The sequence below is a fragment of the Pseudomonas sp. Marseille-Q7302 genome (assembly GCF_965111925.1).
Window position 1 is genome coordinate 3,540,950 of the sequence record NZ_CBCOPK010000001.1, and the last position, 56,965, is coordinate 3,597,914.

At 64.9% G+C, this 56,965-nt stretch carries 50 protein-coding genes (2 of these 50 cut by a window edge); 31 read left to right on the top strand and 19 right to left on the bottom strand.

Features of this window, described 5'->3' with window-relative positions; translation table 11 throughout:
• A protein-coding gene (locus ACWPW1_RS16535) for a DUF4011 domain-containing protein (RefSeq protein WP_454253444.1) crosses the window boundary here: on the top strand, window positions 1-1,085 show its final stretch. It extends 4,048 nt beyond the left edge of the window; only the last 1,085 of its 5,133 coding nucleotides appear in the window; its start codon lies beyond the left edge, outside the window; the stop codon is at window positions 1,083-1,085.
• A 292-nt stretch (window positions 1,086-1,377) separates the two neighbouring features.
• Here the strand turns inward: ACWPW1_RS16535 and ACWPW1_RS16540 are convergent, their stop codons facing one another.
• A complete protein-coding gene (locus ACWPW1_RS16540) occupies window positions 1,378-2,733 on the bottom strand; it encodes an OprD family porin (protein ID WP_454253445.1) in 1,356 nt (451 codons plus the stop codon).
• 156 nt (window positions 2,734-2,889) lie between these two features.
• Here ACWPW1_RS16540 and ACWPW1_RS16545 point away from each other — a divergent pair, with 156 nt between their 5' ends.
• Complete coding sequence (locus tag ACWPW1_RS16545; protein WP_454253446.1) at window positions 2,890-3,825, top strand: DNA/RNA non-specific endonuclease; 936 nt, start codon at window positions 2,890-2,892, stop codon at window positions 3,823-3,825.
• On the opposite strand, the gene ACWPW1_RS16550 is transcribed toward ACWPW1_RS16545, so the two are convergent.
• Window positions 3,822-5,003, bottom strand: coding sequence for an MFS transporter (locus ACWPW1_RS16550; RefSeq protein ID WP_454253447.1), 1,182 nt, complete (start codon window positions 5,001-5,003; stop codon window positions 3,822-3,824). The genes ACWPW1_RS16545 and ACWPW1_RS16550 overlap by 4 nt on opposite strands.
• Before the next feature lie 95 nt (window positions 5,004-5,098).
• Between ACWPW1_RS16550 and ACWPW1_RS16555 the strand changes: the two genes are divergently transcribed.
• Window positions 5,099-5,656 (top strand): TetR/AcrR family transcriptional regulator, encoded by a 558-nt coding sequence (locus ACWPW1_RS16555; protein WP_059315760.1) that lies wholly within the window; start codon window positions 5,099-5,101, stop codon window positions 5,654-5,656.
• A gap of 98 nt (window positions 5,657-5,754) precedes the next feature.
• Here the strand turns inward: ACWPW1_RS16555 and ACWPW1_RS16560 are convergent, their stop codons facing one another.
• Together ACWPW1_RS16560 and ACWPW1_RS16565 are read right to left on the bottom strand one after the other, a co-directional pair.
• On the bottom strand, window positions 5,755-6,762 hold the full coding sequence (locus ACWPW1_RS16560) for a hypothetical protein (protein ID WP_454253448.1): 1,008 nt from the start codon (window positions 6,760-6,762) through the stop codon (window positions 5,755-5,757).
• A gap of 125 nt (window positions 6,763-6,887) precedes the next feature.
• Entirely contained in the window at window positions 6,888-8,234 is a 1,347-nt protein-coding gene (locus tag ACWPW1_RS16565; RefSeq protein ID WP_454253449.1) for an Nramp family divalent metal transporter, read from the bottom strand.
• Between the two features lie 217 nt (window positions 8,235-8,451).
• On the opposite strand from ACWPW1_RS16565, the gene mntR reads away from it, so the two are divergent.
• A complete protein-coding gene (gene mntR, locus ACWPW1_RS16570; protein WP_059315763.1) occupies window positions 8,452-8,901 on the top strand; it encodes a manganese-binding transcriptional regulator MntR in 450 nt (149 codons plus the stop codon).
• Window positions 8,902-9,001: 100 nt separating this feature from the next.
• On the top strand, window positions 9,002-10,315 hold the full coding sequence (locus ACWPW1_RS16575; protein ID WP_059315764.1) for a methyl-accepting chemotaxis protein: 1,314 nt from the start codon (window positions 9,002-9,004) through the stop codon (window positions 10,313-10,315).
• Window positions 10,316-10,335: 20 nt separating this feature from the next.
• Here the strand turns inward: ACWPW1_RS16575 and ACWPW1_RS16580 are convergent, their stop codons facing one another.
• Together ACWPW1_RS16580 and ACWPW1_RS16585 are read right to left on the bottom strand one after the other, a co-directional pair.
• Window positions 10,336-11,496 carry an MFS transporter gene (locus tag ACWPW1_RS16580; RefSeq protein WP_454253450.1) on the bottom strand — a complete coding sequence of 387 codons (1,161 nt, stop codon included), beginning with the start codon at window positions 11,494-11,496 and terminating at the stop codon, window positions 10,336-10,338.
• Window positions 11,496-12,029 carry a GNAT family N-acetyltransferase gene (locus tag ACWPW1_RS16585; protein ID WP_059315766.1) on the bottom strand — a complete coding sequence of 178 codons (534 nt, stop codon included), beginning with the start codon at window positions 12,027-12,029 and terminating at the stop codon, window positions 11,496-11,498. Before ACWPW1_RS16585 ends, ACWPW1_RS16580 begins: the two co-directional genes overlap by 1 nt.
• Window positions 12,030-12,263: 234 nt before the next feature.
• Between ACWPW1_RS16585 and ACWPW1_RS16590 the strand changes: the two genes are divergently transcribed.
• From ACWPW1_RS16590 to ACWPW1_RS16625, 8 genes are all read left to right on the top strand, one after another.
• A complete protein-coding gene (locus ACWPW1_RS16590; protein ID WP_059315768.1) occupies window positions 12,264-12,587 on the top strand; it encodes an ArsR/SmtB family transcription factor in 324 nt (107 codons plus the stop codon).
• An 87-nt stretch (window positions 12,588-12,674) separates the two neighbouring features.
• A complete protein-coding gene (gene arsB, locus ACWPW1_RS16595) occupies window positions 12,675-13,721 on the top strand; it encodes an ACR3 family arsenite efflux transporter (RefSeq protein WP_454253451.1) in 1,047 nt (348 codons plus the stop codon).
• Window positions 13,718-14,143, top strand: coding sequence for an arsenate reductase (glutaredoxin) (gene arsC / locus ACWPW1_RS16600; protein ID WP_454253452.1), 426 nt, complete (start codon window positions 13,718-13,720; stop codon window positions 14,141-14,143). Before arsB ends, arsC begins: the two co-directional genes overlap by 4 nt.
• A gap of 11 nt (window positions 14,144-14,154) precedes the next feature.
• Window positions 14,155-15,330, top strand: a complete 1,176-nt coding sequence (gene chrA, locus ACWPW1_RS16605) for a chromate efflux transporter (protein ID WP_454253453.1) — start codon at window positions 14,155-14,157, stop codon at window positions 15,328-15,330.
• Window positions 15,331-15,507: 177 nt separating this feature from the next.
• Window positions 15,508-16,758: a hypothetical protein gene (locus ACWPW1_RS16610; protein ID WP_059315772.1), complete on the top strand. Its 1,251-nt coding sequence runs from the start codon at window positions 15,508-15,510 to the stop codon at window positions 16,756-16,758.
• A gap of 145 nt (window positions 16,759-16,903) precedes the next feature.
• Window positions 16,904-17,581: a type 1 glutamine amidotransferase domain-containing protein gene (locus ACWPW1_RS16615; RefSeq protein ID WP_454253454.1), complete on the top strand. Its 678-nt coding sequence runs from the start codon at window positions 16,904-16,906 to the stop codon at window positions 17,579-17,581.
• 421 nt (window positions 17,582-18,002) lie between these two features.
• Window positions 18,003-19,949 (top strand): putative bifunctional diguanylate cyclase/phosphodiesterase, encoded by a 1,947-nt coding sequence (locus ACWPW1_RS16620; protein ID WP_454253455.1) that lies wholly within the window; start codon window positions 18,003-18,005, stop codon window positions 19,947-19,949.
• A gap of 424 nt (window positions 19,950-20,373) precedes the next feature.
• The gene (locus ACWPW1_RS16625) at window positions 20,374-20,595 is read left to right on the top strand and encodes a GFA family protein (protein WP_454253456.1); all 222 of its coding nucleotides are present in this window, start codon (window positions 20,374-20,376) and stop codon (window positions 20,593-20,595) included.
• A 90-nt stretch (window positions 20,596-20,685) separates the two neighbouring features.
• Here ACWPW1_RS16625 and ACWPW1_RS16630 read toward each other — a convergent pair whose 3' ends face one another.
• Window positions 20,686-21,360, bottom strand: a complete 675-nt coding sequence (locus tag ACWPW1_RS16630) for an MltR family transcriptional regulator (protein WP_454253457.1) — start codon at window positions 21,358-21,360, stop codon at window positions 20,686-20,688.
• Between the two features lie 116 nt (window positions 21,361-21,476).
• On the opposite strand from ACWPW1_RS16630, the gene ACWPW1_RS16635 reads away from it, so the two are divergent.
• Complete coding sequence (locus ACWPW1_RS16635; RefSeq protein ID WP_454253458.1) at window positions 21,477-22,760, top strand: MBL fold metallo-hydrolase; 1,284 nt, start codon at window positions 21,477-21,479, stop codon at window positions 22,758-22,760.
• A gap of 141 nt (window positions 22,761-22,901) precedes the next feature.
• Here ACWPW1_RS16635 and ACWPW1_RS16640 read toward each other — a convergent pair whose 3' ends face one another.
• From ACWPW1_RS16640 to guaB, 5 genes are all read right to left on the bottom strand, one after another.
• A complete protein-coding gene (locus tag ACWPW1_RS16640) occupies window positions 22,902-23,522 on the bottom strand; it encodes a tyrosine-type recombinase/integrase (RefSeq protein WP_454253459.1) in 621 nt (206 codons plus the stop codon).
• 129 nt (window positions 23,523-23,651) lie between these two features.
• A complete protein-coding gene (locus ACWPW1_RS16645) occupies window positions 23,652-25,115 on the bottom strand; it encodes a hypothetical protein (protein ID WP_454253460.1) in 1,464 nt (487 codons plus the stop codon).
• A gap of 15 nt (window positions 25,116-25,130) precedes the next feature.
• Window positions 25,131-25,478, bottom strand: coding sequence for a hypothetical protein (locus ACWPW1_RS16650; protein ID WP_454253461.1), 348 nt, complete (start codon window positions 25,476-25,478; stop codon window positions 25,131-25,133).
• 491 nt (window positions 25,479-25,969) lie between these two features.
• Window positions 25,970-27,547 carry a glutamine-hydrolyzing GMP synthase gene (gene guaA, locus ACWPW1_RS16655; protein WP_454253462.1) on the bottom strand — a complete coding sequence of 526 codons (1,578 nt, stop codon included), beginning with the start codon at window positions 27,545-27,547 and terminating at the stop codon, window positions 25,970-25,972.
• A gap of 87 nt (window positions 27,548-27,634) precedes the next feature.
• Window positions 27,635-29,104 (bottom strand): IMP dehydrogenase, encoded by a 1,470-nt coding sequence (gene guaB / locus ACWPW1_RS16660; protein ID WP_059315777.1) that lies wholly within the window; start codon window positions 29,102-29,104, stop codon window positions 27,635-27,637.
• Window positions 29,105-29,268: 164 nt separating this feature from the next.
• Between guaB and ACWPW1_RS16665 the strand changes: the two genes are divergently transcribed.
• From ACWPW1_RS16665 to ACWPW1_RS16695, 7 genes are all read left to right on the top strand, one after another.
• Entirely contained in the window at window positions 29,269-31,395 is a 2,127-nt protein-coding gene (locus ACWPW1_RS16665; protein WP_454253463.1) for a TonB-dependent siderophore receptor, read from the top strand.
• 381 nt (window positions 31,396-31,776) lie between these two features.
• The gene (locus ACWPW1_RS16670) at window positions 31,777-32,721 is read left to right on the top strand and encodes an ABC transporter substrate-binding protein (protein WP_454253464.1); all 945 of its coding nucleotides are present in this window, start codon (window positions 31,777-31,779) and stop codon (window positions 32,719-32,721) included.
• Between the two features lie 59 nt (window positions 32,722-32,780).
• A complete protein-coding gene (locus ACWPW1_RS16675) occupies window positions 32,781-33,758 on the top strand; it encodes a FecCD family ABC transporter permease (RefSeq protein WP_454253937.1) in 978 nt (325 codons plus the stop codon).
• Entirely contained in the window at window positions 33,755-34,768 is a 1,014-nt protein-coding gene (locus ACWPW1_RS16680) for a FecCD family ABC transporter permease (RefSeq protein WP_454253465.1), read from the top strand. Before ACWPW1_RS16675 ends, ACWPW1_RS16680 begins: the two co-directional genes overlap by 4 nt.
• On the top strand, window positions 34,750-35,556 hold the full coding sequence (locus ACWPW1_RS16685; protein WP_454253466.1) for an ABC transporter ATP-binding protein: 807 nt from the start codon (window positions 34,750-34,752) through the stop codon (window positions 35,554-35,556). The genes ACWPW1_RS16680 and ACWPW1_RS16685 overlap by 19 nt, the downstream gene beginning before the upstream one ends.
• Before the next feature lie 147 nt (window positions 35,557-35,703).
• The gene (locus tag ACWPW1_RS16690) at window positions 35,704-36,675 is read left to right on the top strand and encodes a D-2-hydroxyacid dehydrogenase family protein (RefSeq protein WP_454253467.1); all 972 of its coding nucleotides are present in this window, start codon (window positions 35,704-35,706) and stop codon (window positions 36,673-36,675) included.
• A 269-nt stretch (window positions 36,676-36,944) separates the two neighbouring features.
• Window positions 36,945-37,916 carry an IS110 family transposase gene (locus ACWPW1_RS16695; RefSeq protein ID WP_454252870.1) on the top strand — a complete coding sequence of 324 codons (972 nt, stop codon included), beginning with the start codon at window positions 36,945-36,947 and terminating at the stop codon, window positions 37,914-37,916.
• Window positions 37,917-38,145: 229 nt separating this feature from the next.
• Here ACWPW1_RS16695 and ACWPW1_RS16700 read toward each other — a convergent pair whose 3' ends face one another.
• The 3 genes from ACWPW1_RS16700 to ACWPW1_RS16710 all read right to left on the bottom strand — a co-directional run bounded on the left by ACWPW1_RS16700 (window position 38,146) and on the right by ACWPW1_RS16710 (window position 41,602).
• Window positions 38,146-39,033: an alpha/beta fold hydrolase gene (locus ACWPW1_RS16700; RefSeq protein ID WP_454253468.1), complete on the bottom strand. Its 888-nt coding sequence runs from the start codon at window positions 39,031-39,033 to the stop codon at window positions 38,146-38,148.
• A gap of 632 nt (window positions 39,034-39,665) precedes the next feature.
• Window positions 39,666-40,436 (bottom strand): sulfite exporter TauE/SafE family protein, encoded by a 771-nt coding sequence (locus ACWPW1_RS16705; RefSeq protein WP_313650090.1) that lies wholly within the window; start codon window positions 40,434-40,436, stop codon window positions 39,666-39,668.
• 101 nt (window positions 40,437-40,537) lie between these two features.
• Window positions 40,538-41,602: an SDR family oxidoreductase gene (locus ACWPW1_RS16710; protein WP_454253469.1), complete on the bottom strand. Its 1,065-nt coding sequence runs from the start codon at window positions 41,600-41,602 to the stop codon at window positions 40,538-40,540.
• Window positions 41,603-41,767: 165 nt separating this feature from the next.
• Here ACWPW1_RS16710 and ACWPW1_RS16715 point away from each other — a divergent pair, with 165 nt between their 5' ends.
• The 4 genes from ACWPW1_RS16715 to ACWPW1_RS16730 all read left to right on the top strand — a co-directional run bounded on the left by ACWPW1_RS16715 (window position 41,768) and on the right by ACWPW1_RS16730 (window position 46,003).
• Window positions 41,768-42,700, top strand: coding sequence for a LysR substrate-binding domain-containing protein (locus ACWPW1_RS16715; protein ID WP_313650087.1), 933 nt, complete (start codon window positions 41,768-41,770; stop codon window positions 42,698-42,700).
• Between the two features lie 236 nt (window positions 42,701-42,936).
• Window positions 42,937-44,004: an NAD(P)-dependent alcohol dehydrogenase gene (locus ACWPW1_RS16720; RefSeq protein ID WP_454253470.1), complete on the top strand. Its 1,068-nt coding sequence runs from the start codon at window positions 42,937-42,939 to the stop codon at window positions 44,002-44,004.
• Between the two features lie 118 nt (window positions 44,005-44,122).
• A complete protein-coding gene (gene ypfJ, locus ACWPW1_RS16725) occupies window positions 44,123-44,983 on the top strand; it encodes a KPN_02809 family neutral zinc metallopeptidase (protein ID WP_059315788.1) in 861 nt (286 codons plus the stop codon).
• A gap of 18 nt (window positions 44,984-45,001) precedes the next feature.
• On the top strand, window positions 45,002-46,003 hold the full coding sequence (locus ACWPW1_RS16730) for an alpha/beta hydrolase (RefSeq protein WP_454253471.1): 1,002 nt from the start codon (window positions 45,002-45,004) through the stop codon (window positions 46,001-46,003).
• Here the strand turns inward: ACWPW1_RS16730 and ACWPW1_RS16735 are convergent.
• Both ACWPW1_RS16735 and ACWPW1_RS16740 read right to left on the bottom strand, forming a co-directional pair.
• Window positions 46,000-48,195, bottom strand: a complete 2,196-nt coding sequence (locus ACWPW1_RS16735) for an ATP-binding protein (protein WP_454253472.1) — start codon at window positions 48,193-48,195, stop codon at window positions 46,000-46,002. The genes ACWPW1_RS16730 and ACWPW1_RS16735 overlap by 4 nt on opposite strands.
• A gap of 92 nt (window positions 48,196-48,287) precedes the next feature.
• Complete coding sequence (locus tag ACWPW1_RS16740) at window positions 48,288-48,875, bottom strand: HAD family hydrolase (RefSeq protein ID WP_454253473.1); 588 nt, start codon at window positions 48,873-48,875, stop codon at window positions 48,288-48,290.
• 99 nt (window positions 48,876-48,974) lie between these two features.
• On the opposite strand from ACWPW1_RS16740, the gene ACWPW1_RS16745 reads away from it, so the two are divergent.
• From ACWPW1_RS16745 to ACWPW1_RS16770, 6 genes are all read left to right on the top strand, one after another.
• On the top strand, window positions 48,975-49,724 hold the full coding sequence (locus ACWPW1_RS16745; protein ID WP_454253474.1) for a haloacid dehalogenase type II: 750 nt from the start codon (window positions 48,975-48,977) through the stop codon (window positions 49,722-49,724).
• Window positions 49,725-49,791: 67 nt separating this feature from the next.
• A complete protein-coding gene (locus ACWPW1_RS16750) occupies window positions 49,792-50,418 on the top strand; it encodes a CatB-related O-acetyltransferase (RefSeq protein ID WP_454253475.1) in 627 nt (208 codons plus the stop codon).
• 69 nt (window positions 50,419-50,487) lie between these two features.
• Window positions 50,488-50,760 (top strand): hypothetical protein, encoded by a 273-nt coding sequence (locus ACWPW1_RS16755; RefSeq protein WP_271655663.1) that lies wholly within the window; start codon window positions 50,488-50,490, stop codon window positions 50,758-50,760.
• Window positions 50,761-50,791: 31 nt separating this feature from the next.
• Complete coding sequence (gene tsaA, locus ACWPW1_RS16760; RefSeq protein WP_313649472.1) at window positions 50,792-51,487, top strand: tRNA (N6-threonylcarbamoyladenosine(37)-N6)-methyltransferase TrmO; 696 nt, start codon at window positions 50,792-50,794, stop codon at window positions 51,485-51,487.
• Window positions 51,488-51,606: 119 nt separating this feature from the next.
• Window positions 51,607-52,983 (top strand): nucleotide 5'-monophosphate nucleosidase PpnN, encoded by a 1,377-nt coding sequence (gene ppnN, locus ACWPW1_RS16765; RefSeq protein ID WP_271655665.1) that lies wholly within the window; start codon window positions 51,607-51,609, stop codon window positions 52,981-52,983.
• A gap of 353 nt (window positions 52,984-53,336) precedes the next feature.
• On the top strand, window positions 53,337-55,562 hold the full coding sequence (locus tag ACWPW1_RS16770) for a putative bifunctional diguanylate cyclase/phosphodiesterase (protein ID WP_454253476.1): 2,226 nt from the start codon (window positions 53,337-53,339) through the stop codon (window positions 55,560-55,562).
• Here ACWPW1_RS16770 and ACWPW1_RS16775 read toward each other — a convergent pair.
• Together ACWPW1_RS16775 and fpr are read right to left on the bottom strand one after the other, a co-directional pair.
• On the bottom strand, window positions 55,559-56,245 hold the full coding sequence (locus tag ACWPW1_RS16775; RefSeq protein WP_454253477.1) for a dihydrofolate reductase family protein: 687 nt from the start codon (window positions 56,243-56,245) through the stop codon (window positions 55,559-55,561). The genes ACWPW1_RS16770 and ACWPW1_RS16775 overlap by 4 nt on opposite strands.
• Before the next feature lie 136 nt (window positions 56,246-56,381).
• Window positions 56,382-56,965 carry the 3' portion of a ferredoxin-NADP reductase gene (gene fpr / locus ACWPW1_RS16780; RefSeq protein ID WP_007160677.1) on the bottom strand. It continues 196 nt past the right edge of the window, so only the last 584 of its 780 coding nucleotides appear in the window; its start codon lies beyond the right edge, outside the window — the gene reads right to left on this strand; it ends in the stop codon at window positions 56,382-56,384.

Genomic DNA, 56,965 nt, shown 5'->3' on the forward strand with positions numbered 1-56,965 from the left:
ACACCGCCGAAGACCTGGAAAGCATCCTCGACGAATGCCTGGGCGCCGGCATCTACAGCCACAGCCTCAACTGGCACTACCGCAGTCGCCACGAGAGCCTGATCGCCTTTTCCAACCACCACTACTACGACGGCAAGCTCATCACCTTTCCCGCGCCGGAGATCCGCCCGAGCGCGGTGGAATGGCGACGGGTCGACGGCGTCTATGCCAAGGGCAAGGGCCGCCACAATGCCATCGAGGCCCAGGCCATGGTCGCCGAAGCGGTCAAGCGCCTGCTCGATCCGGCCTTCGCCGGCCTCAGCCTGGGCATCATCACCCTCAACAGCGAACAGCAGCGGCTGGTCACCGACCTGCTCGACCGCGCGCGCCAGCAGCACCCGGAGATCGAGGCGCACTTCGCCGAAGACCTGGCCGAGCCGGTGGTGGTCAAGAACCTGGAAACGGTCCAGGGCGACGAGCGCGACCTGATCATGCTCGGCATCGGTTTCGGTCCCACCGAGCCGGGCGCCAATACGATGTCGATGAACTTCGGTCCGCTGAACAAGGACGGCGGCTGGCGTCGCCTCAACGTGGCCGTGACCCGGGCGCGACGGGAGATGCTGGTGTTCTCCTCCTTCGATCCGGGGCTGATCGACCTCAACCGCACCAACGCCCGCGCGGTACGGGATCTCAAGCTGTTCCTGGAATTCGCCCAGCGGGGGCCCCGGGCCCTGGCAGCTGCGGTCAAGGGTTCCCTGGGTGGGCACGACTCGCCCTTCGAGGAAGCCGTGGCCCAGGCGCTGGAAGCCAAGGGCTGGCAGGTGGTGCCACAGATCGGCGTTTCGCGCTTCCGTATCGACCTGGGCATCGTCCATCCCGACCGGCGGGGCGACTATCTCGTCGGCATCGAATGCGACGGCGCCACCTATCACAGTGCCGCCACCGCCCGCGACCGCGACAAGACCCGCAGCGCCATCCTCGAAGGCCTGGGCTGGACGCTGTTGCGCGTCTGGTCCACCGAATGGTGGATCGACCGCGCCGGTGCCACTGAGCGCCTGCATGGCGAGATCGAGCGGCTACTGGAAGAGTCGCGGGCGAAGGATTGAGGGGGATAATTGTTGGGCTTCGCTGCGCTCAGCGCCAACCTACGGCGGTTTACCTCATGCCGTAGGTTGGGCTGAGGCGGCTCCATCGCCGAAGCCCAACAGTCCGGGGTTGGCCCTGGCAACGTTGGGCTTCGCTACGCTCAGCCCAACCTACGGCGGTTTGCCTCATGCCGTAGGTTGGGCTGAGGCGGCTCCATCGCCGAAGCCCAACAAGCCGAGCGTGACCTTGGCAGCGTTGGGCTTCGCTGCGCTCAGCGCCAACCTACGGCGGTTTGCCCAACACTCAGCGGTATCAGAGAATATTCAGCGGATACTCGGTGATCAGCCGCGTCTCGGCCACGGTGCCGCCGGTGCTCTGACTGCCGGAATGCCAGGCCTGGCGCAGGCGGAAGCTCAGGTCCTTGGCCGGGCCGTCCTGCAGGACGTACTTGGCCTCTAGATCCGTCTCGTGTTCCTTGTCGCCATCGCCATAGAGCCCGGCATAGGCCGAGTCCGCCGCCATCCGGGTGCCGTCGATGCCACTGCCGCGGGTATGCCGCACCATCAGGTTCAGCCCCGGTACGCCGTAGCTCTCCATGTCCAGGTCGTAGCGTACCTGCCAGCTGCGCTCGCCCGGACCATTGAAGTCGGAGAACTGCATCGAGTTGCCGAGCAGGATGGAATCACCGAAGGAACCCGGCAGCGGCGCCCCGAAGACTGCGTAGTCGAAGGGTTGGTCGCCGTGGATGCGCTGGTGGATCAGGGTGAAGGTATGGGCGCCGGTCTGGAAGGCGGCAGCCAGCGAGCCGGCGGTGTTGGCGATGCTGCCGGCCTTGGCGCTGCCAGCGTCCAGGGTGCGATAGAGGTTGGCGTCGAAGGTCAGACTCCGCCCGGCGGCCAGCGGCAGTACATAGTTGAGGTTGCCGTAGTACTGGTCCCAGACGTCCTCGAAGTGCCCGGCGTAGAGCGAGGCACTGAAATGATCGCTGAACTTGTAGACACCCCCGGCATAGCTGGCCGAGCCTGCCTCTACCCCCGCGTAGCCCGCATAGATGCCGCCGTCCGAGCCGGTGGTGCGCGGCGCCGTGGCGGCGGTGAAGTGGCCGCCTTCCAGCACCAGGTGATCGACCTCCTGGCTCACCAGGCTCCAGCCACGTGCGGTCTGGGGAAACAGCCAGTTGCCACCCGCCGCCAGTACCGGCGCCGTGGGTTGCTGGTCGCCGTACTTGAGCACGGTGTTGGAAACGCGCAGCTTGACCGCCGCGCCGCCCTTGCTGAATTCGCTGCGCTGGCTGCCGTCGCCGTCCACCGGCATGTTCGGGGTGTTGGCATGGCCATCGCCGCCATCCAGCTTGAGGCCCAGGTAGCCATAGGCGTCCACCCCGACCCCCACGGTGCCCTGGGTGAAACCCGAGGTGTAGTTGAGCAGGAACGCCTGGGTCCAGCTGCGCGGGTCGCGGCTGTTGCGAGCCTCGGCGCCATGGCCGTCGCCTTCGTTCTGGCGCAGGTAGTAGTAGTTGCGCAGGAGCAGGGTCAGGTCACCGTCTTCGACGAAGCCCTTGGCATCGGACTGCTGACTGGCCAGGGCGGCGCCGGTGAGGAGCAGACCGGGCACGCCGAGCAGCCAGACGCTCTGACGGGCAAAGGGGGAAAACAGCGATAGCGTCATGGGCGGTTCACTCACAAGATCTTAAAGGGGAATCGTTAGGTCGCGAACGAGTTTGCCAGCTAGCGCCTGTGCATACCACTTCGCTGACCGCCGTCATCGTCCGGTAACCTGCCCGTGATGCGCTGGTGGTTCGCCCCTCGCCGCCCGTGGTTTCCCATGTCCAGCCAGTCCCCTGCCGTCGATCTCGCCTATCGTCCTCGCCTCGCCGATCTGCGTCCCCTGCTGCCGGAGGCCCTGCCCAGCCTGCGTGCCGAACCCCGCATCACACCCGCCGTCAGCCTGACGGATCGTCAGGGCTACCAGGCCGACTTTCTCGGCGGCTTCCTGGTCCCATGGCCGCGTCCAGGCGCGGCCCTGGCCAGCGATGTCTATCCCCTGCCCGCCTCCGCTGACCGCCTGGACTACACCCACTTTTCCGTGACCCTCTCGCGCAGCCGGCGAATGGCGCTCTGGGTCGGCGTCAACATCGATGGCGGCCAACAGGTGGAGGTCAAGCGTGGCCGCGATGCCTGGGCCTATGACGGTCGGGTGCCGCTGGAGGCCCAACTCGGCGAGGCGCTCTATGCCGACAACCTGCTTGACCGGGGTCATCTGGTGCGCCGCCAGGATCCCAACTGGGGCCCCGCGGCCGTCCAGGCCAACCAAGACACCTTCCACTTCACCAACTGCGCCCCGCAGATGGCCGCCTTCAACCAACAGACCTGGCTGGAGCTGGAAGACTATCTGCTCGACAACACCCAGCGCTGGCAGGCACGCATCACGGTCTTCAGCGGCCCGGTGCTGCGCCCGGACGACCGGGTCTATCGCGACGCCCGGATTCCCGAGGCCTTCTGGAAGGTGGTGGCCTATCTCGGTGACGACGGCAAGCCCTCCGCCAGTGCCTACCTCATGGACCAGCGCCGGGAGCTGGACGCGCTATCCATCGCCTTTGGCCGCCTGCGCACCTACCAGTGCAGCGTCTTGCGCATCGAGCAGCTGACCGGCATCGACTTCGGCCCCCTGGCCGACCATGACGGCTTTTCCAACGAAGAGCGCGCCACCGGCAGGCCCGTCGAGCGGGCCATCCAGGGTCCGGCCGACATCCGGCTCTAGCCTGGCTGGACGCAGGCGCGCGGCAGGCTGTTGCGCACCCCCAGCAACGCCAGCAGGATCAGCCCGGCCAGGTAGAGCTGAGCGGACCCGCTGAGCCCCAGCCAGGGCACCAGGGTGCTGACCGCCAGGGCCGGCAGGCAGAAGGCCAGATAGCTCAAGACATAGAAGGCCGCCAGCAGGCCGGCCCGCTGGGCCGGTTCGGCCAGGGGCAGCAGACTGCGGGTGGCGCCGAGAAAGCCGCTGCCGAAGCCCACTCCAGTTACCAGGGTGCCCAGGGCGAAGAGCCCCAGCTGACCGCTGGCCACCGCCAGCCAGAGCAGCGCCGGACCGACCACCAGGGTGCCCGCGCCCAGGCGCAGCAGCCGCGCGGCGGGCCAGTGGCGCAGGCCATGCAGGCTGGCGGCGCCGGTCAGGGTCAGGCCGGCCACCACTACCCCGCCCACCAGGATCGAGGAGGTGCCGGTGGCCGTCTTGATCAGGCCCGGCATCAGCGAAAGATAGAAACCACCGACCGCCCAGACCGCCAACTCCAGCGGCAAGATCCGCCACAGCATGGCACGCGCCTGGGGCGGTATCGCCAGCTGAGGCCGGAGCGCGGCGAGCAGCCCGGGCCGGCGCGCCAGGGGATCGGGCAGGCGCAACAGCAACAGGCCCTGCACCAGGAAGAGCGCCAGGAACAGCCGATAGACCAGCTGCAGCGGAGCGGGCGCGAACTCCACCAGCAGGCCGCACCCCAGGGCGCCGCCGGCCATGCCCAGCAGGGGCGCCAGGCTGTTCAGCCAGGGACCGCGCCCGGCATCCACGTCGAGCAATGCCGCACCCAGGGCGCTGGTGGCGATACCGGTCGCCAGCCCCTGCAGGGCGCGGGCGAGCACCAGATCCGCCAGGCCCTGTACCTGATGGAACAGCAGCATGGCGCCCATCTCCAGTACCAGCGCCGCCAGGATCACCGGGCGTCGACCCAGGTGATCGGACAGCCGCCCACCCACCAGCAAGGCGGCGAGCAGGGTGAAGGCATAGACGGCGAATACCCAGGTCAGCCAGAAGGTGGAGAAGCCCCAGGCCTGCTGGTAGCTGGCATAGAGCGGCGTTGGCGCACTGGAAGCCGCCAGGAAGGTAAAGAGCACCCCGCCCAGCAGGATCAGGCGGGCGGTGGAAGAGCCATTCGCGGAAACCATGCCTATCCCTTAACGCTAATTAATTGCTTTAAAGCCTGAGCCCTTTGCGTACCAAAAGCAATGCGTTTGCGTTAAGGGACGGGTATCCTGTCGCCATGACCACCAAGCAAGCTCGTCCCGGCGGCCGCAGTGCCCGCGTCCAGCAAGCCATTCACGAGGCCGTCCTGGCGCTGCTGCGAGAGCAGCCACGAGACGCCCTGACGGTGCCCCTGATCGCTGCCCGCGCCGGCGTCACCCCTTCCACGCTCTATCGACGCTGGGGCAACCTGCCTAGCCTCTTGGCCGATGTCGACCTGCAGCGCCTGCGCCCCGACCAGCCGCCGGAGGACACCGGCAGCCTGAGAGGCGACCTCGAACGCTGGCTGGAACACTATGTGGACGACCTCGCCTCGACGCCTGGCCAGGCCATGCTCAGGGATGCCCTGGCCGCCACCGATCCGGGCTGCGCGGTGCGCTGCACCGAACCGACCCGGGAACGCCTGGAGCTGATACTCGAACGCGCCCGGTTGCGCGGCGAGCCAGCGCCAGGTCTGGACGCCCTGCTCGACGGCCTGGTCGCCCCGCTGATCTATCGCACCCTGTTTGGTGCCGAGCGTCCGGCTATGCCGCTGTGCCTCGACCTGCTCGCCCGGGTGTTGCGGCCGGACCGGTAGCGAAAACCGCCCGCCCGGAAACGACGATGCCCGAACCTTTTCAGGTCCGGGCATCTCGTCCAACGGCAGGACCCGAAGGGGTCCGCTAGCGGTCGCGTTTAGCCAGCGACTACCTTGTTGACGGGCTGCGTACGACGACCCAGGGCACCACCGATGGCCGCGACGATACCGCCCACCACCAGGCTGATCAGCAGTACCCAGCTGGCCTGGGAAACCTTGCGTGCGGCCACGTCAGCGGCTTCGCGAGCCTTCTGATCGGCCTCGGCCTTGAGCTCCTGGTACTTGGCATAGGCCTGCTGGTAGGTCTGCTGAGCCTTGTCGACGATGGCATTGGCCTCGGCGTCGCTCTTGCCGGTACGGGCCTTGATCAGGTTGACCAGGGCCTGGCGATCGGCGGCGTTCCAGGCCTGGTCGCCACGCTGCTGCAGACGATCCAGCAAGGCATTGAGCTGGTCATCGGTCTGCTGCGGGTTGTTGGCGCTGTTCTGCGCGGTGTTCTTGGCATCCTGCTTGGCACCCTGGGCCTGCTGCTGGAGATTCTGCGGCTGCAGGGCGGGCTTGCCGGTCTGACGCAGCGCGGTTTCCAGCTCGTTCTGCAGATCACCCAGGTCGAGTTGGATACCCTGCTGACGCAGTTGATCCTGAACCTGGTTGGTCAGGGCCGGGGCCGCCTGGGACAGGCCGCTGCCAATCATCGACAGGCCACTGCCCGCCACGTTGACGCCGGTGCGCACCACGCCACTCACGGCGCTGGATACCAGATAGACGCTGACCAGGGTCACGGTGGCCCAGACCAGGATGCCGTGCAGCGCGCCTTCGCGTTGCGCCAGGCGACCGGCGATCCAGGCGCCGATGAAGACCGAGACCACGGCACTGACACCGACCCAGATGCCGGTGCCCTTGCCCAGGCCATCCAGCGGATTGGCTTCCTGTTGCGGATCGATGGAGGCGGTGCCGATGGCCGTACCCAACAGGCTGAGCAGCAAGGAGACGGTCAGGGCGATGACCACGCCCGCGATGATCGAGCTCCAGGAAATGCGCTTAAGCAGGGGGGCGGTGGCCCGGGTGGCCGGGTAGGCAGGTGTCTGGTGGGTGTCGTAGGACATGGCAGGTGCTCCGGAAGGATCATGGGAAGAACTTATTGTGGTAACGGATGGATACCCTCGCGCATTCACAAGTTCCCAAACCAGCATGCCAGAGCCACCAAAGGTCGTCTGACCTCAGATGTCTGCTAGCCCATCAGGATATCGGCCAGCAGCTTCACGTTGAGCACCACGATCAGCCCGGCCACCGCCCAGGCCAGCACCGCCGTGAAGCGCTTGATCACGAAGGAGCCCATCAGCTGGCGATCCGAGACGAAGCGCACCAGCGGGATCACCGCGAACGGCAGCTGCATGGACAGCACCACCTGGCTCAGCACCAGCAGCTTGGCCGTGCCACTCTCGCCATAGAGACCGGTCACCACCACCACCGGGATGACGGCGATACCGCGGGTGATCAGGCGCCGCGCCCAGTCGGGGATGCGCAGCGAAAGAAAGCCTTCCATGACGATCTGGCCAGCCAGGGTCGCGGTGACGGTGGAGTTGATGCCCGACGCCAGCAGGGCGACCGCGAACAGCAGCGAGGCGATCCCCACGCCCAGCATCGGCGACAGCAGGTGATAGGCGTCTTGGATCTCGGCCACGTCGGTACGACCGGCACTGTGGAACACGGCCGCGGCGGTGATGAGGATGGCCGCGTTGACGAACAGCGCCAGCATCAGCGCCAGGGTGCTGTCGGCCACCGCCCAGCGCAGCCCCATGCGCCGCCCCTCCTCGGTTCGCGGATAGGCGCGGGTCTGGACGATGGACGAATGCAGATAGAGGTTATGGGGCATCACCGTGGCACCGATGATACCGATGGCCAGGTACAGCGCGGCCGGGTTGGTGACGATCTCCGCCTTGGGCAGAAAGCCGTCGAACACCGCGACCAGGGACGGCTGGGCCAGCACCATCTGCACGCCGAAGCAGACGAAGATCAACGTCAGCAGCGCGATGACGAAGGCTTCGAGCCAGCGAAAGCCGCGGTTCATCAACAACAGGATGAGAAAGACGTCGAGCGCCGTGAGGATCGCGCCCCACATCAGGGGAATGCCGAACAGCAGATTGAGGGCGATGGCCGTGCCTATCACCTCGGCCAGGTCGCAGGCAATGATCGCGATCTCGCAGGCGAGCCACAGCAGCAGGCTGACCGGACGCGAATAACGGGCGCGGCAGGCCTGGGCCAGATCCAGCCCGGTGGCGATGCCCAGGCGCGCGGCCAGGGCCTGCAACAGGATGGCCATCAGATTGGACAGCAGGATCACCGACAGCAGCAGGTAGCCGAATTGCGAGCCGCCCGCGAGGTCCGTGGCCCAGTTGCCCGGGTCCATGTAGCCCACAGAAACCATGTAGCCCGGGCCGACGAAGGCCAGCAGCCGGCGAAACCAGCTGCCGCCTTCGGGCACCGGAATACTGGCATTCATCCGCCCCAGGCTGGGCCGGGCGGACGACGAAGGCTCCTGCCAGGCAGGTTCGACGTAGCTGGCGGATTCTTTCATGGCTAACTCGTTCGGCAAGGTAGGACTACCCTTTGGAGAATTTAGCCTAGGCTAAAATTCACACATCCAGCAATAAAAAATCTCTATCTCATCCGTCGATAACGCCCACTGGCGAAGGAATCTTTGGTATTCGCCGGCAACTCGGTCAAAATGGCGCCCGAGCGCTTCCCTCCGAAGCGCCTTGGCTCTTGCGGAGAAGGTCATTCAGGTGGGCAACATGACAAAGGACGACGAACTGCTGAATCGGTTGGTCGATCCATCCATTCATATGGAAGGTTTTCAACAGGTCCGCGAGGCGCATCGTCAGGAGCTGATCGAAGACTATGTCGAGCTCATTTCCGATCTCATCCGGGACGGAGGTGAAGCGCGCCAGGTGGACATCGCCGCGCGCATCGGCGTCGCCCAGCCCACCGTGGCCAAGATGCTCAAGCGCCTGGCCGCTGCCGGCTTGATCGTGCAGCGCCCCTATCGCGGGGTCTTCCTGACGCCCGAGGGCGAAGCCCTGGCCGAAGCCAGCCGCGCGCGCCACCATGTGGTCGAGACCTTCCTGCTGACCCTTGGAGTAGACGCCGACACCGCCCGCCGCGATGCCGAGGGCATGGAGCACCACGTCAGCGAAGCCACCCTGGAAGTCTTCCGGCGCTTCATCGCCAGCCGCCAGGGCTGAGGCTACGGCTTTAGTCGAAAGTCGCGGCCTTCCCCTTCAGAAAATCCAGGCACCGTCGAAGTAGTAGAAGTCATACTTTCACTTCTGTCGGTGTCCTGCCATGTTCAATCGCCATCTGAAGACCGAGCTCGCCCAACTACGGGCCGAGGTCGCCGAACTGCGTCAATTGCACGCTGGCTTCGAAAGCCAGGCACTCAGTCTTACTGTCGATGACCGTGGCAACATCGAGCGCGTCAACGAGCGCTTCTGCCGCGAGATGGGCTACCGCCCCGAGAATGTGGTCGGTCGTCCGCTGGACGCCTTCATTCCAGAATACGTCAAACAATTGCCCTGCTACCGCGACCTCAAGAGCGCCCTCAGTCAAGGCACCCAGACCAGTGGCATGTATCGCCTGCTGCGTTCCAATGGCCAGGAGGCCTGGCTCTATTCGACCTGGCAGCCGCTGCGCGACACCCAGGGCCGGATCCACAAGACCATCTGCTTCGCCAACGATCGTACCGAGCAGGTGGAGACCTCCACCGAGCACTCCGGCCTGATCAACGCCCTGCTGCGCTCCACCGCCGTCATCGAATTCAACCTGGCCGGCGAGGTGCTCACCGCCAACGACCGCTTCCTGCAGGGCATGGGCTATTCGCTCAAGCAGATCCAGGGCAAGCACCACCGGTTGTTCTGCACCAGCGAGGAAGCCAACTCCGCCGATTACCAGGCGTTCTGGGCGCGACTGAACCGCGGCGAATTCATTGCCAGTCGCTTCAAGCGGATCGACAGCCACGGCCGCACGGTCTGGCTGGAAGCCTCCTACAACCCGGTGCTCAACACCCGTGGCCAGCTGTACAAGGTGGTGAAATTCGCCACCGTCATCACCGAGCAGGTGGAGCAGGAACAGGCGGTGGCCGAAGCGGCCAAGGTGGCCTTCGACATCTCCCAGCAGACCGACGAGAGCGCCCGTCAGGGAGCCGAGGTGGTGCAGGACACCGTCTCGGTGATGCGCAAGATCGCCGAGGAACTGCAGGTGGCCTCCAATGGCATCGAGGCCCTGGGCGAGCAGTCGCTGGTCATCAGCACCATCGTCAAGACCATCAGCGGCATCGCCGAGCAGACCAACCTGCTGGCCCTCAACGCGGCCATCGAGGCCGCCCGCGCCGGTGAACAGGGCCGTGGCTTCGCCGTGGTGGCCGACGAGGTCCGCCAACTGGCCGGTCGCACCAGCAAGGCCACCGAGGAGATCGTCGGGGTGGTGCAGCAGAACCAGCAGCTGGCGCAGACCGCCGTGGCCAACATGGCCGCCAGCAAGCACCAGGCGGAACAGGGCCTGCAGCTGGCCAACGCCGCTGGCACCCGCATCACCGAGATCCAGGACGGTGCCCAGCGTGTGGTGGGTGCGGTGGGTCAGTTCGCCCGTCGACTGAACTGAGCCCTGCCCCGGCTCCCGCCTCAGGCCGGAGCCGGTCGCCGTCGCCCCAGCAGCCCCACGGCGGCCAGGGTCACCCCCAGGCTGACCAGCAGGCACAGGCCGAGCAGGCCACGGTCACCCCAGCTCTCCCGCGCCAGGGCATAGCACCAGGGTGCGGCCGCCGAGAGCAGGAAGCTCGGCGCCAGCAGCTTCCCCGTGAGTCGCGCATAGAGCGCCCGGTCGAACAGCTCCAGTGGCAGGCTGGCGCGCAGCACCGCCACCAGGCCATTGAGCGCGCCATAGAGAAAGACGAAGCCGGCGGTCAGCAGAAGATGACCATCGCTCGCCAGGGCAAGGGCGAAACTCAGCGGCAGCCCCAGACCCAGGAGCAGATTGAGCTGGCGCGCCGACAGCCGCTGTCCGGAGGCCAGTTCCGCCAGCCGTGCGCAAACCTGGCCGATGCCCCAGAGCGCGGCCACGCCGACCGGTACGCCCCGCTCGGCCAGCAGCGCCGGCAGATGGGCCGAGAGCCCCGCCGAAAGAAAGCCGATCAACGCCATCCCGGTGGCGAACAGCACCCCAGCCAGGCGTGGCGAACCATCCGCCACCGCGGGCGGCAACTCGGCACTGGGCAAACGTCCGCGGACATTGGGCAGCGGCACGAGCAACAGCAGGCCGGCCAGGGCGATGCCGGCATAGACCACCAGGCCCAGGCGCCAGCCCAGCACCTCCAGCAGCCAGTGGCCCAGGGGCCAGAACACTGCCGAGGCCAGGCCGCCGAGCAGGGTGATGCGCACCATCACCGCCCGCGAGCGCTCGCCCGCCAGCCGGGCCAGGGTGGCGAAGGCGGCGTCGTACAGTGACAGCCGCATGCCCACGCCCAGGGTGACCCAGGCCAGGTAGAACAGCGGCGCCGATTGAGCGGCCGCAAGGCCGAGGCAACCCAGGGCATCGAGCACCAGGCCGAGCTGCAGGGTGCGGCAGCCACCCAGGCGCTCGATCACCGCGCCGCTGAAGGGCGACACCAGCCCCATGGTCAGCATCGCCAGCGAAAAGCCGCCATAGACCCAGCGCGCGTCCCAGCCGAGCCCCGCCGCCATGGCCGGGCCATAGACCCCGGGGAGATAAAAGGCCAGGCCCCAGGCCAGCAGTTGCATCAGCCCCAGCTGCCAGATGGCGCGGTCGCTCGGCATCGGCGTCATCAACGCGTACCTGGGGTGCGATCGCCTTCGCCCAGGCTGAGCTGCATCAGTACCGTGTCCACCCAGCGGCCGTGCTTGAAGCCCACCGCCTCGAAGGTACCGACCATGCGAAAGCCCTGGCGCTGGTGCAGGGCGATGGAGCCCTGGTTGGCACTGTCGCCGATCACCGCCACCAGCTGGCGAAAGCCCGCCGCCGTGCAGGCCGCGACCACCTCTTCCAGCAACCGCCGACCGATGCCCTGGCCGCCGAACCCTTCACGCACGTACACCGAGTCTTCCGCGGTATGGCGATAGGCCGGTCTTGGACGGTAGAGCACGGCGTAGGCATAGCCCACCACTTCGCCATCCCGTTCGGCGACCCGGTAGGGCAGACCAGCCTGGCGCACGGCGGCGAGCCGACGTTCCAGCTCCAGGACATCCGGCGGTTCCAGCTCGAAGCTGGCGCAGCTATGCAGCACATGCTGGGCATAGATGGCCTGGATGGCAGGTAGATCGGCGAGGGTGGCGTCGCGCAGCTGCAGATCGGTGTTCACGGAGGCTGTCCATCCAGGGAGTCGAGGGAGCGATCATGCCGGGAGGACCAGCCAAAGACAAAGCTGTGCTCGACTAACCCTGGCCTAAGCAAAACCTCGGCATGCGCGGGCTCGATGTCATCCAGTTGCACCAGGTGGTGAGCGCGCTGCGCCACCTGCCCCGCTGACCGGCGGCACCGACTCACATTTAGCGCCACCTGTTCAATCATTCAACGATCCTTGTATCATTGAATCATGAATGAAGATCTCGCCGTATCCGCCCTTGCCGCTCTTGCCCACGCCCAGCGCCTGCGGGTCTTTCGTGCCCTGGTGGTCGCGGGGGCCGAAGGGCTAACCCCCAGCCTGCTGGCCGACCAACTCGACGTGGCGCGCAGCAATCTCTCCTTCCACCTCAAGGAGTTGGCCAATGCCGGCCTGGTCACGGTGGAACAGCAGGGCCGCAACCTCATCTATCGCGCTGCCTATGGCCAGATGAACGCCCTGCTCGGCTATCTCACCGAGCACTGTTGCGCCGGTGTCGACTGCGCGGTCACCGACACCGCCCGCTGCCTCTGCTGACCCGTCCGGGCAAAGCTCCTACCTCTGACCTCCACCACCAGGCCCGCCATGAACAGTTCATCCTCCTGCCCGCCAACAGTCCCCCGCATGAACACCTTCGAGCGCTACCTCAGCCTGTGGGTCGCGCTGTGCATCCTGGCTGGCATCGCCCTGGGCCAGGTGGCGCCCGGTCTCTTCCGCTTCATCGGTCGGATCGAGGTGGCCCAGGTCAATCTGCCGGTCGGCCTGCTGATCTGGGTGATGATCGTGCCGATGCTGCTGAAGGTGGATTTCAGCGCCCTGGGCCAGGTACGTCATCACTGGCGCGGGATTGGCGTCACCCTGTTCGTCAACTGGGCGATCAAGCCCTTCTCCATGGCCCTGCTCGCCTGGCTGTTCATTCGCCAGCTTTTCGCCCCCTGGCTACCGACCGAGCAGCTGGACAGCTACATCGCCGGCCTGATCCTGCTGGCGGCGGCGCCCTGCACCGCCATGGTCTTCGTCTGGAGTCGGCTCACCCAGGGCGATCCGCTGTTCACCCTGTCCCAGGTCGCACTGAACGACACCCTCATGGTGTTCGCCTTCGCCCCCATCGTCGGCCTGCTGCTGGGGCTGTCGTCGATCGCGGTGCCCTGGGCCACCCTGCTGATTTCGGTGGTCCTCTACATCGTGCTGCCGGTGATCCTCGCCCAGCTCTGGCGGCGCGCGCTGCTGCGCCAGGGCCAGGCGGCCTTCGACCGCGCCCTGGCTCGCTTGGGGCCGCTCTCGATCGCTGCGCTGCTGGCCACCCTGGTGCTGCTGTTCGCCTTTCAGGGCGAGGCGATCCTGGCGCAGCCGCTGGTGATCGCCCTGCTGGCCGTGCCCATCCTGATCCAGGTGCTGTTCAATTCGGCCCTGGCCTATTGGCTCAACCGCCTGGTGGGCGAGAGCCACAGCGTCGCCTGTCCGTCGGCGCTGATCGGCGCCAGCAACTTCTTCGAACTGGCGGTGGCCGCCGCCATCAGCCTGTTCGGCTTCCACTCGGGCGCCGCCCTGGCTACCGTGGTGGGGGTCCTCATCGAGGTACCCCTGATGCTGCTGGTCGTCCGCCTGGTGAACGGTTCGCGCGGCTGGTACGAACGCGGCGCCCTTTCCTCCCGCCGAGACCGCCCATGAACGACGCCGTCACGATCTACCATAACCCTGCCTGCGGCACCTCGCGCAACGTGCTGGGCCTGATTCGCAACAGCGGCGTCGAGCCGACGGTCATCCACTACCTGGAGACACCGCCCGATAGGGCGCAGCTGGAACGGCTGATCGCGGACCTGCGCATGCCCGTGCGCGACCTGCTGCGCCAGAAAGGCACGCCCTATGCCGAGCTGGGGCTGGACGATCCGCAACTGGACGACGCGGCGCTGATCGCCGCCATGCTGCACCATCCCATCCTGATCAACAGACCCATCGTCGTGACGCCCCTGGGCACCCGGCTCTGCCGGCCCTCGGAGCAGGTGCTGGAGATCCTGCCCGAGCCGCAGCGCGGGCCCTTCGTTAAGGAAGACGGCGAGGTGGTGGTACCGCCTGCGGCGCCGCGCGGCTGATCGGGGCCGCCATGCGCGACATTGCCCGCGATAAGGACAGCGCCTGGCAGGTCTTCCTGATCTTTCTGCGCCTGGGCTGCACCAGCTTTGGCGGCCCCATCGCCCACCTGGGCTATTTCCGCCAGGCCTTCGTCGTTCGCCGGCGCTGGCTGGACGAGCCCGCCTACGCCGAACTGGTCGCCCTTTGCCAGCTCTTGCCCGGCCCCACCAGCAGCCAGGTCGGCATGGCCCTGGGTCTGGGCCGCGCCAGGGGCTGGGGCCTGCTGGCGGCCTGGCTAGGCTTCACCCTGCCCTCCGCGCTATTGCTGATCCTCTTCGCCCTCGGTCTCGCCCGCTATCCAGAGCTGGCCGACTCGGCGGCGGTGCATGGCCTCAAGGTTTTCGCCGTGGCGGTAGTGGCCCAGGCGGTCTGGAGCATGGGCCGCACGCTGTGCCCGGATACCCGGCGCCGCGTCGTCGCCCTGATCGTTGCCGGTCTCACCCTCTGGCTGCCTGGCTCAACCGGTCAGCTACTGGGGCTGGGGCTTGCCGCCCTGGTCGGTCGCCTGGCACTGGCGCCGACTGCCACGCCGCCGGCCCTGGTCCTACAAATGGGACCCTCCCGGCGCCTGGGTGTCGTCGCCCTGCTGCTGTTCCTGCTGCCGCTTCTGCTGTTGCCCGCCTGGGGTAGCCTAGGCGAGGGCGTCTACCGCGCCGGCGCCCTGGTGTTCGGCGGCGGCCATGTCGTGCTACCGCTGCTGCAGGCGGTGGTGGTCCCCACTGGCCTGGTCAGCGATGGCCAGGTGCTGGCCGGCTATGGCCTCGCCCAGGCCGTGCCCGGACCGCTGTTTACCTTTGCCGCCTACCTTGGCGCCCTGGTGCCCTCGGCGCTCCCCGCCTGGTTCAACGGCCTGCTCTGGACCCTGCTGATCTTTCTGCCCGGCACCCTCCTCCTGCTTGCCGCCCTGCCCTTCTGGCAGAGCCTGCGCCAGCACCTCGGCTGGCAACGCGCATTAACCGGGCTCAATGCCGGCGTGGTCGGCCTGCTGCTGGCGGCGCTCTACGATCCGGTCTGGACGGGTGCCATCCACGGCCTGCTGGACGTCGCCCTGGCCGCGCTGGCCCTGGCGCTGCTCTTGCGTACCCGCTGGTCCCCGGTACTGATCGCGCTGTTGGTCGTCCTATTCGTCAGTCTATTGAACTTTTAGCGCACTACCGTTTGGCGGCGTGCCACTAGTGGCCCGATGAAATTGCGGTGTGGTTCGCTGTAGCTCCGTGAAAAGCTAGGCACTGTCGGCGTGACGTTCAGCTGTCAGAAACGTCTTGCCTTGCGCGAGAACGTGTCCAGCGAGCGCTCGGCCTGACATGCATTAAGGATGACCGCCATGACCTACAAGAATCCCCTGGACACCGCCGCTCCTCTCTTCACCTCTGCCTTCGCCAAGGCGCCCCTGGCCGCCGCGCCTGCCAAGCCGGCCGGCACCGCTGATGGCGTCACCTACTACGCCTTCCACAGCCAGCCGCGTCTCACGCTCGACATCAATGCCGCCCCCGAGCAGGTAGGCTTCGCCAAGACCTTCGATGCCAAGGGCCCGCACTATGCGGCCGGCTCGACCCTGAGCGAACTGACCCTGACCGGTCATTGGGAAGACCAGGTCACCCGCCTCGACGGCCATACCCGCGGCGCCACCGCCAGCGATAGCACCCTGGATTCAAGCATCGCCAAGCTGACCGTCAGCCTCACCGACGTGCCGACCAATCAGTTCAATGAAAGCGATCTGATCACCCTGGACAACTTCGATGGCCTGCAGACCTTCGACGGCTCTACCTCCACTGCCGGCCTATCGATTGACTTCCTGCATGGCTACACCGAAGGCCATGACTACGCCTATGCCAGCCAGAGCGCCTTCCTGAAGAGCGTGATCACCGGCAGCGGCAAGGACTCGGTGAGTGTCAGCACCATCGCCGCCGCGGAACTGGACAGCGTCGCCTCCCTCGCACACTCGCGGGTCAAGGCCATCACCGTCGATACCGGCGCCGGTGGCGATCAGATCGGCGCTCACATCCAGCAGGCCGACGTCATCATCAACGCCGGCGCTGGCAACGATTACGTCGACCTGCTGTTCACCAAAGGCGTAGCCGCCCACAACGCCAACCTGAACGGCAGCTACGGCCACGGGGCCACCATTACCCTGGGCGAAGGGCCCGATTACCTGAGCCTCGAACCCAGTCTGGTCAACTTCGATGGCAGTAGCAGCGCCGCCGCCAACCGTTCCCTGGCCGCCAACCATGTGACGGTCACGGACTACAACGCGAACGATGACCACATCATCTTCGGCTTCGCGGTGTACGACGAGAAAGCCGTGGTCACCATCCAAGACGCCGCCCTGGCGCAAGCGACCAGCCTGTTCGCCGCGCTCAACACCGTGACCCAGTCCACCACCGGCCTGGTCAATGCCGCCGTCTTCCACTACGGCCAGGACACCTATGTCTTCCGTGACGCAGGCTACGAAGGCCAGGTCGACAACTTGGACTCGCTGATCCAACTGGTAGGCGTTCATAACCTTGATGACGTCGCCAGCACCGTCTCCGCTCGTGAGCGCTATGAGCCGGGCGGTAGCCTCGGCTGGGGTTGATCTACCTGAACGCCATGGCCGCCCCAACCGGGCGGCTCCCCTGCTGCTTCTGTGAGGTATTCGTGGCTTGCCGAAGAAGTCGGGCACTCACAGCGCGGACCCAGGGTCTGTCTAGCGATACCCTTTCGAACACGAGGAACGCGCGATGAAGATCCTGATGGTCCTGACCTCCCACGACCAGCTCGGCGACACCGGCAAGAAAACCGGCTTCTGGCTGGAAGAATTCGCCGCCCCCTACTACGTCTTCAAGGACGCCGGCGCCCAGATCACCCTGGCCTCCCCGGCTGGCGGCCAACCCCCGCTGGACCCCAAGAGCGACGCCCCCGACGCTCAGACCGAGTCCACCGAGCGCTTCAAGAACGACCCCGAAGCGCAGCAGGCTTTGGCCAATACGGTCAAGCTGGCTGAAGTGCAGGCCGACGATTACGACGGCCTCTTCTACCCCGGCGGCCATGGCCCGCTCTGGGACCTCGCCGAATCCCGCGACTCCATCGCCCTGCTCGAAGCCTTCGCCCAGTCCAACAAGCCCTTCGGCCTGGTCTGCCACGCCCCGGGTGTACTGCGCCACGTCAAGGCCGGCGACGGCACCCCGCTGGTCAAGGGCCGCACCGTAACTGGCTTCACCAACAGCGAAGAAGCCGGCGTGCAACTCACCGACGTGGTGCCCTTCCTGGTGGAAGACGAACTCAAGAAGCTCGGCGCCCGCTACGAGAAAGGCGCAGACTGGGGCGAGTTCGTGGTGGAAGACGGCAACCTGGTCACCGGCCAGAATCCGGCCAGTTCGGAAGCAGCGGCGGATGCCTTGTTGACCAAGCTGGGCTGAGCGTCCCGGACATGAAAAAGCCCGCCTAATGGCGGGCTTTTTCATGGTGGCCTATCACCACCTATTTAGCGGCGCGCATGCCAGAGACCTGACCGCAAGGCTGCGGATCAGCATCGTCCAGCCCCTACCGACACCTTGGACGCTCTGGTTCGCGAGCCTGTAACCTCAGGTCTCGCACCTTTCACCGATAGCGCTTGCCGGCGGTTGATCGTCAAGGCTGTCCGAGAGCGCTCGCCTCGCCTACCCCTATTACGATTGACTAATCGAATGAGATCAAAGTGCCATTGGTCGTAAAGGGTGCGGAAATCCAAGGGGCGGCCGACACCCTCTCATAAGCGAAGCGTTTAGCCCTGCTTCGCCCAGACTGGAAAGGACATTCCGTGCGGCTATCTAACTGGTCGTATTTTCAGAGCATTGCCTGATGAAGAAAACACTGCTTGGCATGCGAGCCTTGATGTCCGTACCTAAAGACAATCCTGGCCTGGTCAAGGCGCAATACCTTGCTCTGTCTCGCCAGCTGCCGATGATGTACTTCATCCTGCTGATCAACACCCTGATGCTGGCGGGCACCCACTATGCCGTCGCGCCACGCTGGCTGGTGGTGTATTGCCCGTTGCTCATGACGCTGTTCGGCGTGATCCGTGCGACGGAATGGATCCGCACGCGCAATCAGCCGCGCAGCCCAGCGCAGATGCTGACGGCGTTGAAACGTACCAATGGGCTCGCGCCAGTCGTGGCCCTGGCGTTCACCGCCTGGCCACTGGCGCTGTTTCCCTATGGCGACAGTTACACCCAGGCGCATGTCGCCTTCTATATGGCGATCACCGTCATCGGCTGCATCTTCTGCATGATGCATCTGCTGCCCGCTGCCCTCGCCACCACTGCCGTGGTCAACACGGCCTTCGTGGTGTTCTTCGCGTCCACCGGCATCATCACCTTCGTAGCCACGGCGATCGACGTCCTACTGGTGTCCATCGCCATGCTGATCATTCTCAGGGCGCAGTACGCCGACTTCACCCGGCTGGTGAACATGCAGGCGCAAACAGCCAAGCTCAGCGAGGAAAACCTCAAGCTGGCCAATGAGGACAGCCTGACCGGCCTCGCCAATCGGCGGCAATTCTTCTCCCGCCTCGATACGCTACTGGCCCACGCCCGCGAGCAGGAAACGCGCCTGGCCGTGGGGCTGATCGACCTGGATGGCTTCAAGCCGGTCAACGATCTCTATGGCCATCGCGTGGGAGACAGGCTCCTCCATCAGGTGGGCCAGCGCCTGACCGGGCTGCTCGATGACGATATGCACCTGGCTCGACTGGGCGGCGACGAGTTCAGCCTGATCATCACCCAGGCCATGAGCGATGACCAGCTACGGGCATTTGGCGAAAAGCTCTGCGCCAGCCTGAGCGAGCCGTTCCTGCTGGTGGACATCCCTATCCAGATCAGTGCGTCCCTGGGCATCGCGACCTTTCCGGATCAGGCATCCTCCGCCACGGAGATCTATGAATACGCCGACTATGCCCTGTATCAGAGCAAGCGCCACCGCTCCGGCACGGCTTGTCTGTTCAGTGCTTCCCATCGCCAGCAGCTCAACCGCGAAGGCCTGACCGAACAGGCCCTGCGCCGGGCCGATCTGGAGCATGAGTTCTATATGATGTTCCAGCCCGTCGTGGATATTCACAGCAAGCAGACCGTGGCGTTCGAAGCACTGGCACGCTGGGAAAGCCCGGAGCTGGGCAACGTGCCGCCCGGTGACTTCATCCCGACCGCCGAGCGCGTCGGCATGGTCAATCGCCTCACCCTGCCCTTGCTAGGCAAGGCACTGGAGGCGGCCGCGCAATGGCCTGCCGGTATCCGCCTGGCCTTCAATCTCTCCGCCCACGACTGTGGCTCGGAGGACGCCGCTCAGCAGATCGTCGAGCTGATCAAGCGCAGCGGTTTCGACCCGGCCTGTCTCGACCTGGAAATCACCGAAACCGCCGCCATCCAGGACCTGCCCCAGACCCAGCGCGCCATCAGCCGCTTTCGTGAGCTGGGCTGCGGCATTTCCCTCGACGACTTCGGCACCGGCTACTCCAGCCTGAGCCAGATCCACGCGCTGTCGCTGACCAAGCTCAAGGTGGACCGCACCTTCGTCACCGACCTCCACCTCGACCCGGCCAGCTTCAAGATCGTCAAATCCCTGATCGCCCTGTGTCAGGACATGCAGCTGGAATGCATCGTGGAAGGGGTGGAGACCGCGGCAGAACTGGGTGCGCTGAGGAATCTTGGGTGTACTCGGGCACAGGGTTACCTGTTCGCCAAGCCTATGCGGGCGAGTGATATCAGGGGTTGGTTGGAGGGGGAGCATTTGGCTGAGGTGCTGGCGGTTTGACTCGCAGGGGTATCAGGTGCGACGCGAGCTCTTGTCCAGGCAGCGACCTCTGGTTCAGCCACGTCAGCTCGCAACTGTAACCTCGCAATACTTTGCCCCGCTTGGGTTCATGCAGTCCCTCCTGCCACTTCATTCAGAATTTTCAAGAAGTTTAGGTTAGACCGATGAATATGGACTTAACCCTGCAGTCCTGAAGCCCGATTAAAGCTGATAGAGGCGTACTTGCTTACGCGACACGCTTCGCCCGCCGAGCTTGGAAAATAAATACCGTGATGTGATCAATCCGTGGCTGCTGGCGGTCAGAAGCGGACGCCGACAAGCGACCGCTACCGACCCATAGCAGCCATTTACCGAGAGCGAATTACAACCTGTCGACCAATTCAGCCAAGACAGTTACGCTGGAGTCATTTGCACGGAAGCGTCAATGACAAAGACTTACCTAGGTAGCTGCTTGTGCTCAGAAGCAAGTTTCGAACTAGTCACTGCGCCAAAGGCAGTTACTCACTGCCATTGCAGCCAGTGCCGCAAAGGTCACGGGGCTGCATTCGCATCCTACGGAAGCGTCCCACGTAGCGACCTGCGAGTACTACGTGGCGCCAATAGCATCACGGCTTTGCTCGATAGCTGTTCAGCCATATTGATTTGATCCGCATGTGATCTTGGTGGAAGAACTGGTTGTGGCCAGTCCTAATTATACTTAGTTGATAGGCCGCTTAGAAGCAGGGGTGAACCATGGTTATTTAATTTCTTTGACAAGTCGCGCCATCTCTACTGCTTGTTCATATGTGATGTCTGGTGCCGTGGTTTTCATCAATCGACGTGCGGCTAACTCAATTTGCTGCTCGCTGGCATCTGTGCGTATTGGTACTTGCTCATATTCCGGAGCCTGTCGTGGGAAAGTGTGAGCAATACATAGGTGGATAGTGGCTGCAATGCTCTGGATTTTACATATAAAATTTTCGCGGATGGATTCTTGCGCTACATTCAAATTCGGTAGAAGACTCATTGCTTGCTGTCTGATTTTTGGCGAATCGAAGTCAAGTGGCTCATGGAGATGAGCGAATTCGTTTCTAATTTTTCGAATAAGATCAAGAGAATTATGGATTTCTTCCGGCATCAACCCCAATGCAGTCGACATTTTGATTTTCGATGAAAATGTCCCTACCGGACCATTGAAATCAAATAACGCTGCCCTCGCTCTCGCGCCCTGCTTAACAAAAAAACTACTGAGCAGCTCATTAATTTCATTCTCAAGATATGCGGCTGCAACTAGAGCACATCCACGGTCTGATTCTTTATTTAGTTCGGCCCGGATCCTGAACAGAATTTCAGCCCTTTGCCTTGCGCCGGGTACTATTAGATCCAGGCCGTCTTCAAAATCAAGCTCATCGTGCTCGTTATTTTGTGACATGAAGCGTCTCGCTGCGATTAAGTGGAGTACGTGGTATAGGTATATTATACTACGTGGATGAGTAGGGGCGATTTGCTGTGTGGATTTTTAGTTGAGTGGAAGACTTGGGGGAATTGATGGATCAACTCGTAGCGCTGCCGGTTTCGGGTGACGCATTTTTACTACGCCGCTCAGGCCGCGCGATTCTGGTCGACGGTGGAAGGAGCAGCGTACTTCTCTCAGGAGAGCTGACCAAATACGGTGTGGATCGCCTAGATGTTGTTATCTGCACCCATGCTGACCATGACCACGCTGGTGGACTGGTCGATCTGCTGGACAGGTCGAAGATAAAAGTCCGGGAATTTTGGTTGCCGGGAGCATGGGCAGAGTCTCTACCTGTGCTATTAAATAACCCGGCTGTTGTAGTGGATGACCTCATCCAAACCTTGGATCAGGAAATCCACGTTGCCCCTTTCGATGCAGACCCTGAAAAGTTCGAGGAGCGGATGCACTCTTACATCAGTGGTCAGAGAGATGCATACAGAGATTCTGAGCGGTTGGCTGACAGAGATAACTACAAAAATGCTGAGAGGTTGGCCGATGGAGATGACTATGAAAAGCCCTTCATACCAATAGATGAACAAAGGAGCGTTGGCCCGTTGGATGCTGAACTGCCAGAGGACAGACCTGCTGAGGAGCGCGCGGCCAGAGCGTTTCGAAATGGTCGCGGCCGGATCAGGTATCGGGTGGCCAAAAAGAAGGTTAACAAAACGGTCGCTTCCTTCTGGTTAGGTTTGATCGACACCGCTGAGCGAATTCACGCGATAGCTGTGCAGGCCATGCGGCACGGCGTCAAAGTACGCTGGTTCGATTTTGGGGAGTTTGCGAGAACGGATCGTTCTGGTGGGGGGGATAGAGGTTTTCTCATACCTCTCAATGCGGTTGAGCTTGCTACCCCGCCGCCCCCGCCTGTTGGGTTATCATTTCTGGTACGCCTCACCCCGGTTAATGAAGAATGCTTAGTATTTCTATCGCCGGCTTCCAAAGACTACTGGCTAGAACCTAGTATCTTGTTTACGGGCGATTCGCCCTTGGGGAAGGGAAAGAATTATTCTGCGAGCTGGTTACGATGGCCTACTGAAGCATCACGTTACGTGGTTGCCACTGCACCTCACCATGGCTCCGAGAGCAATCTGGCGGCATATAATCATCTTAGCGATGAAGTGAAAGTAATTTGCTGGGTGCGCTCTGGCGGGAATGCTAATCATCCAGGACCTACTTACCGTCGCATTGATCCTTCACTGCGGATATGTACTAACTGTCCTCGTACTAAAAAACCGCGACAGGCGGCTGAGATCCATTTTTCGAAACGTCCGATTTGGTTTCCAATGCGCACGCACGGGCACAGATGCTCCTGCTAAACCAATGAGATGAGCCTCCACCCGTGTCATGTGGGTAAACCCCTCAAAGTCAGTGTCCGCTTCTGGCCGTTTGCTGCCCTTGCCAAAGGGTAGCTACAGGTCGGATAGCGACGGCCCCGCAGCCGTCGCCAAGTCATGCGGCTAAACCTCTGTCTGCCCGGCCATCTCCAGAGCATCGTCTACCTCGATGCCAAGGTACCTGACAGTGCTTTCCAGCTTCGTATGGCCCAGTAAGAGCTGTACGGCCCTGAGGTTCTTTGTCCTGCGGTAGATCAGCGACGCCTTGGTTCGCCGCAGGATATGGGTTCCGTACAAAGCCGAATCCAAACCAATCGTTGTCACCCAGGCTTTGACGATCCGCGCGTACTGTCGGGTGGAAGTATAATCAGAGTAGGTAAGCCTACTTGGGAACAGGAAGTTTTCGCTTCGAAGCTTGGCATGGCGTATCCAAGCCTCCACTGCTGAGCGTGTCTGCTCTGTGATCTCAAACTGCACCGGACGATGAGTTTTTAGCTGCATCACGATAGCTCTCGGTGAGACGTGCTCCCCGTGGGCTATGTCCCGCTCGCGCAGCCTGGTGAGGTCACAGGCGCGCAGCTTGCTATCAATTGCCAGGTCAAAAAGCGCCAAGTCCCTGGGTTTTTCCGCAAGCTGGAGTCTGACGCGGATAGCCCAGATACCCCTAATCCGAAGCGGGGCTTTCTGACCAACAAGCTTTCCCTTGTTCCAAGGCTCGTGGCTAACGACTGCTATCGCTTTCATGGCTTTTACTCCTCAGTGAGGGAGTACAAGCATGGGCCTGACCATGGGACGGAGCTATCCGACCCCTCAGCCGGCCGCAGAGGCGGAAACGGCCAGAAGCGGGCACTGGTAGACCATAATGCGCTACCCCTATACCAGCGGACGTGCTGGAAGACCCACCACCTTGAATGCGTGGGCAACCTGCTCGGGAGAGTACTCAGACGTCATTACGCTGTCCCACTGAGCCAATGACGTCTGCTTAAAAGCACCCGTTAATTGAGAGACAAAGAAAGCTCTCACGTCCCCAACCTGACGGAAATGAAGACGTAGCCTGTCCGTAGAGGGATAAGCCCACATCTGAGTGCTCACGAGCGACGACACAAGGCGGCGTAGACTCACCATGTGCTGGCCATTAACGATGATGGTTGACCGTCGGGATATCAGCTTGGAAACTGGGGAGCGAACGTTAGGATCATCATCTGGGTATAAGCCACTGTGTAGATAGCTATAAGTCAACGCGAGCCACGCCATCGCTGTGGTGATCACCGGGAATCTCAGGAATGATCTGTTGATTTCAACATCGCCGGAGAACTCCTTAAGCAAAGCGCTCTCGGTGATCGCATTTGCTTGCTGATCAATCCGGCTAAGCATGTTTGGAGTGAGGAGGTTGTTCCTACCGTTGAGGTGCTCTGTGAGCAGCGATTTGGTAAGCGCTGCGTAGTCAAGCCCATCTTCTGTCTCGAAATCCTGGAGGAGCGAAACGATCCCATTTGGCGCTACCTTTTCCAATTCAGCTACCAAACCCTCCTGTATTGGAGCCGCGGCCTGCACTCTGCGAACATAGGCCCACTGCTCAAGGATGAAGCGGTTGAGCGCCACGTTAAGCAGGAGCCGAGAAAATAAGCTGTCCGAGGTCATTTCACTCGCTGCAACAGCGGCTCGCCAAGGGCTGGATGCTACTTTATCCGGAAGTCTTGCGAAGATCTTCTCGTGAACATGATTTATGTAATCCGGCTTGGATAGATCGGCGAGCGTTGCACCGTACGGAGGTACTGGTCTGACAGATTGTTCTGCCAGAAAAAATTTCTGCTGGAAGTGGGTCAGCACATACCACCCTCCTGACTCCTTGACGGGCGTCAGACCGCTTTCTGGTTGACCGTCCTCGAATAGAGTGAGCAGATGTGGGTACTTGTCGAAATCCTCCTGCGCTAGGCACATGCTCAGCAAATCCAGGAAGTAGTTGCGTAACGCTATTCCTCTCCTCGGGGGGGCGGATTCGTCTTCGCCGTAGTTTTCATTCAACCGAGATTTTAGTTCCGCCTCTCTCGGTCCTTTGGGCGCGATCAAATCGGCGTAAGGCAAAGCGATCTGGGTTTCACTCAGCCATTTGCGATTGTGGCTGCTCATCAAGCAGTAGAGTTTATTGAACAGCACAAGCTCGTTTTCCGTTGCCGGCACCGGTTTGTCAGGCTCCAAAGATAGGATGTCGCGAATCGCTTGTTTGACCGCAGACGGCTCAACTGCTTGCAGAGTTTCCGGCTTTGGCTTGTTGCGCTCAACGCGGATGAGCTCCTCGTCGAGCGCACACTCGATACTTCTGAATGTGCGCTTCATTTCCTACTCCTTGCGTTATGTTAGAACGGGAGCGGTGCTGGTCTGGCCTTTCAGCCGCTTGTGAGCTTCCTGAGGCACCCGTTCCCCGGCCTCAGTGCTTCGGTAGGCAGTGATGACCGCCCCTGCAACGACCATGGCCTCCGAGATGGTTGAGGCTCTGCCAGCCTCCATGTAGCCAAAGGCCATTTCAAGCAGGACGTCCTGCTCGGGTTTCTTTTTGAGCGCCTGGTGAAGGTGCCATAGCTGCTGTCCTTGCCGAACGATGAGCTTGGACTCGGCCAAGTACCCAATTTCTTCTTTTCGCATATTTTGCTCCACTCGGGTTAGTGAGTTGTCAGATGCGAGTACTTCGATCTGAACCATGTCCGGGGATCGGACGATGTCAATATCGGGCAGAGCTGAGCGAGACTAAATGGTGAATCTCCCGCGAAACTAAATTTGGATAAAAAGGGCTCTATTCTGGGCGTTACCGTCGATGGTTATGCACCGATCAGGGTGAGTTTATGCAACCACGAAAGGATAAAATGTCTGTACGAGCGGCTGCTTTTGGCCGCTAGCTGCCCTACGGCAACGGCAGCTCTGGGTCGATTCCTGCCGGTCAAGACCTACACGTGCGCTGGTCACATCCGAGGCAAATGGCTGGTCAAGTCAGATGCAACTTTCCACGTAAGCGTCTAGGCGCTTCTGTGGCGCGTTCGACGGATAATCGCCCTTTCCTTTTGGCGCTGGCCGGCCGCTAGCGATCGGTCATGAATGACGGCCAGGATTCGCCCTCATCAAAAAACCAAAAGCCCGCAATTACGCGGGCTTTTGGCTTTTTCTGCGAGACGTACCGATCTATGCCGACCGCGGGATCACTCCCACTCGATCGTCGCCGGCGGCTTGCTCGAGACGTCGTAGGTGACGCGGGAGATGCCGTCGATTTCGTTGATGATGCGGTTGGAGACCTTTTCCAGCAGCTCGTAGGGCAGATGGGCCCAGCGGGCGGTCATGAAGTCGATGGTTTCCACCGCGCGCAGAGCGACGACCCAGGCGTAGCGGCGGCCGTCGCCGACCACACCGACGGATTTCACCGGCTGGAAGACGACGAAGGCCTGGCTGACCTTGTGGTACCAGTCGGCCTTGCGCAGCTCGGCGATGAAGATGTCGTCGGCGCGACGCAGCAGGTCGGCGTATTCCTTCTTCACTTCGCCAAGGATGCGCACGCCCAGACCCGGGCCCGGGAAGGGGTGGCGGTAAACCATGTCGTAGGGCAGGCCCAGCTCCAGGCCGATCTTGCGTACCTCGTCCTTGAACAGTTCGCGCAGCGGCTCGACCAGCTTGAGGTTCATCTCCTCGGGCAGGCCGCCGACGTTGTGGTGGGACTTGATGACGTGGGCCTTGCCGGTCTTGGCGCCGGCCGACTCGATGACGTCAGGATAGATGGTGCCCTGGGCCAGGAACTTGATGTTGTCGAGCTTGCTGGCTTCGGCGTCGAAGACGTCGATGAAGGTGCGGCCGATGATCTTGCGCTTCTTCTCCGGGTCGGCTTCGCCTTCCAGGTTGGTCAGGAAGCGCTGCTCGGAGTTGGAGCGGATCACCTTGACGCCCATGTTCTCGGCGAACATGGCCATTACCTGGTCACCCTCGTGCAGGCGCAAGAGGCCGTTGTCGACGAAGACGCAGGTCAGCTGGTCGCCGATGGCCTTGTGCAGCAGGGCCGCGACCACGGAGGAGTCGACGCCGCCGGAGAGGCCCAGCAGCACGTTGGCGCTGCCGACCTGGGCGCGCACCTGGGCGATGGCGTCCTCGACGATGTTGGCCGGGGTCCAGAGGGCTTCGCAGCCGCAGATGTCCTTCAGGAAGCGCGAGAGGATGCGCCCGCCCTGCTTGGTGTGGGTCACTTCGGGGTGGAACTGCACGCCGTACCAGCCGCGCTCGTCGTCACCCATGGCGGCGATGGCGCAGCTGGGGGTGCTGGCGACGACGTGGAAGCCGTCCGGCAGCTTGCCGACCTTGTCGCCATGGCTCATCCAGACGTCCAGGCCGAGCACGCCGTCGTCGTCGAGGTGATCCTGGATGCCTTCGAGCAGGCGGCTCTTGCCGACCACGTCGACCTTGGCATAGCCGAATTCACGGATGTTGGAGCCTTCGACCTTGCCGCCGAGCTGCTCGGCCATGGTCTGCATGCCGTAGCAGATGCCGAACAGGGGTACGCCCAGGTCGAACACCGCCTTGGGCGCGCGCGGGCTGCCGGCCTCATGGACCGACTCGGGACCACCGGCCAGGATGATGCCGCGCGGAGCGAAGGCACGGATGTCGGCGTCGTCCATGTCGAAGGGGTGCAGCTCGCAATAGACGCCCAGTTCGCGCACGCGGCGGGCGATGAGCTGGGTGTACTGGGAGCCGAAGTCGAGGATGAGGATGCGGTGGGCGTGGATGTCTTGGGACATGGCCAGGTCTCGATAGCACTAGGTTCAGACGATTCGGGGCTGTCTAGACAGCCCCGAATCGCAACGATAAGAACAACAGATTAGGAATCAGCTAACGCGGTAGTTAGGCGCTTCCTTGGTGATCTGCACGTCGTGGACGTGGGATTCGGCCATGCCGGCGCCGGTGATGCGCACGAACTGCGGCTTGGTACGCATCTGCTCGACGGTGGCGCAACCGGTGTAACCCATGGACGCACGCAGGCCGCCCATCAGCTGGTGGATGATCGCCGCCAGCGGGCCCTTGTAGGGGACGCGGCCTTCGATGCCCTCGGGTACCAGCTTCTCGGCGCCGGAGGCGGAGTCCTGGAAGTAGCGGTCGCTGGAGCCCTGAGTCTGGGACATGGCGCCCAGGGAGCCCATGCCGCGGTAGGACTTGTAGGAGCGACCCTGGAACAGCTCGACCTCGCCCGGGGCCTCTTCGGTACCGGCGAACATGGAGCCCATCATCACGCAGTAGCCACCGGCGACGATGGCCTTGGACAGGTCACCGGAGAAGCGGATGCCACCGTCGGCGATCAGCGGCACGCCAGTGCCTTCGAGGGCGGCGGCGACGTTGGCGATGGCGGAGATCTGCGGCACGCCGACACCGGCGACGATGCGGGTAGTGCAGATGGAGCCCGGGCCGATGCCGACCTTGACCGCGTCGGCGCCGGCATCGGCCAGGGCCTTGGCGGCTTCGGCGGTAGCGATGTTGCCGCCGATCACCTGCACCTGCGGGTAGGTTTCCTTGACCCAGCGCACGCGCTCGATCACGCCCTTGGAGTGACCGTGGGCGGTGTCGACCACGATGACATCCACGCCGGCGGCGACCAGCGCGGCCACGCGCTCGGGAGTCTCGGAACCGGTACCGACGGCGGCACCGACGCGCAGGCTACCGGCGTCGTCCTTGCTGGCGTTGGGGTAGGCCTTGGCCTTCTCGATGTCCTTGACGGTCATCATGCCCTTGAGGGCGAAGGCTTCGTCGACGATCAGCACCTTCTCGATGCGGTGCTTGTGCAGCAGCTCGCGCACTTCCTGCTTGTCGGCGCCTTCGCGCACGGTGACCAGGCGATCCTTGGGGGTCATGACTTCGCGCACCGGTACGTCGAGACGGGTCTCGAAGCGCACGTCGCGGGAGGTGACGATACCCACCAGGTCACGGCCGGAGATCACCGGGACACCGGAGATGTTGTGCAGGCGGGTCAGGTCGAACAGATCGCGCACGCTGGCATCGGCGTCGATGGTGATGGGGTCCTTCACCACGCCGGCTTCGAAGCGCTTGACCTTGCGGACTTCCGCGGCCTGCTGCTCGACGGTCATGTTCTTATGGATGATACCGATGCCGCCTTCCTGGGCCATGGCGATGGCCAGGCGGGACTCGGTCACGGTGTCCATGGCGGCGGACACCAGGGGAATGTTCAGCTCGATGCCACGGGTCAGGCGGGTCTTGAGACTGACGTCTTTCGGCAGGACATCCGAATAGCCGGGGATGAGGAGAACATCGTCGAACGTCAGGGCTTCTTGGCTGATGCGCAGCATGGCGGGCGCTCCCGGGCGGGAAAATTTAGGAGCGCGACATTATACCTGCGCTTGGGGATGGGCAGCAACGCGCCTGACACCAACGGTCGGAGGATTCGATTTACTTGAGAATGACTATCACTTTAAAATCGCCGCCACTTTTCCCGCCCCTCCCGAGAACGCCCTTGAACACGCCGCCCAGAGCCCTTCGTCGTTTCGCTCCCTTCGCTTTCAGTACCCTGGCCCTGGCGACCAGTTCGGATCTGCTGGCGGCGGCTGACACCGCCCTCGCCCCCATGGACATCTCCGCCACGGCCAGCGAGGCCGACCAGGGCTATCGCGCGACCCGCGCCTCGACCGCGAGCAAGAGCGACGTGCCGATCAAGGAAGAGGCGCAGTCGGTGCAGACCGTGACCCCGCAACTGATCCAGGACTACGAGGTGCGGACCCTGGACGATGCCTCCAAATTCGTCAGCGGCGTGACCCAGAGCAATACCCTGGCAGGCACCAAGGACAGCTTCGTCAAGCGCGGCTTCGGTACCAACGCCGATGGCTCCATCTTGCGCGACGGGGTGCGCTCGAATCTGTCGCACAACTTCGACACCACCGCCGAGCGCGTGGAGGTCCTGAAAGGCCCCGCCTCCCTTCTCTATGGCGCCCTCGAACCCGGTGGCCTGATCAACGTGGTTAGCAAGCAGCCGCAATACCAGCAGCGCACCCGGCTCAGTGGTTCGGCCTACAGCGAGGGTGGTGGCAACCTGGGCCTGGATACCACCGGACCGATTGGCGACACCGGCCTGGCCTATCGCCTGATCGCCGAACGCCAGAGCGAGGACTATTGGCGCAACTATGGTGTCAGCCAGCATAGCCTGGTGGCGCCGTCGCTGTCCTGGACCGGCGAGCGCGCCAGCCTGACCCTGGCCTATTCCTACAATGACTACTCCGGCCCGGTGGATCGCGGCACGGTATTCGTCAACGGGCATCCGGCCAACGTCGACTACAACAAGCGGCTGGACGAGAAATGGGCCAAGGGCGATGGCATCACCGAGACCGCCAGTGCGCGCTTCGAGTACCAGCTCAGCGACGACTGGAAGACCCGGCTGATCTACGCCTGGAACAACGACAGGTACAGCCTGAACTTCGCCCAGCCCATCTCCCTGGCCGCCAATGGCAACCTGCTGCGCGCCGGCAACGGCGCCGACTACGACTACGAGACCCAGTACAGCAGTTGGGACTTCATCGGCAGCCAGGACGTGTTCGGCCAGCGCCACGAGCTGCTCGTCGGCATCGATCACGAAGAAAGTAGCCAGTACCGCGGCAAGACCTATCGCAACAACACGGCGTCCCGGCGCAACATCAATATCTTCGCGCCGGTGTACGGCAACCTGGCGGCGCCCAGCCAGCTCAGCGCCGCCCAAAGCGATCAGGACAGCGATCTGGACTCGACTTCCCTGTACTTCAAGGACAACTGGCACCTGAACGACCGCTGGATCCTGGTGCTGGGCGGCCGCTATCAGCAATTCGACCAGTATGCCGCCCAGGGCCTGGGCAACGCCCATGTGGTCAACCTGGACAAGCGCGATCATGCCCTCGTGCCGCTGGCCGGCCTGGTGTTCAAGGCGACCGATGAGCTGTCGCTGTATGGCAACTACAGCCGTTCCTTCGTCCCCAACACCACGGTGGACGACCGCGGTACCACCTTCGAGCCCGAAGAGGGCCGCAGCGTGGAGGTGGGCGCCAAGTACGACCTGACGCCGGACCTGAACCTCAATGTCGCGCTTTACGACATCGAGAAGAAGAACGTGGTGACCACCCGCACCGTGGGAGGCCTGAGTATCAGCGAGGCCGCCGGCAAAGTGGGTTCGCGCGGGGTGGAAGTGGATCTTACCGGTCGCCTGGCCGAGCGCTGGGACATGATCGCCACCTATGCCTACGATCACACCGAGGTGCTCGACGATCCCAGCAACGAGGGCAATCGCCTGCCCCAGGCGCCCAAGCACAGCGGCAGCCTCTACCTGACCCACCACCTGCAGGTGCCGTCCAACCTGGGTGGCTGGCACCTCGGTGGCGGTGCCCGCTACGTCGGCGAACGGGCCGGCGATGCGGCCAACAGTTTCTACCTGAGCAGCTACACCGTGGCCGACGCCTTCCTGCGCTGGGACCTGCCGGTGACCGGCTACCAGGCGCGGCTGCAGCTGAACGTCGACAACCTGTTCGACAAAGAGTACTACCCGTCGAGCGCCAACAGCCCGCTGCAGGTGGCGGTGGGTGAGCCGCGAACAGCGCGGTTAAGTGCCACGGTGAGTTTCTGATCGGCCGTTCCCTCACCCCAGCCCTCTCCCAGGGGGAGAGGGGGCGACAAGGCGTAAAGCAGGAGCACTGCCCCTAGGGTGGCTGAGGGCGCAGCCCCAGCCACTGATCGCCACGTGCAATCCCGTGGAAAACGCTTCGCGGTTTTCCACGCTACGAACAGGGATGCATCGCCTGTAGGAGCGGCCCATGGCCGCGATCCGCTAGAAGCCTACCGTCACCCCAACCCTCTTCCATGTAGAGAGGGGCGGAGGGTGGCCGGTCGGAGCGGCCTGGCTTCCGTAGCGAGTGCCAGCCCCAAGGTGATGCTCTATCCTAGCCGCCCCGTCACGGGGCCTTGGCCCGCCTGGCGGGCCTCTTTCGGTCTTCAGCCAGTCCCCGTCATGCTCGATCGTCGCGCCTTTCTCCAGCTTGCCACCGGTACCGCCCTGCTTGCCGGCCTGCCCAGTCGGGTGTTCGCGCGTGCGGCGGTCGCCGATGGCGAGTTTCCACGACGGGTAGAGCATGTGGTGGGTAGCACCACCCTCCTCCGCGCCCCCCAGCGGGTGGCGGTGATTTCCACCGGCCAGCTGGACGCCGCCCTGAGCCTGGGCGTGATCCCGGCCGGCACCACCCGGGTGGACAATCGCGACCTGGCGCCGGGCTATCTGCGCACCGCCTTTGCCAGCCGCGCCAACGAGCTGGAGGCCATGGTCGATCTGGGCAGTCGCCAGGCGCCGGACCTGGAGGCCCTGGCACGACTGGCGCCGGATCTGATCGTGCTCAATCGCACCGTGCTCAAGGCCGGCGGCCTGGAGCTGTTCTCGCGGATCGCCCCCACGGTGGTGGCGCGCGGCACCGGTGGCAACTGGCGGCCGGACTTCCTCTTGCTGGCCGATGCCCTGGGGCGGCGGCAACAAGCGGAGCGCCTGTTGGCGGACCTGGACCGGGATCTCGCCGGCATGACGCAGCGCCTGGGTACACAGCCGCCCTCCGCCTCCCTGCTGTTTTCCAGCGGCGCCCGGCTGCGCCTGATGGGGGCGGACTCCTTCGCCGGTGGGCTGCTGCAGGCCATGGGCGTGACGCGCCCGGCGGCCCAGCGCTTCAAGGGCACCTCGCGGGATGTCAGCGCCGAGTTGCTGGATCTGGCCGACGCCGACTGGCTGTTCTATGCCGAACAGGGCACCGCCCTGGCCAGCCTGGCGCGGCAGCCGCTGTGGCCCCGGCTGGAAGCGGTGCGCGAGGCCAGGGCCATTCGCGTGGATACCGACGCCTTCTACCTCAATGCCGGCCCCCTGGCCGCACGCCAGGTGGTAACGACGGTCGCTACCGCCCTGGGGGTGGCATGACCCGGCCGGCCCGCGCCAAGCCCGTTACCCAGGGTGCCTCCTCTGCCCGAGGCGCCCTGGTGCTGCTCCTGCTGCTGATCGTCCTGGCGGTGGCGGTGGTGGCGAGCCTGGGCATAGGCGCCCGGCCGCTGTCGGCGGCGCACCTCCTGCACCTGCTCGTCGCGCCCGATGATTCCAGCGATGCCGTGGTGCTCTGGGAACTGCGGCTGCCGCGCACCCTGCTCGGGCTGCTGGTGGGCGCCGCCTTAGGCCTGGCCGGTGCCCTGATGCAGGCGCTGACGCGCAATCCCCTGGCCGATCCCGGGCTGTTGGGCATCAACGCCGGGGCGGCCTTCGCGGTGGTGGCCGGGCTGTCGCTGGTGGGGCTGGACGATGCCCCGACGCGCCTGGCCTGTGCCCTGCTGGGGGCGGCCCTGGCCGCTGGCCTGGTCTATCTGCTCGGCGGCAGCGCGCCGGCTCGCGGCCAGCCGCTGCGGCTGATCCTCGCCGGCATCGCCCTGAGCGCCAGCCTCAATGCCTGCACCGGCATCATCACGCTGTTCGACAGCGCGGTATTCGACAGCTATCGCTTCTGGGCGGTAGGCGCCCTGAGCGGCCAGACACCGGGCGGTGCCCTCACTATCCTGCCCTTGCTGCTGATCGGCCTGCTGCTGGGCCTGCCCCTGGGCGGCCGCCTCAATGCCCTGGCCCTGGGCGACGACCTGGGTCGCGCCCTCGGCGCCCGGCCGGGGCAGCTACGCCTGCTGGCCTTCGTCGCCATCGTGCTGCTGTGCGGTGCGGCCACCGCGGTGGCCGGCCCCATCGGCTTCCTGGGGCTGGTGGTGCCCCACGCCCTGCGCCTGCTGGTGGGCGCCGACTGGCGCTGGATCCTGGCGCTGGCGCCCCTGGCCGGTGCCAACCTGCTGTTGCTGGCCGATACCCTGGGCCGCCGCGTGGCCCTGCCGGGCGAACTGGAGGCCGGAATCGTCTGTGCCCTGCTCGGCACCCCAGTGCTGCTCGCCTTGATCATCCGCTCCGCCCGCCGGGTGCGCCCTTGAGTCGCCATCGTTTCGCGCCACGGCGCTCGGCGCGTTTCAAGGCCTGCCTGTTGCTGCTCATGCTGGCAGCCATTGGTATCTGCACCCTGACCCTCAGCGGCGGCGCCTTCGCCCCGACGCCGCACCGGGTGGTCGCCACCCTCATGGGCCAGGGTGATGCCCTGGCCCGCCTGATCCTGCTGGACCTGCGCCTGCCACGGCTGCTGGCGGCCTTTGGCGTCGGCGCGGCCCTGGGCGCCAGTGGCGCCATCTTTCAGCGGCTGGCGCGCAATCCCCTGGCCAGTCCGGACCTGGTGGGCTTTACCGTCGGCTCGGCCAGCGGCGCCCTCATCACCCTGCTCTGGCTGCAACTGGGCGGCGCGGCATTGATGCTGGGCGCCCTCACCGGCGGTCTCATGGCGGCGGTGCTGGTGGCCGGGCTCGCCGGTCTGGCCGGCATCCGTGGCGAGCGGATGATCCTGCTCGGTATCGCCGTCAGCGCCCTGCTCGCCTCGCTCAACGAATACCTGCTGACCCGCGCCGAGCTGGACGAAGCCCAGGAAGCCCGGCTCTGGCTGTTCGGCAGCCTGGACATGATGACCTGGAGCCGCACCCTGACCCTGCTCGCCGGCTGCCTGTTGCTGCTGCCGCCGGCCGCCTGGCTGGCGCGCCGGCTGCGCCTGCTGGAGCTGGGCGACGACCTGGCCCGGGCCCTGGGCCTGGCCGTACTGCCCAGCCAGAATCTGCTGCTGGCCGTCGCGGTGGGCCTGGCCGCCCTGGCCATCGCCACCGCGGGCCCCATCGGCTTCGTCGCCCTGGCGGCGCCCCAACTGGCCCGGCGCCTGACCCGCAGCGCCGATCTCGGCATTTTCGCCCCCGCCCTGCTCGGGGCCTGCCTCACGGCGCTCGCCGACCTGCTGGCCCAGCGGCTGCTGGCACCCTTCCAGATTCCGGTCGGGCTGCTCACCGGCGCCCTGGGCGGCCTCTATCTGATCTTCTTGCTGAGCCGCGAATGGCGGCGGACCTCATGAGCCAAGACGCTTCTCCCAGCCGCCTCGCCGCCCAGGGTCTCACCGTGGGCTATGGCGGCCAGCCGATCTGCGCCGATCTCGACGTGCGGCTGCCCGATGGCCGTTTCACCGTCATCATCGGCCCCAACGGCTGCGGCAAGTCGACCCTGCTGCGCAGCCTGGCGCGCCTGATCCGCCCCAGCGCCGGCGAGGTGCGCCTGGACGGCCGGCTGATCCAGGACCTGCCCACCCGCGAGGTGGCGCGGCGCATCGGCCTGCTGCCGCAGAGCGCCGTGGCCCCGGACGACATCCTGGTCAGCGACCTGGTGGCCCGCGGGCGCCATCCCCATCGCCAGGCCTTCGCCGGCTGGACGGATGCCGACGAGGCGGCGGTGCAGCACGCCCTGGAAGCCACCAATACCCTGGAACTGGCAGAGCGCGCGGTGGACAGCCTTTCCGGCGGCCAGCGCCAACGGGTATGGATCGCCCTGGCCTTGGCCCAGGAGACGCCGCTGCTGCTGCTCGACGAGCCCACGACCTTCCTAGACATCGCCCACCAGGTGGAGCTGATGGAGTTGCTCTGCCGCCTCAATCGCGCGGGTGGCCGCACCCTGGTGGCGGTGCTGCACGACCTCAACCAGGCCTGTCGCTACGCCGACCACATCATCGCCCTGCGCGCCGGGCGGATTCTCGCCGAGGGCCCGCCGGTGGAGATCGTCACCCCCGAGCTGATCGAGGCGCTGTACGGCCTCAAGTGCGCGGTGATCGAGAATCCCCTGGCGGGTACGCCGCTGGTTATTCCTTATTAAAAACAGGTCCCGGAAAACGCTGCGCGGTTTTCCAGGCTACCGGTAGGGTGGACAACGGCGCAGCCTTGTCCACCGTCGCGCTACCCATCTTGTCGGACGACCTTGCAGGTGCTCCACTGGCGGTCCAGAACAACAACGGAGCCCGCCATGCATATCGTCATCCCCGACGACTACCAGCACGTCGTCGAAACCCTGGATTGCTACCCCCTGCTCCAGCGCGCCGGGCATCAGGTGACGCTCTACCACGACGCCGAACGAGATCCCAAGGTGCTGGTGGAGCGCTTCCGTGACGCCGATGCCCTGGTGCTGACCCGCGAGCGCACCCGCGTCGACGCCGAGCTGCTGGCGCACCTGCCGCGGCTCAAGCTGATCAGCCAGACCGGCAAGGCCACTGCCCACCTCGACGTGGCCGCCTGCACTCGCCAGGGCGTGGCGGTGTGCGAAGGCAGTGGCTCGCCGGTCTCCACCGCCGAGCTGACCTGGACGCTGATCCTCATGGCCCGCCGCAAGCTCAAGCCGGCCATCGACGCCCTCTATGCCGGGCGCTGGCAGGTCAACCTGGGCGAGCGGCTGGATGGGCAGATCCTCGGCATCTGGGGCTACGGCAGGATCGGCCAGCGCCTGGCGCGCTACGGCCAGGCCTTCGGCATGCCGGTGCTGGTCTGGGGCAGCGAGGCCTCGCGCGCCCGCGCCGAAGCCGACGGCCATCGCGCAGCGACCAGCCAGGAGTCTTTCTTCGCCGAGGCCGATGTCATCAGCCTGCACCTCAGATACAGCGAGCGCAGCCGCGGCTGCGTGCGCGCCGAGGACCTGGCACGGATGAAGAAGACTGCCCTGCTGGTCAACACCGCCCGCGCCGGCCTGATCGAGCCCGGCGTCCTGCTCACCGCGCTGGAGCGAGGGCATCCCGGCCAAGCGGCGCTGGATGTCTTCGAGCAGGAACCCGTGGCGCCGGACGATCCCCTGCTCGCCCATCCCCAGGTGCTCTGCACGCCGCACCTGGGCTATGTGGAAAAGCACAGCTACGAACTCTATTTCGGCGAAGCCTTCGCCAATCTGGTGGGCTTCTTCGCCGGCGAACCGACTGGCCTGGCGAATCCGGAGGTGTTGGGACGGTAGGGCCGGGTGCGCGTGGATAAGGCTGCGCCGTTATCCACCCTTGTATCTCGACTACGGCCCCTTTGCGAGGTCATAGTCCCCGACTGATCATCGGGGGAGGATGGCAAGCCGTATCCACCCTTAAGCCTTTGAGCTTGCAACGTAGATTGGGCTGCCTCCTCCACACTCATCCATTAAGTCCGAACGGTATCTGGAGCCACAAGAGCTCGTATTACGCAAGGTTGGACAGGATGACGTGATCATCAAGACACCTTCGTGGAGGAGATCTCATGGCAGTGGTAGTGGGCATCGATATCGCCAAGCGCACCTTTGATCTGGCGATGCTGCAACCCAACGGCAAGTATCGAACCAAGGGCAAACTGGCTAACGACAAGGCAGGCTTCGCGGTCTTTGCCGACTGGCTGCAGCGGCATGCCGAACCGGACGCCTGGATCGTGATGGAGGCGACCGGCATCTACCACGAAGCCCTTGCCGAGCACTTTCATGCCTTGGGCTATCGGATCGCCATACTCAACCCTGCGCAGGTTGCCCGCTATGCACAAAGTCAGCTGCAGCGCAGCAAGACAGACAAGCTCGATGCCAAGCTGATTGCCACCTATGGCCAGCTGCATCTGGATCGACTACGGGCCTGGCAACCTGAGCCTCTGCCCTTGCGCCAACTCCGCGCGCTGACCCGACGCTTGGAAGATCTTCGATCGCTGCGGCAGATGGAGCTCAACCGACTCGAGGTCAGCCCGGAAAACGTCCAGGACTCGATCCGAGCAGTCCTGCAGCGGCTCGATGAACAGATTGCCTGGACGCTAGAGCAGATCAAACGGCACATCGACGATGATCCGGACCTGCGCGGCAAACGTGATCTGCTGGTGAGCATAGACGGCATCGCCGACAAGACCGCAGCCCTGATCCTAGCTGAGCTGGGCGATATCGGTCGCTTCACTCATGCCCGCGCCGTCACTGCCTTTGCGGGTCTGGATCCACGCTTGCAGGAGTCTGGCACCTATCGTGGCCGTACCTGTATCTCGCGTACGGGATCAGCCCGCTTGCGCACCGCGCTGTACCTGCCTGCCGTCGTGGCGTTGACCCATAACCCCGCGATCAAGGCGCAAGCCGAGCGCCTGAAAGCCAAGGGCAAAAAAGGGAAACAAACCGTCTGCGCCGCCATGCGCAAGCTGCTGAGCATCGCCTATGGCGTGCTCAAATCGGGCAAGCCTTTCGATCCTGCATTGGCAATTGCACACTGAGGTGGAAGACGGTATCTACGCTCGAATCTCCGTAAGGTGGAAAACCGCGCGGCGTTTTCCACGGCTCTGGCTTTACCGCACCTGTTGGGCTTCGACGATGGAGCCTTCTCAGCCCAACCTACGAATTGGGTGCCTTTCAGCGTAGGTTGGCGTTGAGCGCAGCGAAGCCCAACAGTCCACGGCGCGGTCTGGCGTTGGGCTTCGACGATGGAGCCGTCTCAGCGCCAACCTACGGCAGCTGCTCCCTTACCGCGGCGGCGAAGGCAGCGGGCGCTTCCTGGGGAATGTTGTGGCCGCACCCGGGCACCACCTCGTAGCGGAAAGGCCCATGGAAATGCCGGGCTACAACGGCTTCGCCCTGTACCTTCGTCACGCCGTCGTCGGCGCCGGCCAATACCGTGGTGGGCACGCTGATGGGCGGCTGCATGGCGAGCCGGCGCTCGGTCTCGGCATAGGCCGGATCATCCAGCGCGAGGCCGTAGCGGTGGCGATAGGAGTGGATCACGGTGTCGACGAAATCGGGATTGTCGAAGGCCGCGGCGGTAAGCGCGTAGGTGGCATCACTGAAGTGCCAACTGGGCGACCACAGTGACCAGAGCAATCGACAGAAGTCGCGGCGATGGGCCGCCAGGCCTGCGCGGCCCCGCTCACCGTGGAAGTAGTACTGGTACCAATAACGCAATTCCGCCTCCGGGGCGCCAGGCTGCGTAGCGGCGGTGGCGATGTCCTGGATCGGATAGCCGTCGCCCAGTACCAGCCCCGCGACCCGCTCCGGCCAGAGCGCGGCCACGATGCCGGCGGCGCGACCGCCCCAGTCATAGCCAGCCAGGGTCGCCCGCTCAAGACCCAGGGCATCGAGCAGCGCCAGGACGTCGTGGGCCAGGGCGGCCTGCTGGCCGGAGCGCGGGGTGTCGGCGCTTAGATAGCGCGTTGCGCCATAGCCACGTAGGTAGGGCACATAGACCCGGCAGTCCTCGGCAGCCAGTTCGTCGGCCACCTCATCGTAGGCATGGATGTCGTAGGGAAAGCCGTGCAGCAGCAGGACCGGCGGGCCATTTTCCGGTCCTTGGACCTGATAGGTCACGTCCAATACGCCTGCCTGGATGGAGGTGAGCATGGGAGTTCTCCGCAAAGGGGCTCTAGAGCGGAGACTTAGGTGGGCTTGGGAGTTCCCGACGTCGAGGCGTCGGGGAAAACGCCAGGCGGTTTTCCATCCTATGGCGATCCAAGAGCATCGCGGCCATGGGCCGCTCCTACAGGAGTATCCGCTTCCCGTAGGAGCGGTCGCTACGACGCACCGGCATGGCCGCGATCAGCGACGTAGGTTGGCGCTGAGCGCAGCGAAGCCCAACATTCCACGGTGCGGCCTGGCGCTGGGCTTCGACGATGAAGCTGTCTCAACCCAACCTACGGATCTTCCGCCCCAGGATGACCTGACTACCCCGCCAGATACCGTCCGATCAGGGTCGCCAGCGACGTAGGTTGGCGCTGAGCGCAGCGAAGCCCAACATTCCACGGTGCGGCCCCGCTGGGCTTCGACAATGGAGCGGTCTCAACCCAACCTACGGGTCCTCCACCCAGGATGACCTGACTACCCCGCCAGATACCGTCCGATCAGGATCGCCAGCGACGTAGGTTGGCGCTGAGCGCAGCGAAGCCCAACATTCCACGGCGCGGCCTGGCGCTTGGCTTCGACGATGAAGCTGTCTCAACCCCAACCTACGGATCTTCCGCCCCGGGATGACCTGACTACCCCGCCAGATACCGTCCGATCAGGGTCACGCCGGAGACCAGCACCAGCCAGGTCACCAACCGGGTGAAGCGTTCGCGGGACAGGCGCCGTTGCAGGTGGCGACCGATCCAGCCGCCGAGCAACATGGCCGGTAGCAGGCAGACGGCGAGCAGCAGCAGGCTGCCGTCGCTGTAGGCGCCGGCGATCAGCAGCAGGACGATACGGATGGAGGCGCTGCAGCCGATGAGGAAGCTCTGGGTGCCGCGGATGGCGTTCTTGTCTTCCAGGCGGCCGTTGAGATAGAGCGCATAGAGAAACCCGCCACTGCCGAACAGGGCGCCGCAGAGGCCTCCGACGCCACCTGCGGGGATCGACCAGGCCGGCGCCAGCTGGCGAAAACCCTTGGGTGTGAGCAGGCTGTAGGTGGAATAGGCGACCACGAAGAGCCCCAGCCAGAGCATCAGCAGCCGGGCATCGGTGCGCATCAGCAGGTAGGTGCCCAGGGCGGCGCCGAGCAGCAGCATGGGCAGCAATCGCCTGAGTTCGCGCCCGGCAATGGCGCGGCGATCCGGCAGCCAGTTATGAAAGGAGGCGAGGAAATCCAGCATCACCAGCAGCGGCACGATGCGCGACAGCGGCATCCAGCTGGTGAGCAAGGGACCTGCGACCAGGGCGCTGCCGAAACCGGCCACGCCAAAGATCAGGTAGGCGAGGACCACGATGGCTTCGATGAACAGCCAATCGAGCGGACTGAAGGCGGGAATCAGGGCAGCGAGGGTTTCGAGCATGGGGCGCATCCTGCGACAGGAAATCGCATTCTGCGCCCGCGGAACGGCCCGTGAAAACCGCCGGCTGCCCGCGTTCACGGGAACCGGCGATCCAGAGCGACTCAGGGAATCAGGCGCTGGGCTCTGAGGCGGGTGAAGAGGTCGAGAAAGCTCGCCCGGGTGTCGCGATAGCCGAAGAAGCCCAGGTCACGGCTCTTGGTCATGTCGTTGAGGCATTCGATCTCGCGACCCAGGTCGGCGTCGCTGTGCCACCAGGAAGCGAGCTTGTCGACATCGGCTTCCACCAGGTCGTGCTCCTCGGCCAGCTTGCGCCACTGCGCCGGGGCCGTGTCCTTCATCCGCGCTTCCAGCGGCATGGGCTGCTCGGGATAGGGTGCCGGCTCCAGGTCGAAGAAGGCGGCGATCTCGCTCCACAGCCAGCGCCAGCGGAAGACATCGCCATTGACGGTGTTGAACGCCTGGTTGCGCGCGGCCGGTGCCAGGGCCGCCCACTCCAGCTGCTCGGCGAGCAGGCCGGCGTCGGTGACGTCGGTCAGGCTGTCCCACTGGGTACGGGAGCCGGGAAAGACGAAGGGCTGGCCGGTGGCCTTGCACAGGGAGGCATAGACCGCCAGGGTCAGGCCCATGTTCATGGCGTTGGTGCCCTTGGCCTGGCCGATCATGCTGTGGGAGCGGTGCACGCTCCAGCCGAAGCCATGCTGCTCGGCGGCGGCGAAGAGAATGTCTTCCAGGGTGTAGTAAAAGTTGGCGCCGGGCTGGCGCGGTTCGCTCTCGCGGAAGGGCGTCTCGGCCTTGCCACTGCCGTATTCCTCGAAGGAACCCAGGTAGTGCTTGGTGCCGGTGACCAGCGCCAGGTGCTGCAGCGGCGCGCCGGCCAGGGCCTGGCAGAGGTTGTTCATCATGGCGCCATTGGCCTCGACGTTTTCCTTCTCGGTGTCACGGCGGGTCCAGGTGCAGAAGAACACGTGGCTGATCGGCAGGCCGGCCAGGGCCTGGCGGGTGGACTCGGCATCCAGCAGGTCGGCGGCGACCGGGATGACGCCTTCCTGGGCCACGGGTTTACGGGCCAGGCCATAGACGGTCCAGCCCGAAGCCACCAGGGTGTGGGCCAGGTTGTAGCCGGAAATGCCGGTAACGCCAACGATAAGAGCAGTGCCCTTGCGCATGAAACCTCCAATAGGGTTGAGAGAGAGCCTGCGGCAGTCGCAGGCGCTGTAGATAAGGGAGTGCCTTGTCTCAGGGTTGATTCCAGCCTATTGGAGAATTAACGGCGTATCCTGGGTATAAATTCCTCTTTCACCGGAATCAGATTCCGCAATAAGGAACTGCCCTTGTATTCTTCCGAACGTCTTAAGGGTCTCGACGTCTTTGTCACCGTGGCCGATCTCGGCAGCTTCACCGCAGCCGGCGAGCGCCTCAATCTCACCGGCTCGGCCGTCGGCAAGAGCGTGGCGCGACTGGAAAGCCGGCTGGGCGTGCGGCTGTTCCAGCGCACCACCCGCCGCCTGAGCCTGACCGAGGCCGGCGCCAGTTTCTATCGCACCTGTACCGGGGTGCTGGCCGAGCTGGAACAGGCCGAGCTAGGGCTGACCGCCCAGGAGGGCGAGCCCCATGGCCGGGTGCGCATCGACCTGCCCGCTTCCTATGGCCGCCTGCACGTACTGCCGCTGATCCTGGAACTGCTGCACCGCTATCCCCTGCTGCAACCGGATCTGTCCTTCGCCGATCGCTTCGTCGATCCGGTGCACGAGGGCATCGACATCCTGGTGCGCATCGGCGGCTCCGATGCCTGGCCGGCCAGCCTGGGGCATCGCTTCCTCGGTACCCAGCGCCAGGTCTTTTGCGCCGCTCCGGCCTATCTTGCCCAGCATGGCCGACCCCAGACCCCGACCGACCTGGTCGATCACCAGTGCATCGGCTTTCGCCAGGCCGACGGCCTGGTCAGCCCCTGGCAGCTGCGCGGCGAGCAGCCGGGCGATAGCGAACGCTGGGTGTTCCAGCCGCGGCTGGTAGTGGGCGATGGCGAAGGCGAGGTGCTGGCGGCGCTGGCTGGCCATGGCATCGCCCAGCTGCCGACCTGGCTGATCGCCGAGCACCTGGCCACTGGCGCCCTGGTCGATGTGCTGCCCGAGCATGCCGTCGACGGCTCGCCGATCAACCTGGTATGGCCGCGCAGTCGCGAGACCCTACCCCGGGTCCGGCTGCTGCTCGACCACCTGGCCACGCGCCTGTTGCCTACCGTGGCGCCGCGGATGTCCCGCTAGGCACGACCGGTCGACGGCTGCGTCGCACCAGGCCGTGCGCCACGGGAACATCGTCCCAGACACCCCGGTCGTAAAACGTCGTACCCCTGCCTGACCCGAGTTCCATCGATGGGCAGCATGACGATTATCGAGACGATCGATTGGCGCCGCCGTGCCTGGCTGCGCAGGATCGATGGTTTGCTAGCTGGCCAGGCCCGCCTGGCCGCCCCCGTTCCACCATCTAGATGAGGTATCTCATGAGCCAAGCCCAAGGCTACGCTGCCCAGTCCGCCGACCAGCCCCTGGCGCCCTACTCCTTCGAGCGCCGCGAGCCGGGTGCCCACGACGTGCAGATCGACATCCTCTTCTGCGGCGTCTGCCATTCCGACCTGCACACCGCACGCAACGAGTGGAACAACACCCTCTTCCCGTCCGTGCCCGGCCACGAGATCGTCGGCACCGTTACCGCGGTCGGTGCCCACGTGAAGAACTTCAAGGTCGGCGACAGCGTCGGCGTCGGCTGCATGGTCGACAGCTGCCAGCACTGCGCGCCCTGTGATGCCGGCGAAGAGTCCTATTGCGAGAACGGCTTCACCGGCACCTACAACGGCAACCTCTACGGTGGCAGCGAAAACACCCAGGGCGGCTACTCCGACCACATCGTGGTCAACGAGAAGTTCGTGCTCAAGGTGAGCCACACCGGGAACCTGGCCGCCGTGGCACCGCTGCTGTGCGCCGGCATCACCACCTACTCGCCGCTGGCCCATTGGAAGGTCGGTCCGGGCAAGAAGGTCGGCATCGTCGGTCTGGGTGGCCTGGGCCATATGGGCGTGAAGATCGCCCACGCCATGGGTGCCCATGTGGTGCTCTTCACCACCAGCGCCAACAAGAAGGACGACGCCTTGCGTCTGGGCGCCGACGAGGTGGTGGTCTCGAAGAACGAAGACGAGATGGCCGCTCATGCCAACAGCTTCGACTTCATCCTCAACACCGTGGCCGCGCCGCACAACCTGGACGCCTTCCTCACCCTGCTCAAGTGGGACGGCACCATGACCCTGGTCGGCGTACCCGCCGAGCCGCACCCGGCGCCCAGCGTGTTCAACCTGGTGATGAAGCGTCGTCAGCTGGCCGGTTCGCTCATCGGTGGCATCCGCGAGACCCAGGAGATGCTGGATTTCTGCGCCAAGCACGGCATCGTCTCGGACATCGAGCAGATCGCCATCCAGGACATCAACGAAGCCTATGAGCGCATGCTCAAGAGCGATGTGAAGTACCGCTTCGTGATCGACATGCAAAGCCTCAAGCAGGGCCAGACCGCGGCCTGATCCCGCGCTCCGTTCCGCCGACAACGCCCGCGCCCGTCGCGGGCGTTGTCATTTCCGGTAACGCATTTTTGGCGCGCCCTGCGGTCCTAGCGATGACGACAATAACGAGGCGGCCGCCATGCAGTGGGACAAGGGACAACGTAGCGACAATGTAGAACAGGCCAGCGGTGGACGCGGCATGAAGATCGGTGGCGGCCTGGGCCTGGGCGGCGTGGCCCTGGTGGTGGTGTTCGGCCTGCTCAGCGGCCAGAGCCCGACCCAGATCCTCGGCAACCTGATCAGCCTCAGCGGCCAGAGCGCGCCGAGCCAGCAGCAGACCACCGCCCCGGCCGACAATCGCCAGGTGGACTTCGTCCGCGTGGTGCTGGGCGAGACCGAAAACACCTGGACGCGCATCTTCCAGGCCCATGGCGAGCAGTATCAGCCGCCCAAGCTGGTGCTGTTCAACGGCCAGGTGCAATCCGGTTGCGGTGGCGCCACGGCGGCCAGCGGTCCCTTCTATTGCCCGGCGGACAGCAAGGTCTACCTGGACCTCACCTTCTTCCAGGAACTGCAGCAGCGCTTCGGCGCCGATGGCGACTTCGCCCGTGCCTATGTCATTGCCCACGAGGTCGGGCACCACGTGCAGAACCTCACCGGCACCACCAGCAAGATGGAAGCGGCCCGTCGCCGTGGCATCCCCACCGAAGGTGCCACCGGGTTATCGGTGCGGCTGGAACTGCAAGCCGACTGCTATGCCGGGGTCTGGGCCAACGATGCCCAGAAGCGGCTGAACTGGTTGGAGCCAGGTGACCTGGAAAAGGCCCTGAACGCCGCCAACGCCATTGGCGACGACCGCCTGCAACGCCAGTCCCAGGGTCGCGTGGTGCCGGACTCCTTTACCCATGGCAGCTCGGCGCAGCGGGTCAAGTGGTTCCGCGCGGGCTTCGACAGTGGCAAGGTGGAGAGCTGCGACACCTTCGCCGCCAAGGCGCTCTGATCCCCCGGGAGATCCTCGATGCATCGGCTGCTAGCGCTGTGCCTGGCGCTGGCCTGGGGCTCCGTCCTGGCGGCGCCTCACGAAGGCGTCGCCCGTATCGTCGACGACCGCCTGCCGATCGGTCAGGCGCAGGCCGCATTGCAGCTATCCATCGATTGGAATCAGCCGCACCCGGAAATTCGCCGCGCCCTGGTGATCGTCCATGGCCGCCTGCGTAATGCCGCGACCTATTTTCGCTCCGGCGAGACGGCGGCGGCGGCGGCGGGAGCAGGCGCGGATACCCTGGTGATCGCCCCGCAGTTTCTCAACGAAACGGATATCCAGCGTCATCGATTGCCTGACGACCTGCTGCGCTGGAAAGGGAATGCCTGGATGGGCGGCGAGCCCGCCCTGGACCCGCAACCCTTGAGCAGTTTCGCGGTGTTCGACGCCCTCCTCGCTCGCCTGGCGGACCGCCAGCACCTGCCCAATCTGCAGGAGGTGGTGATCGCCGGCCATTCCGGCGGTGGCCAGGTGGTGCAGCGCTACGCCGTCCTGGGCCAGGGTGAGCGCCAACTGGCCAGCCGCGGCATCCGCCTGAGATTCGTGGTGGCCAATCCGTCGTCCTATGCCTATTTCGATAGCCAGCGACCCGATCCCCAGGGCCGGCCCGTGCCCTTCGCCAATGCTGCCGCCTGCGCGGATTTCGACACCTGGAAATATGGGATGCAGGGCTTGCCGACCTATGCCGAAGGGCGCTCTGCGGCGAGTCTGGAGCAGCACTATGTGAGCCTGGACATCACCTACCTGCTTGGCGCCCGTGATACCAATCCGCAGCATCCGGCGCTGGACAAAAGCTGCGCCGCCGAAGCGCAGGGCCCCTATCGGCTGGCACGCGGGCTGAGTTACTACCGTTACCTGCAAGACCGTCATCCGGGGCTGCGCCAGCAACTGGTGGAGGTGCCCGGTGTCGGTCACAACGGCGATGCCATCTTCACCTCCGCCGCAGGCCGCCGGGCGCTGTTCGGCGTTGGCGGCTAGCCCTCGAAACCCAGTCGCTCGGTAGTGCTGAGGATGTCCTGCACTCTGGCGACGAAGGCATCCAGTGTGAAGGGCTTGGCCAATACGGCCATCCGCTCACCGATCAGGGGCACGGGCGGCTCGCTGCCCGCCGCATACCCCGTGATGAAGAGGACCGGCAGGTGCGGGCGCAGGATACGAGCCGCGTTGGCCAGCAGCCGGCCGTTCAGCCCCGGCAACCCGACATCGGTGATCAGCAGGTCGAAGCCCTCGCCTTCGCGCAGCGCCTCCAGGGCCGCGTCGGCATCGACGGTAGCGCGATAACGCCAGCCCTGGTCGACGAACAGCTGCACCAGCAACTCGCGAATGACCGCATCGTCCTCCACCAGCAGCACCCGGACGCTAGGCAGCGCGCGGGCCACCCTAGCGCTGGAGGCAGCCAGGGGCACACGGATCGGCGGGGCCGGATGACGCGGCAGGAGCAGACTCACCCGACAGCCCTGCCCCGGCGTACTGGTCACGTTCACCTGGCCACGGGACTGCCGCACGAAACCATAGATCATGGACAGCCCCAGCCCGGACCCCTGGCCCACGGGCTTGGTGGTAAAGAAGGGTTCGAACACCCGCTCCAGCACCTCCGGAGGCATGCCCACGCCGTCGTCAGCGACCTCGATCAGCAGGTAGTCACCCGCCGGCAGCGCCGGGTCGGCGTCGCGCTGCACCCAGTTGCGCGCGCTGATGGTCAGGGTGCCCCCTGCGGGCATGGCATCGCGGCTGTTGATGGCCAGGTTGAGCAGGGCATTTTCCAGCTGGTGGGGATCGGCATCGACGTCCCAGAGCCTGACATCCAGATCGAGCTGGCAGCGAATCTGCGGCCCCAGGCTGTGCAGCAGCAACTCCTGGAAGTCGCCGATCAGCCGGGCCACGTCGACCGCCTGGGGATTGAGCGTCTGCCGACGGGAAAAGGCCAGCAGGCGATGGGTGAGACTGGCGCCTCGCCCCACCGACTGGGTCGCGGTATCCAGCAGCCCGCCGACGCCAGCCAGGGCCTCCGCCGGCAACCGGCGGCGCAACAGATCCAGGCTGGCCTGGATGCCGGCCAGGAGATTGTTGAAATCATGGGCGATGCCGCCAGTGAGCTGGCCCACGGCCTCCATCTTCTGCGCCTGGCGCAGCAGCTCCTCGGCCTGGGCGCGACTGTGCATCTCCTCGTGCAGCTGGCGGTTGCGCTCCTCCAGCTCGGCGGTACGCGCCTGCACCTGGACCTCCAGGGTGGCGCGCTCGCGGCGCAATGCTTCCTCGGCCTCGCGACGGTCGTCGATGTCCTCGCTGGTACCATACCAGCGGATCACCCGCCCGGCCTCGTCGCGGCGCGGATAGGCGCGGGTGCGCATCCAGCAATGGCTGCCATCCGCCAGCCGCACCCGATGCTCCTGATCGTAGGCCTGGCCGGCGCGGCACGCCGCGTCCCAGGCTCGCCGGGTCACCAGCCGGTCATCCGGATGCAGCAGCGTCCAGAAGTCCTCGGCCTGCAAGTCACCCTGGCCGGTCAGCTGCTGCCAGCGTGGCGAGAAGACCATGAGGCGGCCGCTGGGGTCACAGGTCCAGGTGTATTGCGGATTGAGCTCCACCAGGTGCCGATAGTGGTCTTCGCTCTCGCGCAGCTGCAGATCCGCCTGATGACGCTCGATGGCCAGGGCCGCGGTCTCGGTAACCAGGCGAAAGGCGTCGCGCTCGGCGGCCAGAGGGCGCCGCGGCTCCAGGAAATAGTTGGCGAAGGTACCCAGCAGCCGGCCATCCAGCGCCAGCAGCGGCATCGACCAGCAGGCGCGCAGGCCGTAGCGTAGCGCCAGGTCCCGAGCGCCGGCCCACAGCGGATCGCGAGCAATGTCCTCGACATAGACGGCTTCGCGCCGGTAGGCGGCGGTGCCGCAGGAACCCGCCTGCGGACCTATTTCCAGCCGACCGAGATCGCGGCTGTAGGCGTCCGGCAGGCTCGGCGCGATCCCGTCCTGCAAGAAACGACCGTCATCGCTGAGCAGCAGGATGCAGGCATGCAGGCGCACCTGCGCCAGATGCTCCACCCGTTGCATCAAGGCATGCAGCACGTTGGCCAACGGCAGCCCGGTGGCAAGGCTTTCCAGGGTCTGGCGCTCGTACTGGCGCAGGTCACTGGCAGGCTGCTGATCGCTGGAAGATCGCTGAAGGCTCATACGACTGGCCTGGCATGAATCCAAAGTCAGCATCTTAGCCATCCCCCAGGCAACCGACAGACTATTTGCGCCTAGTGGACGTTTTAACAGCGTCAAAGCGCCGCCAGGATTTCCGTGCAGTCCTCGAAACGCTGGTCGCGCGATGCCGGCCAGGGATCGCCAGGCTGGTTGACTTGCAGGGTGCGGCAGCCCGCCGCTCGCCCGCACTCCAGGTCATAGCGGTGATCGCCAATCATCACCAGGCTGGTGGGCGCCACCTGCCAGCGCTCGGCGAGATGCAGCAGGCCACCCGGATGGGGCTTGGGTGGCGCTTCGTCGCGGCCGAGCACGGCGGCAGGCTCGAAGCAGTCTTCCAGGCCGATGGCCGCCAGGGTCAGCAACGCCAGGTCGCGCGCGTTGCGGGTCAGGATGCCCAGGTGGCAACCGCGCTCATGCAGCGCGCGCACCAGGTCCACGGCGCCCGGCGCCGGGCGCGCGGCGACGGCCAGTTCCCGCTCGTGCTCGAACAGCCAGGCGTGCTTGGCCTCGCGCTCGGTGGCCGGCAGGTCGGCCAGGTGATGCAGGATGTCGGCCTGCTCGGGAATGCCCAGGTGGCGGCGAATGGCGGCGAAGTCGTGTACCGCCAGGGTGAGGGTGCCGTCCAGGTCGAACACCCAGTGGCTGAGGTGACGCAGCTTCATGCGGAGATCCTTTGGCAGGGGTGACCTTCGGGCACTCGGGGGGAACCCTGGTCACGGGTGTTCCGTCTGGTGGAGACAACCTTCTGCAGGAGTCTACCCATGACGACGACCGTTCGGGCGCTACTTTTCGATGTCTTCGGCACCGTGGTGGACTGGCGCGGCAGCCTGGTCAACGGCCTGCAGGGGCTGTCCGCCAAGCATGGCGTCCAGGGCGACTGGGAGCGGCTGGCCGATGCCTGGCGCGCCGAAGCCTACGAGGCCATCCTGCCGCAGATCGAAGCACGCAGCCTGCCCTGGCTGCCCCTCGACGACGTTCATCGCCTGGCACTGGACGAACTGCTGCCACGCCACGGCCTGGTCGGCCTGACCGATGCCGAGGTGGCCTGGGTCAATCGCCTCTGGCATCGCCTCGATCCCTGGCCCGATGCCGTGCCGGGCCTGCAGCGGCTGCGCCAGGGCTACCCCGTCTGCGCCCTGTCCAATGGCAACGTCAGCCTCCTGCTGGACATGGCGCGCCATGCCGGACTGCCCTGGGACATGCTGTTCGGCGCCGATCTGTTCCGGCGCTACAAGCCAGCCGCAGAAGTGTACCTGGGCGCCTGCGCCCTGCTCGATCTGCAACCCGAGCAGGTGATGCTCTGCGCCGCCCACAACGGCGATCTGCAGGCAGCCAAGGAGCTGGGCCTGGCCACCGCCTTCATCCAGCGCCCGCGTGAAAAGGGTTCGGCCGGCGGCGAGGTCTCGGCCGGTGGCTGGGATATCGACGCGAGCGATCTGCAGGACCTGGCCGACCAGCTGGGATTGCCAGCGACCGGCATGGTCCCCGGCCAGGACAGCAGTCAGCGCTGAACCCAGCGATTGAGCGACGCCCGAACGCTTCTGTATCCTGCCGGATACTCTTCGCCAGGGCATCGCCATGGGTTTTCTCGACAAGCTGCGCAAGAAACGTGAACGTCAGGCGCTGGCCGCCCTGCCCCGGCTGCACCAGCGCACGGCGCGTCTGCGCCGCGAGCTGCCCGATTACGAGATCGGCGCCGGCACCTATGGCGCGCCCAGGGTGTTCGATCTCAAGGAAGGCGCCACCCTGCGTCTGGGAAGCTATACCTCCATCGCCGAGGGGGTACGCATCCTGCTCGGCGGTCTGCACCGGCTGGACTGGGTGACCACCTACCCCTTCCCCGCCTTCGTCGATGGCCTGGCCCATATCACCGACTACGGCGGTACCCGCGGTGACGTGGTGATCGGCAGCGACTGCTGGATCTGTACCGATGCCCTCATCCTGTCCGGGGTCACCATCGGCCATGGCGCGGTGGTCGCCGCGGGCGCCGTGGTCACCCGCGACGTGCCGCCCTATGCCGTGGTGGGCGGCAATCCGGCGCGCTTCATCAAGTGGCGCTTTCCCGAGGCCACCTGTCAAACCTTGCTCGACATCGCCTGGTGGAACTGGCCGGAGGCGGACATCCTCGCCGCTGGCGAACGGCTATGCAACCCCGACATCGAGGGCTTCATCGCCTACGCCCAGGCGCGCCATCCGGCGCCCTGATCCCCCTGCCCGGAACTCGGGACGGCTCCAGAGGCTCACCTTCATTAGTCACTCTTTTGAAGGTCATCCATGGAAATGCTCGATCTGCTGCAATGGCCGGCCATGGCCATCACCCTGCTCGCCGCCTGGCTGGTGGCCTCCCAGCGCCAGGGCCGGCGCAACCTGGGCTTCTGGGTGTTTCTCCTGAGCAACGGCCTGTGGATCGCCTGGGGCCTGCAGGCCGAAGCCTATGCGCTGATCATGCTCCAGCTGGGCCTGGCGGCGATGAACCTGCGCGGCGTGCGGCGCAACGCGCACGATGCCCAGGCCGCCACGCTACCGGAGGGCTCGAGCAGGGCATAATGGTCGACCCCGCATCAGACGGCCCAGTCCCATGCAGCACAGCGTCACCCCCATCGGCCACGTCCGTTCCTGCTTCAAGGAGAAGTTCGCCATTCCCCGGCAGCCGGCCCTGGCGCCAGCCGCCCGCGGCGTGCTGGAACTGCTGCCGCCTTTCGACCGTCCCGAGGCGGTGGAGGGCCTGGAAGGCGTCAGCCACGTCTGGCTGCTGTTCCTCTTCCATCAGGCCCTGGAAAGCCAGCCGCGCCTGCGGGTGCGACCGCCGCGCCTGGGGGGCAATCGCTACCTGGGCGTCTTCGCTACCCGCGCCACCCACAGACCCAACGGCATCGGCCAGTCGGTGGTGCGCCTCGACGGCCTCGAACCGGGACGGCTGCTGCTCTCGGGCCTCGATCTGCTCGATGGTACCCCGGTGCTGGACATCAAGCCCTATGTGCCCTATGCCGACAGCCCTCCGGGCGCCCACAACGCCATCGCCGAGGCGCCACCGCCCGCACTGGCGGTCAGCTGGGCGGCGGCCGCGCGCGCCCAGGCCGAGGCCCATGGCCAGCGCCTGGGCGAACCCCTGGCCGAGCTGATCGAGCAGTGCCTGGCCCAGGATCCGCGACCGGCCTACCAGACGCCGACGCCCGAGCGGCGCTACGGAGTGCGGCTGTGGGATGTGGAGGTGCACTGGCACTATCCAACCGCGACCTCCATCCAGGTGCTGGACGTCACCGCCGCGGTCTGACACGGCCCCGTTTGCATTCCGGCGCCCGCGCCCCCAACAATGACAGTGCCGGATCGCATGAAGCGGTCCGCATCCGGCTACGGTCGCCGTTCGGCCGTATCACCGATAGGGAAGCATCTATGGCTCCAAGCAGACAGGTCATCAACGCTCAGGTCAGCCCCAAGGGCAGCCTGGAGACCCTTTCCCAGCGCGAGGTCCAGCAGCTCAGCGCCGCCGGCTCGGGCACGCTTTACCAGCTCTTTCGCCAGTGCGCCCTGGCCATCCTCAACACCGGCGCCCACAGCGACAACGCCAAGACCATCCTCGAGGCCTACCAGGATTTCGAGATCCGCATCCATCAGCAGGACCGCGGTGTCCGCCTGGAACTGGTCAACGCCCCGGCCGATGCCTTCGTCGACGGCGAGATGATCGCCAGCACCCGCGAGATGCTGTTCAGCGCCCTGCGTGACATCGTCTACACCGAGAGCGAGCAGAGCAGTCTGCGCATCGACCTGGAGAGCTCCGAGGGCATCACCGACTACGTCTTCCACCTGCTGCGCAACGCCCGCACCCTGCGCGCCGGAGTCGAACCCAAGATGGTGGTCTGCTGGGGTGGTCACTCCATCAGCACCGAAGAATACAAGTACACCAAGAAGGTCGGTCACGAACTCGGCCTGCGCAGCCTGGACATCTGTACCGGCTGCGGCCCGGGCGTGATGAAGGGGCCGATGAAGGGCGCCACCATCGCCCACGCCAAGCAGCGCATCCAGGGCGGACGCTACCTGGGCCTTACCGAGCCGGGCATCATCGCCGCCGAGGCGCCCAACCCCATCGTCAACGAACTGGTGATCCTGCCGGACATCGAGAAACGCCTGGAGGCCTTCGTCCGCGCGGGCCACGGCATCATCATCTTTCCCGGCGGCGCCGGCACGGCGGAGGAGTTCCTCTACCTGCTGGGCATCCTCATGCATCCGGACAACAGAGACATCCCCTTCCCCGTTGTACTCACCGGTCCGCAGAGCGCCGCGCCCTACCTTGAGCAGCTGCACGCCTTCATCGGCGCCACCCTGGGCGAAGCCGCCCAGCGCCACTACCAGATCGTGGTCAATGATCCGGTCGAGGTGGCGCGGCAGATGGCCCAGGGCCTCAAGGCGGTCAAGCAGTTCCGCCGCGAGCGTCACGATGCCTTCCACTTCAACTGGTTGCTGCGCATCGAGGAAGGCTTCCAGCGTCCTTTCGATCCCACTCACGAGAACATGGCGGCTCTGCAACTGACCCATGCCGTGCCGCCCCACGAACTGGCGGCCAACCTGCGGCGCGCCTTTTCCGGCATCGTCGCGGGCAACGTCAAGGCCAAGGGCATCCAGCTGATCGAGGAACGCGGGCCTTACGAGATCCATGGCGATCCCGACATCATGCGCCCGCTAGACCGGCTGCTGCAGGCCTTCGTCGAGCAGCACCGCATGAAGCTACCGGGCGGCGCGGCCTACGAGCCCTGCTACCGCGTGGTCAGCTGAATCCTTTCACGCCGGCCTTTTCGGCCGGTTTTTCCCACGCTCGACCGTTCGTCATCACCCCGCTCGACGAACGGTCGTTTTGCCGGCCAAGTGCCATCACAAAGTCGCTAGCTAGCTATCTAGAGCGCTCCGCCTTGCTCGACCGGCGCGTTTCCACCGCCCCCTGCCTGCTTGAAAAAAACCTCGCGCGCTAACTGCCTGGGTGTGCGTTAAAGCCCCTCTTCACCGCGCCGATAGGGCAAGGCAAGCTAAACCCAAAGCGGCGACTGCCGTGGTGAAGACTGCCCGGATCGACGAGCTCCGGTCGGGCAGCCTTCGTTCAGTCGCGCTGGATTTCCTGCCGAGGCAACGGAATGAACAACTGGTTGGGACTCGACTTTCTCGTCGCCCCTCTCACCCAAGACCAGGTGCATCTGCACGGCCAGCATGACGCCTGGTTGGTGACGCTCGCCTATCTGGTCGCGGTCAGCGCCTGCTATGTCACCCTGGTGTTCGCCGAGCGCATCGGCCAGACCCGCACCATGGCCCGGCGACGTGCCTGGAGCCTGATGGGCGCCCTGAGTTTCGGCTTCGGCGTCTGGGGCATGCACTTCATCGCCATGCTGGCTTTCACCGTGCCCACCCGGGTGCATTACGACCTCTTCGTCACCCTGGCCTCGCTGCTGATCGTGGTGCTGGCCGGCCTCATGGCCATGCCCGCCCTCAGCCAGCCCGACCTTACCCTAGGCCAGCGGCTCAAGGCCGGTCTGGTGCTGAGCGTGGGCATCGTGCTCATGCACTACACCGGCATGGCCGCCGCCCATACCGAAGCGGTGGTGCTCTATCGTCCGGCGCCCTTCCTGCTGTCGATCGCCATCGCCGTGGGCGCCAGCTTCGCCGCCCTGCAACTGATCCAGATCTTTCGTCGCCACTACACTGGCATCTACCGCTGGCTGCGCATGGCCACCGCCCTGGTGATGGGCCTGGCCATCGCCGCCATGCACTTCACCGGCATGTGGTCCATGGTGCTGATCGCGCCCGCCCAGGCCGAGGGGCCGCTACAAGGGGCCAGCAATTCCTGGCAGCTCGGCGTAGGCATCGCCATCATCGCCCTGCTGCTGGTGATAGGTGGCCTGGGCGCAGCCTGGGCGGATCGCCAGCTGCAGCGCAAGGAAAACGACCTGGAGCGGGTCAACTCCCTGGTCGGCCAGCTCGACGAAGCCCGGGCCTCACTGCAGCAGGCCGCGCACTACGACCCTCTCACCGACCTGCACAATCGGCGCTCCTTCAACCAGGCCTTCGCCGAGATTCTCGACCGCCATGCCCAGCAGAATCGCAGCCTGGCGGTGATGTTTCTCGACATCGATCACTTCAAGCGCATCAATGACAGCCTCGGTCACGACGCCGGCGACCAGTTGCTGGTGGCCATGGCCAAGATCATCCGCGACGCGGTCCGCGACGGTGATCTGGTAGCCCGCTTCGGTGGTGACGAATTCTGCATCCTGGCCAGCCTCGCCGGGCCGGACGAGGCACGCCATCTCGCCCAGCGCATCCTGGAGCGACTGCGCAATCCGATCACCATCGGCAGCCGCCCGCTGGTGATGACCACCAGCATCGGCATCAGCCTCTATCCACGCGACGGTGGCTGTTGCGAAGAACTACTCAAGAGCGCGGACCTGGCGCTCTATCTGTCCAAGGGTAATGGTCGGAACACCTACAGCTTCTTCGACGAGACCCTGCGCGAGAAGATCTCGCTGCAACTGGAGCTGGAGGCCGAACTGCGTGAGGCACTGGTCGAGGAGCGCGGCCTGCAGCTCTACTACCAGCCGATCCTCGACGTCGCCAGCGGCCACCTGGACAAAGCCGAAGCCCTGATTCGCTGGGATCATCCCCGCCTTGGCCTGCTGGCGCCCAACTTCTTTCTTGGCGTCGCCGAGGCCAATGGCTTCATCGAGGAGCTGGATGCCTGGGTACTCAAGCGTGCCTGCCGGGACCTTGCCGACCTGACCGCCGCGGGGCTCACCGACCTGCGCATCGCGGTCAACTGCTCGGCCCTGAGCCTGAGCAACGACGCCCTGCCCGGCCAGATCGCCTGGCGCCTGGACGATCACCGGTTGTCACCACGACGACTGGAGCTGGAGGTGACCGAGAACGCCCTGGTCAAGAATGTCCAGCCGACCGCCGAGTTGCTGCAACGCATCCGCGACCTAGGCGTGACGGTATCCATCGACGATTTCGGCACCGGTTATTCGTCGTTGGCCTATCTCAAGCGACTGCCCATCGACACCGTGAAGATCGACCGTTCCTTCATCACCGGGCTGGTCGAGGGCAATGCCGACCACCAGATCGTCCAGGCCATCATCGGCATGGCTCGGCCACTCAAGCTCAAGGTCACCGCCGAGGGTGTCGAACACCTGGAGCAACTGCGCCTGCTGTGCGCCCTGGGCTGCGATTTCATCCAGGGCTATCACATCAGCCGGCCGGTACCCTTGGCCCAGGTACCCGAGGTGATCGCGCGCTATGCCAGCGGGATCTGTCCGCTAGAGGCCGCTGCCGAGGCCGGGGCGGACGCCCTGGCCCTGGCAAAGGCGCTCGGCTAGGCGCGACGATAACGCAGCCAGACGCTGCCATCGTCCTGGGCCTCGGCGGAATCCAGACTTAGGTACAGCGGCTGCTGCCAGACCTGCTCGGCGATTTCAAAGGACGCCGGGTGCGCGCCGCGACCATCCACCAGCGGGACGATCAGCACGCTGATCTCGTCCACCAGGCCGGCGGCGACAAAGGAGCCGCTGACGTGGGGACCGCCCTCCACCACCAGCCGCTCGATGCCCAGCTCGGTGTTGAGCAGTTCCAGCACCGCCGCCAGGTCCAGCTCCTGCTTGCCGCCGAAGACATAGGAGGCACCGATGCTCTGCAGATGCGCCAGGTAATCGTCGCTCACCGCTTCGGAGAGCACCGCCACCACGTGGGAATCCAGCGCCTCGTTCTTTTTCCAGGCCACCTTGCCCTGGGGATCGATGGCGATGGCGTACTTGCTGGCGTCGCGCTTGGCAAAGTGGTGGGTGCGCGGGATGGGCGCCTGGGCGACGCCCTTGGGATAACCCTCGCCGTGGGCGATCTCTTCCATGGTCACCCGGCCGCAAGCCCAGGCATCGAAGTCGAAGCGCTCGGCCAGGCGCTCGTAGGTCGTATCGGCCTGTTTCTTGACGGTACGGTCCCAGCCATCGGTGAGGGCGTGACCGTCGACCGACGACATCATATGGCAGATCACATAGGGCTTCATGGGGGCTCCCAGCAGTGGCGTGTCGCCATGACACGCCCTGCAGAAACCGACCGGCCCGACGCCGGGGGAGTTCAGCCCAACTGGCTGCGCACATGAAAAACCCGCCGGAGGGCGGGTTTTCGTGGAGCTTGCGGCGTTACTTCTCGACGAAGGCGCGCTCGATCAGGTAGTCGCCCGGATCGCCCATGCGCGGCGAGATGGTCAGGCCGAATTCGTTCAGCACGGCGCTGGTCTCGTCCAGCATGCTCGGGCTGCCGCAGATCATGGCGCGGTCATCCTGCGGATTGATCGGCGGCAGGCCGATGTCCGCGAACAGCTTGCCGCTGCGCATCAGGTCGGTCTGACGACCCTGGTTGCGGAATTCCTCACGGGTGACCAGGGGATAGTAGATCAGCTTCTCGCGGACCAGGTCGCCGATGAACTCGTGCTCCGGCAGGGTCTTGGTGATGAAGTCGGCATAGGCCAGCTCGTTCACGTAGCGCACGCCGTGGACCAGGATCACCTTCTCGAAGCGCTCGTAGGTCTCCGGATCCTGGATGGTGCTCAGGAAGGGCGCCATGCCGGTGCCGGTGCTCAGCAGATAGAGGTGCTTGGCGGGCTTGAGGTCACTGAGGATCAGGGTGCCGGTGGGCTTGCGGCTGACCATCAGGTTGTCGCCTTCCTTGAGGTGCTGCAGGCGCGAGGTCAGGGGGCCGTCCGGCACCTTGATGCTGAAGAACT

Bases quoted from the DNA above. Each gene is read 5' to 3' on its own strand.
- ACWPW1_RS16710 (WP_454253469.1), bottom strand. From the start codon at position 41,602: ATGCGCAAGGGCACTGCTCTTATCGTTGGCGTTACCGGCATTTCCGGC.
- ACWPW1_RS16720 (WP_454253470.1), top strand. From the start codon at position 42,937: ATGAGCCAAGCCCAAGGCTACGCTGCCCAGTCCGCCGACCAGCCCCTG.
- ACWPW1_RS16575 (WP_059315764.1), top strand. From the start codon at position 9,002: ATGTTCAATCGCCATCTGAAGACCGAGCTCGCCCAACTACGGGCCGAG.
- ACWPW1_RS16650 (WP_454253461.1), bottom strand. From the start codon at position 25,478: ATGGTTCAGATCGAAGTACTCGCATCTGACAACTCACTAACCCGAGTG.
- ACWPW1_RS16635 (WP_454253458.1), top strand. From the start codon at position 21,477: ATGGATCAACTCGTAGCGCTGCCGGTTTCGGGTGACGCATTTTTACTA.
- ppnN (WP_271655665.1), top strand. From the start codon at position 51,607: ATGGCTCCAAGCAGACAGGTCATCAACGCTCAGGTCAGCCCCAAGGGC.
- ACWPW1_RS16555 (WP_059315760.1), top strand. From the start codon at position 5,099: ATGACCACCAAGCAAGCTCGTCCCGGCGGCCGCAGTGCCCGCGTCCAG.
- guaA (WP_454253462.1), bottom strand. From the start codon at position 27,547: ATGTCCCAAGACATCCACGCCCACCGCATCCTCATCCTCGACTTCGGC.
- ACWPW1_RS16735 (WP_454253472.1), bottom strand. From the start codon at position 48,195: ATGAGCCTTCAGCGATCTTCCAGCGATCAGCAGCCTGCCAGTGACCTG.
- ACWPW1_RS16545 (WP_454253446.1), top strand. From the start codon at position 2,890: ATGTCCAGCCAGTCCCCTGCCGTCGATCTCGCCTATCGTCCTCGCCTC.
- ACWPW1_RS16700 (WP_454253468.1), bottom strand. From the start codon at position 39,033: ATGCTCACCTCCATCCAGGCAGGCGTATTGGACGTGACCTATCAGGTC.
- ACWPW1_RS16565 (WP_454253449.1), bottom strand. From the start codon at position 8,234: ATGAAAGAATCCGCCAGCTACGTCGAACCTGCCTGGCAGGAGCCTTCG.
- mntR (WP_059315763.1), top strand. From the start codon at position 8,452: ATGACAAAGGACGACGAACTGCTGAATCGGTTGGTCGATCCATCCATT.
- ACWPW1_RS16590 (WP_059315768.1), top strand. From the start codon at position 12,264: ATGAATGAAGATCTCGCCGTATCCGCCCTTGCCGCTCTTGCCCACGCC.
- tsaA (WP_313649472.1), top strand. From the start codon at position 50,792: ATGCAGCACAGCGTCACCCCCATCGGCCACGTCCGTTCCTGCTTCAAG.
- ACWPW1_RS16740 (WP_454253473.1), bottom strand. From the start codon at position 48,875: ATGAAGCTGCGTCACCTCAGCCACTGGGTGTTCGACCTGGACGGCACC.
- ACWPW1_RS16775 (WP_454253477.1), bottom strand. From the start codon at position 56,245: ATGAAGCCCTATGTGATCTGCCATATGATGTCGTCGGTCGACGGTCAC.
- ACWPW1_RS16750 (WP_454253475.1), top strand. From the start codon at position 49,792: ATGGGTTTTCTCGACAAGCTGCGCAAGAAACGTGAACGTCAGGCGCTG.
- arsB (WP_454253451.1), top strand. From the start codon at position 12,675: ATGAACACCTTCGAGCGCTACCTCAGCCTGTGGGTCGCGCTGTGCATC.
- ACWPW1_RS16730 (WP_454253471.1), top strand. From the start codon at position 45,002: ATGCATCGGCTGCTAGCGCTGTGCCTGGCGCTGGCCTGGGGCTCCGTC.
- ACWPW1_RS16770 (WP_454253476.1), top strand. From the start codon at position 53,337: ATGAACAACTGGTTGGGACTCGACTTTCTCGTCGCCCCTCTCACCCAA.
- ypfJ (WP_059315788.1), top strand. From the start codon at position 44,123: ATGCAGTGGGACAAGGGACAACGTAGCGACAATGTAGAACAGGCCAGC.
- ACWPW1_RS16610 (WP_059315772.1), top strand. From the start codon at position 15,508: ATGACCTACAAGAATCCCCTGGACACCGCCGCTCCTCTCTTCACCTCT.
- ACWPW1_RS16620 (WP_454253455.1), top strand. From the start codon at position 18,003: ATGAAGAAAACACTGCTTGGCATGCGAGCCTTGATGTCCGTACCTAAA.
- chrA (WP_454253453.1), top strand. From the start codon at position 14,155: ATGCGCGACATTGCCCGCGATAAGGACAGCGCCTGGCAGGTCTTCCTG.
- ACWPW1_RS16540 (WP_454253445.1), bottom strand. From the start codon at position 2,733: ATGACGCTATCGCTGTTTTCCCCCTTTGCCCGTCAGAGCGTCTGGCTG.
- ACWPW1_RS16695 (WP_454252870.1), top strand. From the start codon at position 36,945: ATGGCAGTGGTAGTGGGCATCGATATCGCCAAGCGCACCTTTGATCTG.
- ACWPW1_RS16705 (WP_313650090.1), bottom strand. From the start codon at position 40,436: ATGCTCGAAACCCTCGCTGCCCTGATTCCCGCCTTCAGTCCGCTCGAT.
- ACWPW1_RS16690 (WP_454253467.1), top strand. From the start codon at position 35,704: ATGCATATCGTCATCCCCGACGACTACCAGCACGTCGTCGAAACCCTG.
- ACWPW1_RS16580 (WP_454253450.1), bottom strand. From the start codon at position 11,496: ATGACGCCGATGCCGAGCGACCGCGCCATCTGGCAGCTGGGGCTGATG.
- ACWPW1_RS16755 (WP_271655663.1), top strand. From the start codon at position 50,488: ATGGAAATGCTCGATCTGCTGCAATGGCCGGCCATGGCCATCACCCTG.
- ACWPW1_RS16640 (WP_454253459.1), bottom strand. From the start codon at position 23,522: ATGAAAGCGATAGCAGTCGTTAGCCACGAGCCTTGGAACAAGGGAAAG.
- ACWPW1_RS16560 (WP_454253448.1), bottom strand. From the start codon at position 6,762: ATGTCCTACGACACCCACCAGACACCTGCCTACCCGGCCACCCGGGCC.
- ACWPW1_RS16745 (WP_454253474.1), top strand. From the start codon at position 48,975: ATGACGACGACCGTTCGGGCGCTACTTTTCGATGTCTTCGGCACCGTG.
- guaB (WP_059315777.1), bottom strand. From the start codon at position 29,104: ATGCTGCGCATCAGCCAAGAAGCCCTGACGTTCGACGATGTTCTCCTC.
- ACWPW1_RS16670 (WP_454253464.1), top strand. From the start codon at position 31,777: ATGCTCGATCGTCGCGCCTTTCTCCAGCTTGCCACCGGTACCGCCCTG.
- ACWPW1_RS16630 (WP_454253457.1), bottom strand. From the start codon at position 21,360: ATGTCACAAAATAACGAGCACGATGAGCTTGATTTTGAAGACGGCCTG.
- ACWPW1_RS16615 (WP_454253454.1), top strand. From the start codon at position 16,904: ATGAAGATCCTGATGGTCCTGACCTCCCACGACCAGCTCGGCGACACC.
- ACWPW1_RS16625 (WP_454253456.1), top strand. From the start codon at position 20,374: ATGACAAAGACTTACCTAGGTAGCTGCTTGTGCTCAGAAGCAAGTTTC.
- arsC (WP_454253452.1), top strand. From the start codon at position 13,718: ATGAACGACGCCGTCACGATCTACCATAACCCTGCCTGCGGCACCTCG.
- ACWPW1_RS16685 (WP_454253466.1), top strand. From the start codon at position 34,750: ATGGCGGCGGACCTCATGAGCCAAGACGCTTCTCCCAGCCGCCTCGCC.
- ACWPW1_RS16645 (WP_454253460.1), bottom strand. From the start codon at position 25,115: ATGAAGCGCACATTCAGAAGTATCGAGTGTGCGCTCGACGAGGAGCTC.
- ACWPW1_RS16550 (WP_454253447.1), bottom strand. From the start codon at position 5,003: ATGGTTTCCGCGAATGGCTCTTCCACCGCCCGCCTGATCCTGCTGGGC.